Origin of the sequence: Streptomyces sp. NPDC014864 (genome assembly GCF_043081525.1) — a bacterium.
GTDB lineage: Bacteria > Actinomycetota > Actinomycetes > Streptomycetales > Streptomycetaceae > Streptomyces.
Genome location: NZ_JBIBWT010000001.1, coordinates 626,338 through 683,571 on the forward strand (window position 1 = coordinate 626,338; position 57,234 = coordinate 683,571).

Genomic DNA, 57,234 nt, shown 5'->3' on the forward strand with positions numbered 1-57,234 from the left:
CGTGAGGTACTGCACCGTGAGGTAGCCGGCGAGCGCGAGCAGGACCACGAGGGCCGCCCCGAACCGGACGAGGCGGCCGTGGCGCTTGGTGGTGGGGGACGGCTCTGACACGCGTACAAGGTACTGGAGGCTGCCGGGACCGATGAGTCCTGTGGGGGCAATGTGCCGCAGCACACGGAGGGTTCGGGGGTTAGGGTCGAGGCCATGGCCGATACCCCGCTTGACCTCACGCTGGACGCCGCGCGGCTCACCGCGCAGCTCGTCGACTTCCCCTCGGAGAGCGGCACCGAGAAGCCGCTCGCCGACGCGATCGAGGCCGCGCTGCGCGCTCTGCCGCACCTGACCGTGGACCGCCTCGGCAACAACGTCGTCGCGCGGACGAACCTGGGCCGCGCCGAGCGCGTGATCCTCGCGGGCCACATCGACACGGTGCCGATCGCGGACAACGTCCCCTCGCGGCTGGACGAGGAGGGCGTGCTCTGGGGCTGCGGCACCTGCGACATGAAGTCCGGCGTGGCGGTCCAGCTGCGCATCGCGGCCACCGTCCCGGCCCCGAACCGCGACCTGACCTTCGTCTTCTACGACAACGAGGAGGTCACCGCCGACCTCAACGGCCTCAAGCACGTCGCCGAGGCGCACCCCGACTGGCTCCGCGGCGACTTCGCGGTCCTGCTGGAGCCTTCCGACGGCCAGGTCGAGGGCGGCTGCCAGGGCACCCTGCGGGTGCTGCTGAGGACCACGGGCGAGCGGGCCCACTCGGCGCGCGGCTGGATGGGCTCGAACGCGATCCACGCGGCCGCCCCGATCCTCCGCCGGCTCGCGGAGTACCGGCCCCGGTACCCGGTCATCGACGGTCTGGAGTACCGGGAGGGCCTCAACGCGGTGCGTATCGGCGGGGGAGTGGCCGGCAACGTCATCCCCGACGAGTGCGTCGTCACCGTCAACTTCCGCTACGCGCCGGACCGTACGGAGGAGGAGGCCATCACCCACGTGCGCGAGGTCTTCGCCGGCTGCGGGGTCGAGGAGTTCGTGGTGGAGGACCACAGCGGCGGAGCGCTGCCGGGGCTGGACCACCCGGCCGCGGCGGCCTTCATCGAGGCGGTCGGCGGCACCGCGCAGCCCAAGTACGGCTGGACGGACGTGTCGCGCTTCTCGGCGCTCGGCATCCCTGCGGTCAACTACGGCCCCGGCAACCCGCACTTGGCGCACAAGCGGGACGAACGGGTGGAAACCGCGAAGATCCTGGTGGGTGAGGACCGACTGAGGTCCTGGCTGACGAGCTGAGGGGTCCGCCGAGCCGCCCGGCCCCCCTGGCTCTTCACGGCGGACACGCCGAGGTCCCCCGCCGGTAACCCGCGTAGATCTACGCTGAGGTGGAAACACGGCAAGCGGAGGGAGCGCACATGGCTACCGGCAACCCCGAGGGCAGGCGACGGCCACCGGAGGAGCAGCGCCTGGGACCGGTCCTCCGGCGGAGGGGACAGGTCCAGGCCAGCACCACGGACCAGCGGCTGCTGGACGAGCGGGCTCCCACGGACTGGGTGCACACGGACCCCTGGCGCGTCCTGCGCATCCAGTCGGAGTTCATCGAGGGCTTCGGCACGCTCGCCGAACTGCCGCCCGCCATCAGCGTGTTCGGCTCGGCCCGCACCCCGGTGGACTCCCCGGAGTACGACGCCGGGGTGCGCCTGGGCCGGGGCCTGGTCGAGGCGGGCTTCGCGGTGATCACGGGTGGCGGTCCGGGCGCGATGGAGGCGGCGAACAAGGGGGCCTGCGAGGCCGGCGGCACCTCGGTGGGCCTGGGCATCGAGCTCCCCTTCGAGCAGGGGCTGAACCCCTACGTCGACATCGGCCTGAACTTCCGCTACTTCTTCGTGCGGAAGATGATGTTCGTCAAGTACGCGCAGGGGTTCGTGGTGCTGCCCGGCGGCCTCGGCACCCTCGACGAACTCTTCGAGGCCCTCACCCTCGTCCAGACCCAGAAGGTCACCCGCTTCCCGATCGTCCTGTTCGGCAGTGCCTACTGGGGCGGCCTGGTGGACTGGCTGGAGAACACCCTGATCGCGCAGGGCAAGGCCGCGCAGGCCGACCTGACCCTCTTCCACGTCACGGACGACGTGGAGGAGGCGGTCGCGCTGGTGTCGAAGGAGGCGGGCCGCTAGGGGCCCGGCCGGCGCGTGCACCGGGCCCGCGCGGCCGGCGTGGCGGACGCGACCGGCGTGGCGGGCGCCCGGGAGGGCTCCGCTACGCCAGCCCGCGCCGGGCCACCGCGGGGTCGCGGTGGCCCGCGATGGCCGCCACCATGTCCAGCACCTGCCGGGTCTCGGCCACCTCGTGCACCCGGTACACCTGGGCGCCCAGCCAGGCCGACACCGCCGTCGTCGCCAGCGTCCCGAGGACCCGCTCCTTGACCGGCTTGTCCAGCGTCTCCCCGACGAAGTCCTTGTTGGACAGCGACACCAGCACCGGCCAGCCCGTCGCCACCATCTCGTCCAGCCGCCGCGTCGCCTCCAGGCTGTGCCGGGTGCTCTTCCCGAAGTCGTGCCCGGGGTCGATCAGCACCGACTCCCGCGGCACCCCCAGCGCGACCGCCCGCTCGGCCAGCCCCACCGTCACCTCCAGGATGTCGGCCATGACGTCGTCGTACGTCACCCGGTGCGGCCGGGTCCGCGGCTCGGCGCCGCCCGCGTGCGTGCACACCAGCCCGGCCCGGTACCGGGCCGCGACCTCGGCGAGCCCCGGATCGACCCCGCCCCAGGCGTCGTTCAGCAGGTCCGCCCCCGCCTCGCAGACCGCCTCGCCGACCTCCGCCCGCCAGGTGTCCACGCTGATGACCACGTCCGGGAAGCGCCGCCGTACCTCCGCGACGAACCCGACCGTCCGGCGCGCCTCCTCCTCGGCGGTCACCTCTTCCCCCGGTCCGGCCTTGACCCCGCCGATGTCGATGATCGCGGCGCCCTCGGCCACCGCCTGCTCCACGCGCGCGAGGGCCGGCTCGTCGCGGAACGTCGCCCCCTGGTCGTAGAAGGAGTCGGGGGTCCGGTTCACGATCGCCATGATCACCGGCTCGTGCGCGCCGAATTCACGCCTGCCCAGCCTGAGCATCCCCTGTGACCTCTCCTCGTACGTCCTGGTCTTCGGCCGCCTGCGACCCTAACCGTCAGCGTCGCATGGCACGATCGGACCCTGACACATTCGGCTCAGAGACTTCCGCGCCGACGCCCAGGGCGCCGGCACCGACCGTGGGGACCCAGCGATGGTTATGTTCTTGTTCCTGGTCGTCGCGCTCGCCGTCGTGGTCGCCGCGGTGACCCTCGCGGTGGTGGGCGGCGGCGAGGGCACCGGACCGCTGCCGGAGGCGGCGCCCGAGCGGCTCTGGGACCCGCTGCCGCCGGACCGCCCCGTCCACCGCGCCGATGTGGACGGTCTTCGCTTCCCGCTCGCCCTCCGCGGCTACCGCATGGCGGACGTGGACGACGCCCTCGGCCGCCTCGCCGCCGAACTCGCCGAGCGCGACGCCCGTATCGCCGACCTGGAGTCCGCGCTGGCCGGCGCCCAGGCCGCCGCGGCCCACGCCCGCCTGGACAAGCCCGCGCACGAGGAGCGGCACCAGTGACCGCGGGTGCAGCCGTCGCGGGCCCGGACGGCGCCCCGCGCTGCCCCTGGGCGCTGTCCGCCGCGGAGTACGTCGCCTACCACGACGAGGAGTGGGGCCGCCCGGTCCACGGCGACGACGCCCTCTACGAGCGCCTCAGCCTGGAGGCCTTCCAGTCCGGCCTGTCCTGGATCACCATCCTGCGCCGCCGCCCCGGCTTCCGGGCCGCCTTCGCCGGCTTCGGGATCGCCGCGGTGGCCGCCTTCGGCGACGCCGACCGCGAGCGTCTGCTCGCCGACACCGGCATCATCCGCAACCGCGCCAAGATCGACGCGACCCTCGCCAACGCGCGCGTGCTCGCCGAGTGGTCCCCCGGCGAGCTGGACGCCCTGATCTGGTCCCACGCCCCCGACCCGGCCGGCCGCGCCGCGCCGAAGACCCTCGCCGACGTGCCCGCCGTCACCCCGGAGTCCACGGCCCTGTCCAAGGCCCTGAAGAAGCGCGGCCTGCGCTTCGTCGGCCCGACCACGGCGTACGCCCTGATGCAGGCGTGCGGCCTGGTCGACGACCACCTGGTGGAGTGCGTGGCGCGCCGCCCCTGAACGCGCCGTCCAGGGGGCGGGCCCGCACAAACGGCGTCAGCGGCCCAGGTACTTCGGCCGCTCCTTGTTCACGAACGCCCGCACCGCGATCGCGTGGTCCTCCGAGGACCCCGCCCGCGTCTGCAGCTCGTCCTCCTTCTCCAGCGCCTCCTCCAGGGAGTGGGTCAGCCCGTAGGCAACCGACTCCTTGAGCGCCGCGTACGCCACCGTCGGCCCCTCCGCCAGCGCCCGCGCCGTCTTCTCCGCCTCGGCGCGCAGCTCCGCCGCCGGCACCACCCGGTTGGCGATCCCCAGCTCCAGCGCGTCCTGCGCGCTGATGCTGCGCGGGAACAGCAGCAGGTCGGTCGCCCGGCCCGGCCCGACGACCCGCGGCAGGGTCCAGGAGATGCCGGAGTCGGCGGTGAGCGCGACCCGGGCGAACGAGGTGTTGAAGGCCGCGCCGTCCGCGACGATCCGGTAGTCCGCCGCCAGCGCGAAGCCGAAGCCCGCCCCGGCCGCGACGCCGTTCACCGCGGCGACCACCGGCTTCGGGGCCGCCGCCAGCGCCCGCACGATCGGGTTGTAGTGCTCCCGCACCGTGCTCATCGTCTGCCCCGACCCGGTCTCCCGGTCCGACACCAGTAGCCCGATGTGCTCCTTGAGGTCCTGGCCGACGCAGAACGCCCGGTCCCCGGCGGCGGTCAGCAGCACCGCGCGCACGGCGTCGTCGGTCGCCGCGGACTGGACCGCCTCCCGGAGGGCGACCTTGGTCGCGACGTTCAGCGCGTTCATCGCCTCGGGGCGGTTCAGCGTGATCGTCGCGAGCCCGTCGCTCACCTCGTAGAGCACGGTGTCGGCCATGGGTCATCCCCTCCGGTGTCGCGGATGGGACGTACCGATCGGTACGTCCTTCGTCTGAAGGACAGCATGGCGGAGATCACCCGCGCGCGACCGGAGCGGACGTGTGACCTGCGTCAAAGAAAGCCGGCCGGTTTTCGGACGACGGACGTCCGTGCGGGCGCACAGTATTGCAGTCACATCCCCGAATTGAGTGGTTTTGCTCGCGCGCGTTGCCCAAGCGATGCCGACTGATGTTGGTCATCGGGTCCTGAGATGCGGGATAATGGCCTGGAAGCAATGTGTTCGACGCCGGTGACGCGTGTCCTGCACGGGCCGCGCGTGCCCTTCATGGGGCCGTCGGCTGACGATGAGCGGGTTTCAGGAAGGGGAACGAGCATGGCGGCCATGAAGCCGCGGACGGGCGATGGCCCGCTCGAGGTGACCAAGGAGGGGCGGGGCATCGTCATGCGCGTTCCGCTCGAAGGCGGCGGTCGGCTCGTCGTCGAGCTGACCCCTGATGAGGCCGACGCGCTCGGCGACGCCCTCAAGAAGGTCGTCGGCTGACGCGGACGCGACCATACCCCTTCACCTGCCCCGGTACCGCATGTGGTGCCGGGGCAGGTTTTTTTCCGTGGGCGTTCCCGGTGGTCCCGGCGGTGCTTCCGGCCGGGTGCCGAGGGGCGGCCGCAGTGATGCTTCCGGTTCTGGCTGCGGGTTCCGGCGCTGCTTCCGGCGGCTCAGCGCTTGACCGCGCACAGCAGGCCGTCGCCCACCGGCAGGAGCGACGGCACCAGGTCCTGGCTCTCGCGCACCGTGCGCAGCAGCTCGCGCAGCCGCAGCACCTCCGTCGGCTGCGGTCCGGAGTCCACCGTCCGCCCGTGCGCGAAGATGCCCTCGAAGACCACGAGGCCGCCCGGGCGCAGCAGGCGCAACGATTCAGCGAGATAGTCGAGGAACTCCTGCCGGTCGCCGTCGCAGAAGACCAGGTCGTAACCGGAGTCCGCGAGCCGGGGCAGCACGTCCAGCGCCCGGCCGGGGATGAAGCGGGCCCGGTTGCTGGCGAAGCCGGCCGCCCGGAACGCCTGGCGGGCGAACTGCTGGTGCTCCGGTTCCGGGTCGACCGTGGTCAGCACCCCGTCCGGCCTCATGCCGTGCAGCAGGTGGATCCCCGAGACACCGGTACCGGTCCCGATCTCCGCCACCGCCTTGGCGTCCACGGTGGCGGCGAGCAACCGCAGCGCGGCGCCCGTGCCGGGCGACACCGAGCGCAGCCCCGCGTCCCGGGCCCGGTCACGGGCCCAGAGCAGCGCTTCGTCCTCGGCGACATAGGCGTCGGCGAACGCCCAGCTCGTCTGCCGGTTGCCGGTAATGACCGTCTCCTGTCCCCATGGTTGCCTGGGCGTGACTGTATCCGTTGGTGTCGGGAACCCGCAGATGGGACCGGTCGTTTATAGGGGTGTGACACAGGCGGGGCACGCGGCGGGGGGTATGGGATGGATCGGGGCGCCGAGCAAGTGCTGACGCAGCCGGATGAGCCGTGCGGGCGCGTATCAATTTCCCGTAAAACCGCTTATCCGGAGCTAACGGGCGAGGTGGCTATGGTAGGGGCTCCACTGGACACCACCAGAGCCGACAGGGGAGGTGCGGCTGCACCTGTGGATCGGGGAGGAGTGCTTCGGCGCTTTCTCGGATCGGCGGGCAGGCCGAAATCCGTGAACGACACCGCTGCTGACCCCAGCCACGCCGCCGACCGCGACCGGACCGCGACCTTCTCCACCGACGCGGACGGGCAGGCGTGGACTCCGCCCACCTGGGAGGAGATCGTCAGCACCCACAGCGGCCGCGTCTACCGCCTGGCCTACCGCCTCACGGGCAACCAGCACGACGCCGAGGACCTCACCCAGGAGGTCTTCGTCCGCGTCTTCCGCTCCCTGTCCACGTACACGCCGGGCACCTTCGAGGGCTGGCTGCACCGCATCACGACGAACCTCTTCCTGGACATGGTCCGCCGCAAGCAGCGCATCCGCTTCGACGCCCTCGGCGAGGACGCGGCGGAGCGCCTGGCCAGCAGGGAACCCACCCCGCAACAGCTGTTCAACGACGCGCACTTCGACGCCGACGTGCAGCAGGCCCTCGACACCCTCGCCCCGGAGTTCCGCGCCGCGGTCGTCCTGTGCGACATCGAGGGACTGTCGTACGAGGAGATCGCCGCGACCCTGGGCGTCAAGCTCGGCACGGTCCGCTCCCGGATCCACCGCGGCCGTTCGCAGCTGCGCAAGGCCCTCGCGCACCGCTCGCCCCAGGCCCGGGCCGAGCGCCGCCCCTTCGTGCCCCGTGTTCCCGCACTGGGAGGAGGGGGCGCGACCGCGTGAGTGGATCACGAACCGAGGCCGCCGCCGGGCGGCTCGCGGAACAGCATCTGGGAGACCGGCTCTCCGCCCTTGTCGACGGTGAGCTCGGTCATGAGACGCGTGAGCGCGTCCTGGCGCACGTGGCCACCTGCGCGAAGTGCAGGACAGAGGTCGACGCGCAGCGCCGGCTGAAGAACGTCTTCGCGGAGGCGGCCCCACCACCCCCTTCGGCGAGCCTGCTGGCCCGTCTCCAGGGCCTCCCCGGCGGAGGTGACCCGGACGGCGGAGCGCCGCTGAACGGGGGTGTGTTCCCCGGCGGCCTGACCGGGCGCACCGGGGTGTTCGGAGTGAGGCGGGAGGAGCCGTTCGAGTTCGGCTACGTCCCCGCCCCGCCGCACGCCTCCGGCCCCGCGCACGACCGGGGCTTCCGCGTGCATCCGGTCGGCCGCCCCGACACCGACCGGCCGGCCTCGCGCGGGCTGCGGTTCGCGTTCGTCGCCGCCGGGGCGGTCTCGCTGGCCGCGGTCGCGCTGGGCGGTGTGACCCTCGGCGCACCCGTCGACCGGGCCGCGGAGGCACGCGGCGGCTCCGGATCCGGCAGCAACGTCACTCCGGCGCGCCCCGCGGGCACGGGAGCGGCGACCGGCGCGGAGACCCAGCGCCGTCGCTCGTCCACCGGGCCGCTGCTGACCCAGGGGCAGCGGGCCGGCGGTGCGGCCTCCGCGCAGCCGACCAGCCTCTCCGCCCCGCTGCTGCCGGGGGCTCAGCCCGGCACCGGGCAGGTGCAGGACGCCCTGCACACGCTGACCACACCGGTGGTCGCCGGCGCCGCGGTCATGTCCCCGTTGATACGTCCGTTCGGCGCGACCCAGCCGGTCTCCCTGACTTCCTGGGCCGGCCCACCGCAACTCCGCACCCCCGGTCTCCTCGCCGCACCCGTCCCGGGCACGACCCCCACTCCCTCCTCCCCCTCGCGCCCGGCCCACTGACCGGAGCGCCCACCGGCCTCTGCGCAGGGGCCCGCGAACCTGGTTGAATCCTGGGTGGTCGCGCCCATGACACTCGTCGGGCGCGGAGTCGACGACGCACGGCCACCGCCTACGAGCCGTGCCGCGGCCAGCTGTGGGGAGAACATGAACGAGGGGAAGCCCACCAAGTCCACCCGCCCCAAGTGGTGGAACAGGCACCGACCGGTGGTCCCCGCCCAGGAGACGGCCCAGGGCGTCGTACCGGCGTCGGAGCCCGCGCCGGGGCCGGAACTCGTACCGGCACCTGAGCCCGTACCGGCACTCGCGACCGTGCCGGCGCCGGACACGGCCGCGGACGCGGTACCGCCTCCGGCTCCGGCGACGACTCCGGCGCCGGATGCTGTGCCGGGCGAGGCTTCCACCCCGGAGGTCTCCGCCGAGGGCACCGCGCCGGATGTCTCCGCCGAGGGCGCCGCGCCGGATGTCTCCGCCGAGGGCACGTTGCGGGGGGCGTCCGCCGAAGGGGCCGGGGCCGGAGTCCGGCCCGGCTCGGAGGCCGACGGCGACTACGAGCTGGCGCGGCCCGCGGGAAGCCTCACGGGCGGAGAGGTGGCGGCCGGCGCCGCCACCGGCGAGGAGGCCGGGTCCCCGCAGCCCGGCACGGCGTCGACGGCCGCTGACGGCGGCGAGGGCGACTTCGAGCTGGCGCGCCCCGCCGAGCAGCCCCAGCCGACCGACCGGCCCGAGCCCGCCGACCGGTCCGAGCCCGCGGGGCAGCCTCAGTCGGCCGAGCGGCCCCAGCCGACCGACCGACCCGAGCCCGCCGACCGGTCCCAGCCCGCGGGGCAGTCTCGGTCGGCCGACCGGCCCGAGCCCGCCCAGCGGCCCGAGCCCGCGGGGCAGCCTCAATCGGTCCAGCGGCCCCAGCCCCTGCACGACCCCGACCTGTACAGCACCCCGCCGTACGGCGAGCCCGGCCCGTGGGCGCCCGCCCCGCCGGTGCAGCACCCCGCGGTGACCTCCGCCCACGGTACGGCGGCCTCCGCGCGCTCAGCGGCCCCTGGAGCAGCCCTGCCGCCCGCCCTGCCGGAGCAGCCTGCGCCCCTCCCGAGCGCCCCCTCGGCGCCCGTTCACACGGCCCCGGACCAGCTCGGCGCGCCCGCCCCGACGACGCCCCCCGCCCTCCACACCGACCTCACCACCGCCTCCGCCACCACACCCGCGAACCCGAACCCGAACCCGAACGCGCACCCGCACTCGCAGCCCACCCCGAACCTGCACCCGACCCCCGACACCACGTCCGTGCGCCCGCACCCGAACCCGAACGCGCACCCGCACTCGCAGCCCACCCCGAACCTGCACCCGACCCCCGACACCACGTCCGTGCGCCCGCACCCGAACCCGGCCCCCCACACCACCCCACCCCCCTCCGACCCCTGGCGGCGCTACGACCCCTGGGCGGCCGAACCCCTCCCCGCGGCCCCCTTCCAGCACAGCGGGGCCGCGGTGCTCACGCCGGAGCAGCGGCGCGGGCAGGTCCGGCGGCGGCTCGTCGGGGCGGCCGTGGCGCTGGCGCTCGTGTCCGGGATGCTCGGCGGGGTCGCGGGCGCGTACATCGAGCGCAACGGCGGTGTGGGGGCCGTGGAACTGCCGCAGGCCGGCAAGGAACCAGCCGGGCGGGCCCCGGACAGCGTGGCCGGGATCGCCGCCCACGCGCTGCCCAGCGTGGTGACCCTCCATGTCTCCGGCTCCGAGGAGCAGGGCACCGGCACCGGCTTCGTGCTCGACGGCCTCGGTCACATCCTCACCAACAACCACGTCGTCGAGCCCGCGGCGGACGGCGGCGACATATCGGTGACGTTCAGCGGCGGACAGACCGCCCGGGCCAGGATCATCGGCCGGGACTCCGGCTACGACCTCGCCGTGGTGCAGGTCCGCGGCGTGCGCGGTCTGACCCCCATGCCGCTGGGCAACTCCGACAACGTCCGGGTGGGCGACCCGGTCGTCGCCATCGGCGCCCCGTTCGACCTCGCCAACACCGTGACGTCCGGGATCATCAGCGCCAAGGAGCGGCCCATCACGGCCGGCGGTGAGAAGGGCGACGGCAGCGACATGTCCTACGTGGACGCCCTGCAGACCGACGCGCCGATCAACCCCGGCAACTCCGGTGGCCCCCTCCTCGACTCCCGGGCCCGGGTCGTCGGCATCAACTCCGCCATCCGTTCCGCCGACAACGGCTCGGACCTGCAGACCGGCCAGGCGGGCTCCATCGGACTGGGCTTCGCCATCCCGATCAACCAGGCCAAGCGCGTGGCCGAGGAACTGATCAACACCGGCCGGGCCACCCACCCGGTGATCGGTGTGACCCTCGACATGAACTGGACCGGCGACGGCGCCCGGGTCGGCGCCAAGAGCCGCGACGGCGGCCCCGCGGTCACCTCCGGCGGCCCCGGCGCCCGGGCCGGTATCAGGCCCGGCGACGTGATCACCGAGGTCGACGGCACACCCGTCCACTCGGGCGAGGAACTGATCGTCAAGACCCGCGCCCACCGCCCCGGCGACCACCTGGAGCTGACCGTCGAGCACGACGGGAAGGAGCGGAAGGTCTCCCTCGTACTGGGGTCGGCGCACAGCGGGTGACACGAACCTCGCCAACGCGGTCCCAACCGACCGCCAAGCACGGCAAACAAGCAGGAAAACCCGTCGTGTACGCACACTCGGACATCGCGGGACGGTACCGGTCGGACATGCGTGCCGGGTACCGTGGACGCGGCCCGGACCACGGAAGACGCGCAGGACCACCGGAGGGCCGAGGACCGAGGACACTCGCAAGGAGCTTCAGGTGTTCAATGACGTAGGACCGCTCGAGCTGGTGACACTCGTCGTCCTGGCGGTGCTCGTGTTCGGTCCCGACAAGCTCCCGAAGGTCGTCCAGGACGTGATGCGCACGATCCGGAAGATCCGCGAGTTCTCCGAGAGCGCCAAGCAGGACATCCGCAACGAGATGGGGCCCGAGTTCAAGGACTTCGAGTTCGAGGACCTGAACCCCAAGACGTTCCTCCGCAAGCAGCTGGAGACCGAGGACCTCGGGCTGAAGGAGATCCGCAACGGCTTCGACCTGAAGAAGGAGATGGCCGAGGTCACGGACGCGGTGCACAGCCGCGAGTCCGACTCCTCCTCGGGCTCGGGCGCCTCCGGCGGCCGCGTGGACATGATCAAGAAGCCCGAGGAATCCGGCCACGACACGCGCCCCCCGTTCGACGCGGACGCGACCTGAGTTCCGGCACGGACGTGACCTGAGGGACGTGGGCGACCCCCGTACGTGACGCGTTTCATAGCGCGCGCATGCCCCACGCGGCCGGAATTCGTCGTCCGAGCGCCCTACGCGCCGGGCGGTTTCCACGTCCCCGGAAGCCGGGTCGATATGCTGCCGAGTCGTTGTGCGGACCGGACGAGTACGCCCGAAGGGGGGCGGGCCGCCCCGGTCCGACGAGAACGAGGAGGCGTCCGGGCACATGGAGACGACAAGTAGGGCGGTCGCGCAGGCGCCGGCCGCGGAGGACGGGCAACAGGCCCCCTCCGCCCGGCGCACGGTCGACGGCTACCTGCTGGCGCCCTTCCCGTGGTACGGCCTCGACGAGGCCTTCACGGGACCGCGCTGGCTGATGCAGGTGGGCACCTCGGCCGACGGTTCCGTGGAACACGGTTCGATCGGGCACGGCGACGAGCCCTCCGTACGCAACGAGTACGTGTCCGGCTCCCCGGACGACCCCAAGGAGAAGTTCGCGGTCGTGGTGACCGTCGCCGCGAACCCGGTGCGGCGCAGCGCGGACGGCACGGGGCTGCTGGAGGCCACCTCGGTGTCCTCGGCGGCCTGGCTCGCCGGGGTGGGGCTGCTGTCCTTCACCTGGCCCGGCCAGATGGACCACAGCCTGCGGGACGACTGGCTGGAGCAGCAGACGGAGACGGCCTGGGTGCTGGCCGACGACCTGGCGGGACCGGCCTGGTCGACGCTCTCCCTCCCGGTGGACGGCGTCCCGGCCCCCTTCCACTACCGCGAGTCCGAGTTCGGCTGGGTGCTCGCCGGAACGACCTCGCAGGGCGTCCACGTCGGCGCGTACGGCCGCGGCATGAGCGCGTACGGCCTGGGCTTCGCCGCCGTCAAGGACATCGCGGTGTACGCCTAGTTACGGCGATCACGGCGATCACGGCGATCACGGCGATCACGGCGATCACGGCGATCACGGCGATCACGGCGGGCATACGGCGAGGGCACCGTCCGGTCAGGACGGCGCCCTCGTGCGGTGCGCGGCACATGCGCCGGACGGCCGGCCCGCGGCAGCCGGGAGTCGGGCCGCCGGGCCTTCGGCTACTGACCGCGCCCCACGGCGCTTGACTCGGTCGGGCGCCACCGGGACGGCGCGCCGGTTGGGCAGTGGGAAGGGCGTTGGCCTCGGGCCATGGGGGGCATGATCATGCGCCATCGAGGAGCACCCCCGACACCCCGCGCCGTCTCTGGGCCGTGCGGGGGTGCTCAGCGTCGACCAACGCTGACCAACGTCGACGGCTCCGCCGCCGGTCGGAAGGTTGACCAGTGGCGGAGCCGTAGACGGCAGGTGTGCGGTGTCAGAACTTGTTCTTCGGGGTGATCCCCAGCGAAAGGCCCGACAGGCCGCGCTGGCGGCCGCCCAGCTTCCCCGCGATCGCCCGCAGCGCGGAGCCCGCCGGAGAGTCGGGGTCGGTCAGCACGACCGGCCGGCCGTCGTCCCCGCCCTCGCGCAGCCGGACGTCGATCGGGATGGAGCCGAGGACCGGGACCGTCGCGCCCGTCGTGCGGGTCAGGCCGTCCGCCACCACCTGGCCGCCGCCGGTGCCGAAGACGTCGACCATCTCGTCGCAGTGCGGGCAGGGCAGCCCGGACATGTTCTCGACCACGCCGACGATCTTCTGGTGGGTCTGCACGGCGATCGAGCCGGCTCGCTCGGCCACCTCGGCCGCCGCCTGCTGCGGGGTCGTCACGACCAGGATCTCGGCGTTCGGCACGAGCTGCGCGACCGAGATGGCGATGTCGCCCGTGCCCGGGGGCAGGTCGAGGAGCAGGACGTCCAGGTCGCCCCAGTACACGTCGGCCAGGAACTGCTGGAGCGCGCGGTGCAGCATGGGGCCGCGCCAGACCACCGGGGCGTTGCCCGGGGTGAACATGCCGATGGAGATGACCTTCACGCCGTTCGCGGAGGGCGGCATGATCATGTTCTCGACCTGGGTGGGACGCCCCTCGGCGCCCAGCATGCGGGGCACGCTGTGGCCGTAGATGTCGGCGTCCACGACACCGACCTTCAGGCCGTCCGCCGCCATCGCCGCCGCCAGGTTCACCGTCACCGACGACTTGCCGACGCCGCCCTTGCCGGAGGCGACCGCGTACACCCGGGTCAGGCTGCCCGGCTTGGCGAAGGGCACCTCGCGCTCGGCCTGGCCGCCGCGCAGGGCGGCCGCCAGTTCGCGGCGCTGCTCGTCGCTCATCACGTCGAGCGTGACGTCGACGCGGGTGACGCCCTCGACCCGCGAGACGGCCTCGGTCACCCGCTGGGTGATCGTGTCGCGCATCGGGCAGCCGGAGACCGTCAGGTACACGGTGACCGCGACCGCTCCGTCCGCGCCGATCTCCACCGATTTGACCATCCCGAGCTCGGTGATGGGTCGGTGGATCTCGGGGTCGTTCACCGTCGCCAGCGCTTCGCGCACCGCGTCTTCCGTAGCCATAAGGACGATGGTACGGCGCCCCGCCGCAGGCCCGGGACCCCCGTCAGCGGTCGTCCATGTCACGCCGGGGCGGGTGATCCGCCGGGAATACGCCCTCGCGGTGCCCGTCGACCCTGAGCTCCTCCAGCTCCTTGACGAGATCCTGCAGTTCGGAGCGGATCCAGTCGCGGGTGGCCACCTCGCCGAGGCCCATGCGCAGCGCGGCGATCTCCCGGGTCAGGTACTCGGTGTCGGCGATCGACCGCTCGTTCTGCTTGCGGTCCTGCTCCAGGTTGACCCGGTCCCGGTCGTCCTGCCGGTTCTGCGCCAGCAGGATCAGCGGCGCCGCGTAGGAGGCCTGCAGGGACAGCATCAGCGTCAGGAAGATGAACGGGTACGGGTCGAAGCGCAGGTGGCTCGGCGCGGTCACGTTCCACGTCAGCCACGCGATGATCACGACCGTCATCCAGACGATGAACCGCCCGGTGCCCAGGAAGCGCGCGATGCGCTCCGACAGCCGCCCGAACGCCTCCGGGTCGTACTCGGGCAGCAGCCTGCGCCGGCGCGGGCCCGGCTGGTCGAGCCGGGAGGTCCGCGGCCGGGTGGCGGCGGTGGCGCCCGCCGGATGCCGCTCGCGGCCGCTCTCACGCTCAGGAGCCATGGGCGGCCGCCCCCTCGTCCAAGTGGAACTCCGTCTCCCGCCAGTCGTCGGGCAGCATGTGGTCCAGGACGTCGTCCACGGTCACCACGCCCAGCAGCGACCCCGACTCGTCCACGACGGGCGCCGCGACCATGTCGTACGTCGCGAAGAACCCGGCGACGACCGGCAGCGCCGCGTCGGGGGACAGCGGCTGCAGGTCCTGGTCCACCAGCGAGCTGACCAGGGTGTACGGCGGATCGCGCAGCAGGCGCTGGAAATGCACCGTGCCCAGGTACTTGCCGGTCGGCGTCTCGTCCGGCGGGCGGCACACGTAGACCTGGGCGGCGAGCGCGGGGGAGAGGTCGGGGTTGCGGACGCGGGCCAGGGCGTCGGCGACGGTCGCGTCCGGGCGCAGCACGATCGGCTCCGTCGTCATCAGGCCGCCGGCCGTGTGCTCCTCGTACGACATCAGCCGGCGCATGTCGGCGGCGTCGGAGGGCTGCATCAGGCTCAGCAGGCGTTCCTTGTCCTCCTCGGGCAGCTCCGCGAGCAGATCGGCCGCGTCGTCGGGGTCCATGGCCTCCAGCACGTCGGCGGCGCGCTCCTCCTGGAGCTTGCCGAGGATCTCGATCTGGTCGTCCTCCGGCAGCTCCTCCAGGACGTCCGCGAGCCGGTCGTCGTCGAGGGCCGCGGCGACCTCGGAGCGGCGCTTGGGAGAGAGGTGGTGCAGCACGTTGGCGAGGTCGGCGGGGCGCAGCTGCTCGAAGGTGGCGAGCAGGTTCTCCGCGCCCTGCCCGTGCTCCTCCAGGGAGAAGCCGGTGACCGCGGACCACTCCACCGTCAGCGTCTCGCCCTTGGCGCGCCGGAAGGCGCCGCCCTTCTTCCCCTTGCGCACGAAGACACGGTCGATCTCCCAGTCCCGGCGGGCGGGCAGCTGCTGCACCGACACGTCCAGGACCGTGACCTCCTCGCCGGTCTCCACCAGCCGCACCCGCCGGTCGAACAGTTCGCCGAAGATCAGCCGCTCGGTGGGCCGCTGCTCGAAGCGCCGGACGTTGAGGACGCCGGTGGTGATCACCTGGCCGGACTCGACGCTCGTCACCCGCGTCATGGGCAGGAAGATACGGCGGCGGGTGGCGAGTTCGACGACCAGCCCGAGCAGCCGGGGCGGCCGGCGCCCGACACGCAGCATGACGACCAGATCGCGCACGCGCCCCACCTGGTCGCCCGTCGGATCGAAGACGGCGACACCGGCGAGGTGCGAGACGAAGATCTTGGGGGCGGCCGCTGCCATGACCGCGCCTCCTTTACGTGCTCTGTGATGCGTGTTGCGTTTCCGTGTGTCTGCTGGGTCGCATTTCCCAAATGCCCGCTCAGGTGGGCTTCAGGCTAGCCCGTACCGTTCGGATACGCCCTGGTGAGGGTCCGGACGGACCGGCTCCGTGGGCCGCCGCCCGCCCCGGTACGCTGCCTGTGCCGCTCAGGCCGTCCGTCAGAAAGGCAGCCCACCTGTGACTGCGATTCCCCAGGGCCGAACCCGCCGGGCCGCGCTGCTGAGCGCGCTGTGCGCGCTGGTCGTGACGGGGACGACGGGGCTGACGGGGTGCGCCGCGGACGACCCCGACGCGGGCACGAACGGGGTCGGCAAACTGCCGCCCGCCAAGATCCAGACCAGCGCCCGCGCGGCCGCCGACGCCGCCGGCACCGTGCACCTGTCCGGGAACGTCGTCAGCAACAACCGTACCTACCGGATCGACATGCGGCTGCGGTCCGACGGCGCCGCCGGCACGGTCACCTCGCAAGGGGTGGCCCTCGGGCTGCTGCGGATCGGGGAGAAGCTGTACCTGAAGGCGAACGCCGGGTTCTGGAACAAGGCCGACGGCGGCGGCAAGGGCTCCGGGGTCGCCGACAAGCTCGACGGCAAGTACGTGAAGGTGCCCCAGGGCGACCCCTCGTACAAGCGCTTCGTCGGCTTCACGGACAAGAGCGTCCTCCTCGACGGTCTGCTGACGCTGCACGGCGCGCTGGCGACGGACGGCCACCACGAGCAGTCCGGCGTCCGCACCATCCGCATCACCGGCGACAAGGGCTCCGGCGGCACCCTGGACGTCTCCCTGGAGGGCAAGCCGTACCCCGTCCGCCTGGTGCGCGCGGGCGGCGCGGGCACCCTGGGCTTCACGGACTGGGGAAAGGACTTCCCCCTCAGCCGGCCGAAGCAGGAGGACACGGTCGACTACGGCCGGCAGCTCCCCACCTCCTGAAGCGGCGGCACCCGCGGTCCCGCCCCGCGGCCCTACTTCCGTCCGCGTCTCTTCAGCAGCAACCGCGGCAGCCCCGCGGGGGCCGGCCGCCGGGTCGTGGCGGGCGTCGGCAGCGGCGGCTCGGCCAGCGCGCCGTCGGGCAGCGGGGCCGTCGTCCCCACGGGCTCCAGGCGGACCACCCGGCACTCCCGGGCCCACCGCCGGGGCATGGCCTCACCGTCGGACGCGTTCAGCCGCTTGCCCTTCAGCTCGGCCACCGCCGCCTCCCACGCAGGTGAGTCCGGCGCCAGTTCCGCGACCCGCGCGGACCAGGTGACCAGCCGTCCGCCCTTGTCCTTGCTGCGCACCGTCACCTCGGCCGTCGCCCCGTCGGCCAGCCCCGGCAGCGGCTGCTCGCCGGGCCCGTCGCCGACCAGGCAGGCCGCGCCCTCGAACCAGACGTGCCACAGGGCACGCGCCGGGGCGCCGGGGCCCCGGACCCAGATGAGGCCGGACTTCTTGGTGGCCTCCTCGACGAGGGCCTGGTCGAGCAGCTCGCTAGTCATGGCAGAAGGGTAACGACCCCGCTCACAGCCAGCCGTTCCGCTTCAGCATGCGGTGGATGCCCAGGCAGATGGCGACCGTGACGCTCATGATCACCGGGTAGCCGTACCTCCAGTGCAGCTCCGGCATGTACTGGAAGTTCATGCCGTACACCCCGCACACCATCGTCGGTACGGCGATGATGGCGGCCCACGAGGTGATCTTCCGCATGTCCTCGTTCTGCGCCACCGACGCCTGCGCCAGATTGGCCTGGAGGATGGAGTTCAGCAGCTCGTCGAAGCCCACGACCTGCTCCTGCACCCGGGCGAGGTGGTCGGCGACGTCCCGGAAGTACTTCTGGATGTCCGGGTCGACCAGCCGCATCGGACGCTCGCTCAGCAGCTGCATCGGCCGCAGCAGCGGCGCCACCGCCCGCTTGAACTCCAGGATCTCCCGCTTGAGTTGGTAGATCCGGCCGGCGTCCGTGCCGCGCGGCGTCCCCTTCCGGCCGGGCGAGAACACCTCCGTCTCCACCTCGTCGATGTCGTCCTGCAGGGCATCCACGACCGCGATGTACCCGTCGACGACGTGGTCGGCGATGGCGTGCAGCACCGCCGACGGGCCCTTGGCCAGCAGCTCCGGGTCGTCCTGCAGCCGGTGCCGCAGCGCGCGCAGCGAGCCCTGGCCGCCGTGCCGGACGGTGATGAAGAAGTCCCGGCCGGTGAAGCACATGACCTCGCCGGTCTCGACGACCTCGCTGTTGGCGGTGAGCTTGTCGTGGTCGACGTAGTGGACGGTCTTGAAGACGGTGAACAGGGAGTCGTCGTACCGCTCCAGCTTGGGCCGCTGATGGGCCTGCACCGCGTCCTCCACGGCCAGCGGGTGCAGTCCGAACTCCGCGGCGATCCCGGCGAATTCGGCCCCGGTCGGCTCGTGCAGTCCGATCCACACGAAGCCTCCGTCGCGCCGCACCAGGCGCATCGCCTCCTGCGGGCCGACCGGCTGGTCCGTCCGGACCCGGACGCCGTCGCGGTAGACGGCGCAGTCGACGACGGCGGAGGGCGTGGCGGGGTCGCGCGTGGTGTCGTACGTGCCGTTGTCCTTGCGCGTGGCGGCCGGGCGGGACGGGCGGACAACGGCACGCAGGTCACGGATCATCGACATGGCAGAGCTCCTTCGCAACGAGCAACGAAAGGCCGCGCTGTGACGGTTGGAACTGCCCGGAATGGGGACGTCCTGACAAGGGGTCTCCCCGCCCTTCGGGCAGGGGAAGGATGTTTGGCACGTCCACAAAGCGGGGAGCACCGCACCGTCGCGGTGGCGCCCTTTGTTGCTGATTCAGCTGCTGACTGAGGTCAGACGGATCAGGCACAACGAAACGAAGCGCTCTTCCGTCGTGGCACGCGAAGCGAGAGGCGGCAGCCGGCGGGAGGCCAGAACAGCTACGTCAGAGGCCCTGTGACGGGGCCGGAAGCTGCATCAGCGGCCGGAAGAGCGGGCGGTACTGCACGGTCGACTTCGATCCATGACAGCCCCACCTCCTCCGGCCGGTCCCTCGTGAGGGACGATCCACGCCCTAGTGAAAGGGTGCCCCCGAAGGGGACGTTCATCGGTGTCGGGACCCGATACGCAACGCTTCTGCGTGCTGCCCCGACCACCGCGCAAGAGTATCAGTCGCCTGACGTGTCAAGGCGCCGCTTTGCCCGGCACTGACGAGTTCTATGCTCGCCGCATGGCTGATGTCCTTCCTCTGGTCGAGGCCCGGCTGCGCTCCGCGCTGGGCGAGCCGGACGCGCGCGCCGCGGTCACCTTCCTCGGTACGGACCGGGTCGAGGTGCTGCGCTTCCGGGACGACGGCGGGGAGGGCGCCCTCGTCCGGTACGCCACGCTCGGCATGTCCGCCCACCCCATGACCGACCCCACGGCCACGCTCGCCGACCCCGTCAAGGGCCCCCGCGCGGAGCTGGTCCTCTCCGTCCGGGCGGGCCTCGCGGACACCGACAAGGTGCTCCGCCCGCTCGCCGTGCTCGCCGCGTCCCCGCAGGTCGAGGGCGTGGTGGTGGCTCCGGGCGCCTCGCTCGACGTGGGCGGGCCGCTGTGGCCGGGCGCGCCCTTCACCTCGGTCCTGGTGGCCGAGCCGGGCGGCCTGGTCGAGGACCTGGAGCTCGACGAGCCGCTGGACCCCGTACGGTTCCTGCCGCTGCTGCCGATGACCCCGAACGAGGCCGCCTGGAAGCGGGTGCACGGCGCGCAGGCCCTCCAGGAGCGCTGGCTGACGCACGGGACGGACCTCCGGGACCCGTCCCGCGCGTCCGTCCCGCTGGAGTGAGCAAGCTCACCCAACGCCCCCTCGTCCAGTGTCAGTTGGCGAAGACGCCGACACCGTCCTCGGTGGCGTGCCGCGGCTGGAGCTCCCGCGCCTCGTGGACCAGGGCCCCGCGCCGTACGAACACCACGAGCGCGCCCACCACCGCGGTGACACCCGCGACCACGAACGGCATGTGGAGGTCGCTCCACTCCTCGATCTTCGGTGCGAGCCAGGGCGCGGCCGCGGCCGCGAACCAGCGCACGAAGTTGTAGCCCGCGCTCGCCACCGGCCGCGGCGCGTCGGAGACGCCCAGGGCCAGCTCGGTGTAGACGGTGTTGTTCACGCCGATGAACGCGCCCGACAGGATCGTGCAGGCGATCGCGGTGGTGTGGTCGCCGTAGCCGAGGACGACCACGTCGGCCGCCAGCAGCACCAGCGAGCCACCGAGCACCCTGAGCGAGCCGAACCGCTCCTGCATCCGCGGCGCCACGATCACCGAGAAGACGGCGAGCAGCAGGCCCCAGGCGAAGAACACCGCCCCCGACCTGTACGGGGTCATGTCCAGCACGAACGGCGTGAAGGCCAGCACGGTGAAGAACGTGTAGTTGTAGAAGAACGCCGACACCGCCGCCGAGGCGAGGCCGCCGTGGCCGAGCGCCCGGACCGGGTCGAGCAGGGACGTCCTCCGCGCCGGCTTCGGCTGCTCCTCGAGGAACGCCGTGACGCACAGGAAGCCGACCGCCATCAGGAACGCGGTGCCGAAGAAGGGGTAGCGCCAGCTCGCGTCGCCGAGCAGTGCGCCCACCAGGGGCCCGCACGCCATGCCGAGGCCGAGTGCGGACTCGTAGAGCAGGATCGCCGCGGCGCTGCCCCCGGCCGCGGCCCCCACGATCACCGCGAGGGCGGTGGAGACGAAGAGCGCGTTGCCGAGGCCCCAGCCGGCCCGGAAGCCGACGAGCTGGCCGACCGTGCCGGAGGTGCCCGCGAGCCCCGCGAAGACCACGACGAGGGCGAGCCCGAGCAGCAGCGTCCGGCGGCCGCCGATCCGGCTGGAGACGAACCCGGTCACCAGCATCGCGAAGGCGGTGATCAGGAAGTACGAGGTGAAGAGCAGGGAGACCTGGCTCGCGGTGGCGTCCAGGCCCTTGGCGATGGAGGGAAGGATGGGGTCGACGAGGCCGATGCCCATGAAGGCGACGACGGACGCACCGGCCGTCGCCCAGACTGCCTTCGGCTGTCGCAGGATGCCGCCCGCACCCGCGTCGAAGGGGTCCATGCGCACTCCAATCCCGGGTCGGGGAAGGTGGTTGGTATATGCACACAGTAAGTTAGCCGAGCTAAATAATGCAAATTACATCTAGTTCTTCCTGGTGAGGGACGCCGGGCCGGTTCCGTCCGGACGGGTGATCGTCCTTGACGTGGCGCAGTCGGGGTAGGACCGTGGGGCCCTATGAGGGGCGAACCCAGTTGCCCGAAGTGCGGTGGCCGGGTCAGGGCTCCCGGACTCTTCAGCGACTCCTGGCAGTGCGATGTCCACGGGACGGTGCATCCGCTGCAGCCCGTGATCCCGCCCAGCGTCGAGGCTCTCAGTGTGGTGGTGCATCGCACGCAGGTGCCGGTGTGGATGCCCTGGCCGTTGCCGGTGGGCTGGTTGTTCACGGGCGTGGCCAGCGCCGGTGACGACCGCGGCGGCGGCCGCGCCACGGCTGTGGCCTGTTCCGGCCCCGCCCCGCTGGGGGGCATGGGGGAGCTGATCCTGGTCGCCGAGGAGCTCGGCGTCGGCCTCGGCGCGCGGTACGCGGGCGTCGACGGCCCCGACCCCGGCCCGTATCTGGATGTGGAGAAACCGCCGGACGCCAAGGTTCTGGCCGGTGGCCGGCCGACCCCCCTGTGGAACGTCTCCGGCACTCCGGACGACCGCGCCGTCTTCGCGGGTGAGGCGCGCGGGCTGTGGCTGTGGGCGGTGGTGTGGCCCGAACAGTCGGGCCTGCTCATGTACGACGAACTCGTGCTGGCCGACCTGCGGGACGCGGGGGCCGAGGTCGAGCTGGTTCCGTGCGGGGCGCTGTCCCCTCGGCTGCTTCAGCCCTGAGGGGCGACCGGGCGCTGCTGCCTGCCGGGTGCGGCTGCTGGGCTGCCCGGCGGGACTGAGGGCGGTCGCTGAGGTTGCTCGGCTTGTCCGGAGAGGTTGCCCGGTGGCCCGCTGTGCGGTCCGGAGATGCTGCTCGGCGGGGCTGCCGGGCGATCCCGTGGGGCGGCCCGGCGGGGTCGAAGCGGTCGTACGGAGATCGGGCGGGAGCGTGGCCGGGCAGCGGGGCGGATGGGGCGGGTGTAGGGGGTGCACCGCCCCGGCGGCTGTGACAGGGCACCCCCCTTCTCCCGTTATCCTTGGGTGTCCCCTTCCGTCCCGTCACCGTCTGGAGTCCGCGTCGTGCGCATCGATCTGCACACCCACTCCACGGCTTCCGACGGCACGGACACCCCGGCCGAGCTGGTGCGTCACGCCGCAGCGGCCGGACTGGATGTCGTCGCGCTGACCGACCACGACACCACCCGCGGCCACGCCGAGGCGATCGCCGCGCTGCCCGAGGGACTCACCCTCGTCACCGGCGCCGAGCTCTCCTGCCGTCTCGACGGCGTCAGCATGCACCTGCTGGCGTACCTCTTCGACCCGGGGGAGCCCGCCCTGCTCGCCGAGCGCGAGCTGGTCCGGGACGACCGGGTGCCGCGGGCCAAGGGCATGATCGCCAAGCTGAACGCGCTGGACGTGCCGGTGACCTGGGAGCAGGTCGCGCGCATCGCCGGCGAGGGCTCGGTCGGCCGGCCGCACGTCGCCTCCGCGCTCGTCGAACTCGGCGTCGTGCCGAGTGTGAACGACGCCTTCACCGAGCAGTGGCTCGCCGACGGCGGCCGGGCCTACGTGGCGAAGCACGAGACGGACCCCTTCGAGGCGATCCGGCTGGTCAAGGGTGCCGGCGGAGTCTGCGTGTTCGCGCATCCGGCGGCCGTCAAGCGGGGCCGTACGGTGCCGGAGCCGGCGATCGCCGAGCTGGCCGCAGCCGGCCTCGACGGCATCGAGGTCGACCACATGGACCACGACCTCGACACCAGGGCGCGGCTGCGCGGTCTGGCCAAGGAGCTGGGCCTCCTCGCGACCGGCTCCAGCGACTACCACGGCAGCCGGAAGACCGTCGCGCTCGGTGAGTTCACGACGGACCCCGAGGTGTACGGGGAGATCACCCGGCGGGCGACGGGAGCGTTCCCCGTGCCCGGGGCCGGCGGGGTCTGACCCCGCACGCCGTCGCCGCCCCTCTCACCCCTCTCTTCCTTCCTCCCTTTCCGTAGTCCCGTACCTCGGTGCGTCCGTACGCCCGTGCGTCCGTAGCGCCGTACTTCTTGAGCAAGGCCCTTCCACACCCATGTTCGACATCGCCGTCTTCGGCTCCCTCTTCCTGACCCTCTTCGTGATCATGGATCCCCCCGGGATCACCCCGATCTTCCTGGCGCTGACCGCGGGACGCCCCGCCAAGGTGCAGAAGCGGATGGCCTTCCAGGCCGTCTGCGTGGCCGGCGGCGTCATCGCTGTGTTCGGTGTGCTCGGCCATCAGATCCTGGACTACCTGCACGTCTCCGTGCCGGCGCTGATGATCGCCGGCGGGCTGCTGCTCCTGCTGATCGCGCTCGACCTGCTCACCGGCAAGACCGACGAGCCGCAGCAGACCAAGGACGTCAACGTCGCGCTCGTCCCGCTGGGAATGCCGCTGCTGGCCGGACCCGGCGCCATCGTGTCCGTCATTCTCGCCGTGCAGAAGGCGGGCACCGTGGCCACCCAGGTCTCGGTGTGGTCGGCGATCCTCGCCATCCACGTCGTGCTGTGGCTGGTGATGCGCTACTCGCTGCTGATCATCCGGGTGATCAAGGACGGTGGCGTGGTCCTGGTGACGCGGCTCGCGGGCATGATGCTCTCCGCCATCGCCGTGCAGCAGATCATCAACGGGATCATGCAGGTGATCAAGGGCGCCTGAACCCCCGGACGCGCGAAACCCCCGTACGGCGTCGGTGCCGTACGGGGGTTTCGAAGCTTTCGCGGTGAGTGATCCGCGTGCGCGGCCGACCGCGTCTGGTGCGCGGCCGTGGTCTGTCGTCCTGCGCCGGGCCGCGGTCTCGACTGTTACGAGGCGGCGGTCTCGGCCGGCCGGATCCACAGTCGCTGCCCGATGGCGGCGGCCTGCTGAACGATCCGGTTGACGGAGGCGGCGTCCACGACGGTGCTGTCCACGGTGGTGCCGTCGACCTCGTCGAGGCGCATGATCTCGAAGCGCACGGCTTCTCCCTTCGTCTGGTCATCCTCCTGAGGAGAATTACTGAGTGGCTGGCGCACGGGGCGGCAGTGCCCCCTGCTCCGTACGTAGTCAACGGGCTGCGTGTTACAAACATTCCCTACGCTAAGGAAATTTTTCGAACGTCTAACTACCGATCGGTAGAGCACCCGTCGCGGGACCGACCGGGACCAGTTGTGTCCGCTGTGTGACCGCCGGGACAATGGAGGCGATGAACGACGACCTCGCGGCACTGTCCGGCCGCATCGAGCGCACGAACGAGCTGCTGGAACGCATGCTCGCCGAGGTGGCGAAGACGCCCTCGACCCACGCGATCTTCGTGGACGCCGGGTATCTGTACGCGGCCGCCGGCCGGCTGGTGGCGGGGACGGAGGACCGCCGCGCCTTCGACCTGGACGCGGAGGGGCTGATCGACGCGCTCATCGACAAGGCGCGCACGATCTTCGCGGACAGTCGCCTGCTGCGCGTCTACTGGTACGACGGCGCCCGGCGCCGCATCCACACCGCCGAGCAGCAGACGATCGCCGAGCTGCCGGACGTCAAGGTCCGCCTCGGCAACCTCAACGCCAACAACCAGCAGAAGGGCGTCGACTCCCTCATCCGCTCGGACCTGGAGTCCCTGGCCCGGCACCGCGCCATCAGCGACGCCGCGCTGCTCGGCGGCGACGAGGACCTCGTCTCGGCGGTCGAGGCGGCGCAGGGCTACGGCGCCCGGGTCCACCTGTGGGGCATCGAGGCCCCCGAGGGCCGCAACCAGGCCGAGCCGCTGCTGTGGGAGGTGGACAGCCAGCGCACCCTCGACCTCGACTTCTTCAAGCCCTACGTGTCACGGCGTACCGCGGCCACCTACGAGACCGCCGGCGCGGTCCGGCCCGCCCGCGAGGACGTCCGCTTCGTGGGTGCGCAGATCGCGGCGAAGTGGCTGGCGGCACGGGGCCGGGGGGCGCTGGTGGACCTGCTGCCCGGCCACCCCTACCTGCCCGGTTCCGTCGACCAGGACCTGCTGGTGGAGGCCGAGGGCATCCTCCAGTACTCCCTGCGCGGTCAGTCGGACCTGCGTCGCGCCCTGCGGGACGGCTTCTGGGAGCACTTGCAGGGGCAGTACTGAGGCGGGGGCGGCACTGGGGGGCGGCTCGCGGGCCCGCCAGCCCGCGGGCCAGGTTCGGCTCGGCTTGGCGCCGGGCGCCGGGCGCCGGGCGCCGGGGGCCGGGGCCTGGGACCTGGGGCCTGAGGGCGGCGGGCCGGCGACGGGCCCGGTGCCACGGGTCGTATGCCGGAGCCCGCGCGCCGCGGGTCCGGCGGTCTAGCCGACGGGGTCGTGGGCGCCGTCAGGGCCGACGTGGCGGACGGCCGTGTCCCAGAAGTCGGCGAGGGCGTGGGCGGTGGGGAGCGGCCGGTCGCAGTTGGGGGAGTGCTCGGCCCCCTGGACGACGGTGCGCCGCGCTCGCAGTCGTACGGCCATCTCGTCGAGGATCGGCACCGGCCAGGTGTCGTCGCGCGCCCCGGACAGCACGTGGAACGGCAGGGGGAGGGTGGAGAGTTCGGCGACCCGGTCCGGCTCCACGCACAACTGACGCCCCGTGGCCAGTAGTTGCGCGGGCTTGTGGCCCAGCCAGCGGCGGCGCAGGTCGTGCCGGTCGCCGAGACCGGCGTCGAGTTCGGCGCCGGTGTCGGTCTCCTCCGGAGACTCCATCGCCTGAATGGCCTCCCACACCACCTCCATCGACATCACGCCGAGCGCGTCCCGCAGCAGCTTCACGCGCTGCTGCTGGGCGACGGAGATCTGCGCCGGGCCCGACGCCATGAGGGTGAGCGAGACGAAGGGGGAGTGGTCGAGGAGCACGGCGGCCCGGGCGATCTGCCCGCCGAGGGAGTGCCCGAGCAGGTGCAGGGCCGTGCCGAGCGCGGCGGCCTGGGCGAGCACGTCCCGCGCGAGTTCCTCCTGCGCGTACGCGGACTCGTCGTCCACGGGTCCGTCCGACTCGAACTGCCCGCGCCCGTCGACGGCCACCGTCCGGTACCCGCGCGCCGCGAGTGGCTCGTGCAGCGGGTTGAAGTCCTCCTTGCTCCCGGTGAACCCCGGCAGCAGCAGCACGGTGCCCCTCGGCTCGACCCCGGCCTCGGCCGGCGCGTCGACCACGGCGAACTCACCCCGCGCCGTGCGCAGGCGGTAGGCCCGCGCACCGGACGGCGGAAGAAAGCTGGGAGGCCTGCTCATGAGCCGAGGTTATCCGGCCCGGGGGGTGGGAGGGGCGGCGGGTGGGACAGCAGGGGCTCTCGGTGCGGGCGCGGCGCGTGGGACGGCAGGGGCACTCGGTGCGGGCGCGGCGCGTGGGGCGGAGGTCGGGTGCGGCGGGGTGCGCGGTGGCGCCCGTGCGCTGGAGGTGTGGAGCGTCTTGGGCGGTGGGGGTGGCCGGAGCCCGGGGCCTTCGGGGTGGGGCGTACCGATGCCCTGTGGTCGGCGTCCGCCGCCGCCGCCGTCGGTGCGGGTGCGGTGCGGCGGGCGGGTGCGGGTGCCGCGCGTGGTGTGCAGGTCGGGTGCGGCGGGGGTGTGCGGTGGCGCGTGCGCTGGGTGGCGAGGGGGTCTTGTGCGGTGGGAGGTGGCGGGAGCTTGGGGCCTGCCCTCGCGGTGGGGCGTACCGGTGACCGGGGCGCCGTCCCGCCGCCCTCGGTGCCGTGCGCGGTGGCCTCTCGTGCCCGGGGGCAGGAAGTGGTGCGCCGGGATGGGTGAGGCGAGGTTTCGTGCCGTGGGTGCGCCGATGTGCCGGAGTCGCGCGCGGGCGGCTCCTGGGCGTGCGCGGTGTGCCGGGGGCGGGGCGGGGGCGTGCCCTGCGCGGTGCGCTGTCTCCGGGGTGCCCGGGACAGCCGAACGGCCCGGCTCCACGGGGTGTGGGGCCGGGCCGTTCGGGCGGGCGGGTGCTGGATCAGGCCTCGGTGGGTTCCACCGTGGCCGCCGTCTTGCGGGTCCTGCGTGCCGTGGGCTTCGCCTCCGCCGTCTCCGCGGCAGCCGCCTCGGTGGTCTCGGCGGCCTTGCGCGTCCTGCGACGCGGCTTGGCCTCCGGCTCACCGGTGGTCTGCGCCGGGATGTCGGCGGTGGCGGTCTCGGCGGCCGCCTTGCGGGTACGGCGGCGCGGCTTGGCCTCGGCCTCCCCGCTCGCGTCGGCGACGGCCTCCGGGGCGGCCGCCTTGCGGGTGCGGCGCGGCTCGGCCGCCACGGCCTCGGCCGTGTCCGGCGCGGCCTTGGCAGCCTCGGCGGTCTTGCGCGTCCTGCGGCGCGGCTTGGCCTCCGTCTCCTCGGCCACGACCGGAGCCTCCGCCGCGGCGGCCGTGGCCTTCCGCGTGCGGCGCGGCTTGGCCGCGGTGCCCTCCTCCGCCGTGTCGGCGGCGGTCGTGGCCTTGCGGGTGCGACGCGGCTTCACCGCGGCCTCGTCCGTGGCCACCGCCTCCTCGACGCCCGTGACGGCCGTCGCGTCCACGGTGGCCGGAGCCTCCGGCGCCTGGGCCGTCCTGCGCGTACGTCGGCGCGGCGCGGCCTCGGCGGAGTCGCCCGCGGTAGGAGCGGTGCCGTCCGGACCCTCGGTGGTCTGCGCCGGGATGCCGGCGGTGGCGGTCTCGGCGACCGCCTTGCGGGTACGGCGGCGCGGCTTGGCCTCCGTCTGCTCGGCGGTGCCCTCGGCCGTGTCCAGCGCGGTCTCGGCGGCAACCGCCGCCTTCTTGCGGGTGCGGCGCGGCTTCTGCTCCACCACCGCCTCCGCGGCGCCCTCGGCCGCGGCGCCCTCGGCCGCGGCGCCCTCGGCCGCGGCGAGCGCGGCCCGGACCGCGTCGGCGGTCTGGAAGGTCCCGGTGGCCTCGGTGGTCTCCGCGGCCTTGCGGGTGCGGCGGCGCGGCCGGGAAGCGGCCGGCTCCGCGACCTCCGGGACCACCACGGTCTCCGGAGCCACCACGGTCTCCGGAGCCTCGACGGCACCGGCGGTCTCGACCGCCACCGCCGTCCCGGTCGCCGAAGCCGTCGACTCGGCCGACTTGCGGGTCCGGCGGCGGCGCGGCTTGGTCGTGGTCGCGGCGGTGTCGAGGACCGGGCCCTCCGCCGTCGTCACGGCGTCCTGCGCGGCCTGCGCGGGCTCCGCGCTCCGGGACCCGACGGCGGTCTCGACCGGCGCGGTGGCCGTCGGCTCCGACCCCGCCTCCGAGGTCACCGGCTGCGCCGGCACCCCGCCGCGCATGCGCCGACGGCGGCGCGGCGTGCGAGCCTCGCCGTCCTGCGGCGCGGCGGTCCCACCGGCCGCCGGCGCGCTGCCCTCCACCGGCGCACCACCGGGCGCCGAGTCCGCCGGCGCACCGCTGCGCGTACGGCGCCGGCTGCGCGGCGTACGCGCCGGGCGCTCGCGCTCCGTGGAACGGGACTCGTCCCGCCCGCCACGGCCGCCCCGGTCACCGCGACCGCGCGCACCGCGACCGCCGGTCTCGCCGAGGTCCTCCAGCTCCTCCGCGTCCAGCCCGGCGCGCGTGCGCTCCGAGCGCGGCAGGACACCCTTGGTGCCCTCGGGGATGCCGAGGTCGCTGAAGAGGTGCGGCGACGTGGAGTAGGTCTCCGCCGGGTCGCTGAAGCCGAGCACCAGAGCCTTGTTGATCAGCTGCCAGCGCGGGATGTCGTCCCAGTCGACCAGCGTGATCGCCGTACCCTTGGCGCCCGCGCGGCCCGTACGGCCGATGCGGTGCAGGTACGTCTTCTCCTCTTCCGGCGACTGGTAGTTGATGACGTGGGTGACACCCTCGACGTCGATGCCGCGGGCCGCGACGTCGGTGCAGACGAGGACGTCGACCTTGCCGTTGCGGAAGGCACGCAGCGCCTGCTCGCGGGCGCCCTGTCCGAGGTCGCCGTGGACCGCGCCGGAGGCGAAGCCGCGGCGCTGGAGCTGCTCGGCGATGTCGGCGGCCGTACGCTTCGTACGGCAGAAGATCATCGCCAGCCCGCGGCCCTCGGCCTGAAGGATGCGCGCGACCATCTCCGGCTTGTCCATGGAGTGCGCGCGGTAGACGAACTGCTTGGTGTTCGCGACCGTGGCGCCCTCGTCGTCCGGCGCGGTGGCGCGGATGTGCGTGGGCTGCGACATGTACCGGCGGGCCAGACCGATCACCGCGCCCGGCATGGTCGCCGAGAACAGCATGGTCTGGCGCTTGACCGGCAGCATGTTGATGATCTTCTCGACGTCGGGCAGGAAGCCCAGGTCGAGCATCTCGTCGGCCTCGTCCAGGACCAGGCACTTGACGTGCTTGAGGTTCAGCTTCTTCTGGCCGGCCAGGTCCAGCAGGCGGCCCGGGGTGCCGACGACCACGTCGACGCCCTTCTTCAGGGTCTCCACCTGGGGCTCGTAGGCGCGGCCGCCGTAGATCGCGGTGACGCGCACGTTGCGCACCTTGCCCGCGGTCAGCAGGTCGTTGGTGACCTGGGTGCACAGCTCGCGCGTGGGGACGACGACGAGAGCCTGCGGGGCGTCGGGGAGGGCCTCGGGCTTGGCGCGGCCCGCCTCGACGTCGGCGGGGACGGTCACGCGCTCGAGGAGCGGAAGGCCGAAACCGAGCGTCTTGCCGGTGCCGGTCTTGGCCTGGCCGATGACGTCCGTGCCCGAGAGGGCGACGGGGAGGGTCATCTCCTGGATGGGGAAGGGGGTGACGATGCCGACGGCCTCAAGGGCCTCGGCCGTCTCGGGGAGGATTCCGAGCTCTCGGAAAGTCGTAGTCAGGGTGCTGCCTCTTCTGTGTGCGCGGTGCGAGGCGAGCGCGGGGGTCGTGTCTGACCGTGCCTGGGGGACGTCGGCTGCCATTACGGGCGGACCGTAAGGGCACGGGACCACTGCCGACGCTCTAGCGCTCGTACCGCTTGGAGGTCCCTCCGGTCGTCGTACGCACTGTGGCGTACGGCCACGGAGGGCTGTCGGGTCGGAGCCGATCGGGCCACCGACCGGGCATCCTCATGCGTGCGGCCTGTCGAGGTACGTCGAAGTACCAGCAGGCGCATTACCACCATACCCCGGAATCGCGCACACGCGATGGCCGATTTGGTCACGTAGTCGTCGTCACACTGGTTGACCAGGTCCTTCCGTGACGCGGCGAGCGGGCTATTGTGCGCTTCATGACGAGCTCTGACAAGCCTGACCACTCCTCCGACGCACCCGAAGGCCACACCGGGATCGCCGCCCAGGACTGGGCGACGGCCTCCGCCGACCCGCAGTACCGCGCCGCGGTCGTGGACCTGCTCGGCGCGCTCGCGTACGGCGAGCTGGCGGCGTTCGAGCGGCTCGCGGAGGACGCCAAGCTGGCGCCCACGCTCGCGGACAAGGCCGAGCTGGCGAAGATGGCCTCGGCCGAGTTCCACCACTTCGAGCGGCTGCGCGACCGGCTCACCGGGATCGGCGAGGAGCCGACCCGCGCGATGGAGCCGTTCGTCGCCGCGCTGGACGGCTTCCACAAGCAGACGGCGCCCTCGGACTGGCTGGAGGGCCTGGTCAAGGCCTATGTCGGCGACTCGATCGCGAGCGACTTCTATCGGGAGGTCGCCGCCCGCCTCGACTCCGACACGCGCGAGCTGGTCCTCGGCGTCCTCGACGACACCGGCCACGCCGGCTTCGCGGTGGAGAAGGTGCGCGCGGCCATCGACGCGGACCCGCGCGTGGGCGGGCGGCTCGCGCTGTGGGCGCGGCGCCTGATGGGCGAGGCCCTGTCGCAGTCGCAGCGGGTCGTGGCCGACCGGGACGCGCTGTCCACGATGCTCGTCGGCGGTGTCGCGGACGGCTTCGACCTCGCCGAGGTCGGCCGGATGTTCACCCGCATCACGGAGGCGCACACGAAGCGGATGGCCGCGCTGGGGCTGGCCGCCTGACGCTCGGCGGGCCGTTCCACCCCGCGGGGACCGTCACCCGCGGGAGCCGTTTCGGTGGACGCGCCGGCGTCTGCGCCGGTTCAGGCCGGGGCGGACCGCCGGCGCAGTCTTCCCGCGGGGCGGAGCAGCAGGGAGAGTGAGGCGGCCGAGACGACGGCCGCGCCGAGGAGGCCCGGCAGGATGCTGTCGGTGCCCAGTGCGCTGTGCGTGACGAAGTCGCCGAACAGGGCGCCGGCGACACCGGTCGACAGCACCAGCGGGCGGGACGGGAGGCGGTGGGACAGCCGGTGGAACGCGGCCCATCCGAGCAGCAGACCGAGCACGGCGGAGCCGAACGCTTCCAAGAACATGACGGGTCCCTCCCGAGCGGACGGCCGGTGCCTGACGGACGTAGCCGGTCATACCCCTGACCTGCGGAATGCAACCCTCACCCGTGGGCTGTTTGTGTCTCGCCCGTGAAGGAAGGGCGGAGCCGCACGGGCCGGGACGCGGGATGAGGGGCCCCGCGGCCTGAAACCGCCGGACCCCTCTCCCCGCCTGCCGCGTGTCGCCGCTCCGCGTCGCTCTGTCGCGACTACAGCGCGCCGAAGCCCACCTTGCGCGGGGCCGGCTCGCCGATCTCGACATACGCGAGCCGGTCGGCCGGGACCAGAATCTTGCGGCCGTGCTCGTCCACGAGGGTCAGCAACTGGGACTTCCCGGCCAGTGCCTCGGCCACCGCCCGCTCGACCTCCTCGGCACTCTGACCGCTCTCCAGAACGATCTCGCGGGGCGCGTGCTGCACGCCGATCTTGACCTCCACGGCTATGTCCCTCCGACGGTCAGTGAAGTGCGCGACCTTCCGCGCCGTACCCAGCACACATTAGCCCGGTGAGGGGACGGACACGCTCCGCCGAAGAACGCCAGGAGCGAACAGCGGGCGGGAACAGACCGACGCGGACGACGGAGCAGACCGCAGGGGACGATGGAACCGGCTCAGTGGGACTGGTCGGTGCCGTGCAGCGGGAAGCCGGCGATGCCGCGCCACGCCAGGGACGTGAGCAGCTGGACCGCCTGGTCGCGCGGGACGCTGCGGTCGCTGTGCAGCCAGGAGCGGGCCACCACCTGGGCGAGTCCGCCGAGGCCGGAGGCGAGCAGCATCGACTCCGCGCGGGACAGGCCGGTGTCCTCGGCGATGACGTCGCAGATCGCCTCGGCGCACTCGTTCGTGACCTTGTCGACGCGCTCGCGCACCGCGGGCTCGTTCGTCAGGTCCGACTCGAAGACCAGCCGGAAGGCCCCGCCGTCGTCCTCTACGTACGCGAAGTACGCGTCCATCGTGGCCCGCACGCGCTGCTTGTTGTCGGTCGTCGACGCCAGCGCGTGGCGCACGGACTGGATGAGCGACTCGCAGTGCTGGTCCAGCAGCGCGAGGTAGAGGTCGAGCTTGCCCGGGAAGTGCTGGTAGAGCACGGGCTTGCTGACACCGGCGCGCTCGGCGATGTCGTCCATCGCGGCGGCGTGGTAGCCCTGTGCCACGAATACTTCCTGGGCGGCGCCCAGCAGCTGGTTCCGTCGGGCACGGCGCGGCAGGCGCGTACCCCTCGGGCGTGCCGCCTCTGTCTGCTCGATGGCTGTCACGCCGCCTCCCAAAATCGTCCACGTGCGGTGTGCGCCGCGCCGCCATCGTACTTTTCGGTAACCCTGCTGTGCGCGGTGCGAGCGCAGAATTTCACGGACCGGACAGTGGCGAAAGCATCGTGGAACGGATCAATCACTTTCGGAGCGGGCAAAGTGTGCGCCGCGCCTGCTCAGCACGTCAGCGGTAGTCGTCCTCGTCGAGGGAGACGGCCCGCTTCTGCTCGATGACGTCGGCCTCGTTCGCCCGGTCCGCCTCCACCTCCGTGAGGGGCTCGTCGCCCTCCGGCGTGATCTCCGTGTGCTGCTCCACGGCGTCGCCCTCCGGGGCCTCCACCTCGATCTCCGTGGCACCCTCGTCCTCGAACGTCTCGGGTTCGGTGGGGTCGAATGTCATGCCGGGCTCCCTTCCTACGGTTGTCCCTGGAAGATGCAGGGGCCACATACGGGTGCCCTCTGTTAGAGCGTAGGAGACACCCGATCCGGACGCTATGCGATCCGTGGCCGCGGAGATGCGCCATCCGCGCGAGCACACGCGTGACATCTGTGACGGCGAACACATGAACCACTACGTGATCGTCTCGTAACATTGCCGCATGTCTTCGACCGAGCTGCCCTCCGTGCCGGCCGCCAACGTCCTTCCCAAGGTGGCGCCCGTCAGGGTCGAGGAGGGTGAGCGGCTGCGGTCGGTCGGGCTGCCGGGGGTCACGCTGTCGGTCCGGTCACGGCCCCCCGCGCGGGGGGGCCTGCCCCCCGCCCTCTACGTCCACGGGCTCGGCGGTTCCTCGCAGAACTGGTCGGCGCTGATGGCGCTGCTCGACCACGTCGTCGACGGGGAGGCGCTCGACCTGCCCGGCTTCGGCGACTCCCCGCCGCCGGACGACGGCGACTACTCCGTGACCGGGCACGCGCGCGCGGTCATCCGCCACCTCGACGCGTCCGGGCGCGGGCCCGTCCACCTGTTCGGCAACTCGCTCGGCGGTGCCGTCTCGACGCGCGTTGCCGCACTGCGGCCCGACCTCGTCCGTACGCTCACCCTCGTGTCCCCCGCCCTGCCCGAACTCCGCATCCAGCGCTCCGCCGTGCCCACCGGCCTGCTCGGCGTCCCCGGCGTGGCCGCGCTCTTCAACCGGCTGACGCGGGAGTGGACGGCCGAGCAGCGGGTCCGCGGGGTCATGGCGCTGTGCTACGGCGATCCCGGGAGGGTGACGCCCGAGGGATTCCGCAACGCCGTGGAGGAGATGGAGCGGCGGCTGCAACTCCCTTACTTCTGGGACGCGATGGCGCGTTCCGCGCGCGGGATCGTCAACGCGTACACCCTGGGCGGCCAGCACGGGCTGTGGCGCCAGGCCGAACGGGTCCTCGCGCCGACCCTGTTGATCTACGGCGGCCGGGACCAGCTCGTCGGCTTCCGCATGGCCCAGCGGGCGGCCCGCGCCTTCCGTGACTCCCGGCTGGTCACCCTGCCGGACGCCGGGCACGTGGCGATGATGGAGTACCCGGACACCGTCGCCGCCGCGTTCGGCGAACTGCTGGCCGCGACGGGGGAGTTGGGCCACCGCACGGCGAAGGCCGTGGCGGACGGCGCGGCGGAGAGCATGGCGACCGGTGTGGCGAGAGGCGTGTCCGTCGACGTGAACGCCGGTGCCGATGCCGCCGGTCCGGAGGGCGCCGGAGGGGATTCCCCCGGTGCGGACCGCGCGATCGGCGCGGACGACGCGGGCACGGAGGGCTGAGGGCCAGGTGGGACGCCACAGCCGGCGCGGAAACGCCCCCAAGGGCGGCACCGCGGAGACAACCGCAGGACAGATCGATCGGGACGGCCGCGTGGCCCGGGACGGTGGCCGCGACGGTCGCGCCGAGCCTGACGGCCGGCCCGGCCCGGGCGTAAGTCCGGGGGCGGTGCCGGGGGTTCGGCAGGCCCAGGGTGCCGTGCCATCGGGGGTCCGGCAGGGCTCCGTACCGCCGCCGGGGCCGCGGCCCGGGCCCGGCCCCGCACCGGGGCAGGCCCATGCGGCACCCCGGCTTCCCGACGGCGCGCCCGCTCGCGGTGTTCCGCGGCTTCCCGACGGCGCGCCGGCTCGCGGCGTCCCGCACCTGCCCGACGGCATGCCCGCGCGGGGTGTTTCCCAGGCTCGTGGCGGGCATCCCGAGCAGCGCGAGGCCGGGGGCGGCTGGGGCGAGTTGCGGGGACGTGACCGAGGCGGACGCGGGGGCCCCGGTGCGGGTGGCGGGGCCGGTGCCGCCACAAGTTCCGGTGTCGGAACCGGGGCCTTCCTGCCCCGGCAGCGCCAGGCGCCGCCGAACGGCCCCCGGCAGGCCTACATCGACGCCTTCGACGAAGTCGACGTTTTCGCCCCCCGCTCCCGCGGCAACGCGCATCCCGTGGAAACCGTGAACTCAGCCGATGCGTACGCCTCTCCGGCCGGACGGGAGGTCGGAGTCGCGCCCCGCGACGGCGCCGCCTCGCCCACGGGCGAGCCCGAGCAGGCCAAGGGGACCAAGGGGCGGACGTTCACCGGCATCGCTGCGGCCGCCGTCACCACCGTGCTCGCCGTCGTCGTCGCCGGACAGGTGACCGACGGCCACGCGGGCACCGGAGTCCGGTCGCAGTCCGCCACCGACGGGAACGGCGCCCGCGCCGCCGGGGGCGCGGGCGCCCCGGCCGCCCCGTCCGTCGCGCCGGAGGCGGCGGCGCTGACGTACGACCAGAAGATGGGCACGAAGTACCCGCTCAGCCCGTCCTTCGCGGGCTCGGGTGCGTTCGACACGGTCCCGGGCGGGGCCAGGGCGCCCGGCACGGGGCAGAAGTACACCTACCGGGTGGACGTGGAGCAGGGGCTCGGTCTCGACGGACAGCTCTTCGCCGACGCCGTGCAGAAGACGCTGAACGACGACCGCAGTTGGGCGCACCACGGCGCTCGCACCTTCGAGCGTGTCTCCTCCGGCAAACCCGACTTCGTGATCACGCTGGCCAGCCCCGGCACCACAGCCAAGTGGTGCGCCAAGTCCGGTCTGGACACCACCGAGGACAACGTCTCGTGCGACTCGGCCTCCACCGAACGCGTGATGATCAACGCCTACCGCTGGGCGCAGGGCTCGGCGACCTACGGGGACAAGATCCACGCGTACCGGCAGATGCTGATCAATCACGAGGTGGGGCACCGGCTCGGGCACGGCCATGTCTCCTGCGGCAAGGACGGCGCGCTGGCGCCGGTGATGCAGCAGCAGACGAAGTTCCTGGACCACGACGGAATCCACTGCCTGCCCAACCCCTGGCCCTATCCCACGAGTTGACGGGCGGCTCCACGGCGCGCGGCCGGCACCAACGTCGACACGGCCGTGCGGCCGGACACGGGGCGGTCTCCGCGGCCCTGGGGGCGCCCGGCCTCCGTCTCCTCCCTCAATCCCCGCCGCACGGGGGCGAGTCCGCCGCCGACCCGCTGCGGGTTCGCGGAGAACGGGATGAGGAACGCCTCTGGGGACGTGGAGGGGCTCGCTGGAGCGCATGGGGCTCGAACGGGCGCACTACGAGCGCCATCCGCACGAGTTCAGCGACGGACGGCGCCGGCGCATGGGCATCGCGCGGGCGCTCGCGGCGGGCCCGCGCGTGATGATGCACGTCGAGCCCGTCTCCGGGCTCGACGTCACCCCTCGGGCCCAGGTGATCGCCCCGCCGGCCGAGTTGCAGCGCGCACTCGTGCTCGCGCTGGTCGTCGTGCGCACGACCCGGCCGTCGTACGCCAGGTCAGCGACCGGGTCGCGGTCCTGCGCCGGGCCGGATCGTCGAGGAGGGCCCGGCCGAGGCGGTGTGCGAGTCCCCGCGGGACACGTACACCCGGCAGCTCCTGGCCGCCGTACCGGCCCTCGATCCCGAGGCCGCCACCCGGCGGCGGGCCGCACGGCGGGAACCGGGGAAGGCGTCTGACGCTTTGTGATCGAACGATCTCCTAGCGCGACGGAACGTCAACCGCCAGGGAAAGTTACGCCCGTTCACCCCTTTTGGTGGCGCGACGGACAACCGTCCGTCGCGCCACCGCCATGTCCGCGTACCTTCTTCCCGCTGCGAGCCGCCGGTGCGACGGCGGCTCCCCACACCGGAAGAGATCGGGGGTGTACGCGTGCGCATCGGACTGGTGACACAGGGTGGTTACCCGTATGTGAGCGGTGACGCCGGACTGTGGTGCGAGCGGCTCGTGCGCGGGCTCGCTCAGCACGAGTTCGACGTCTACGCGCTCAGCCGCAGCCGGCAGCAGGAGGACGAGGGCTGGGTCGCGCTGCCGCCGCACGTCGTCGGGGTCCGTACCGCGCCCGGCTGGACGGCCGACTACGACGGGGTGGTGTACGGGCGCCGCGCACGCCGGCGCTTCGCGGAGTGCTACGGCGAGCTGGCGGCCGTCCTGTCCACCACCGCCACCACCACCGCCACCGCCACGGCCGTCGGCGGGTCGGGGGCCACCCCGCCCGCGACCGGCGACGACGAACTCGACACCGCCGTCCAGGGGGGCGGCCCGGACGACGAGGCGGACCGTTTCGCCAGTGCGCTGTACGGGCTCGCCGAACTCGCCCGCGACGAAGGCGGACTGGTGGGGGCCCTCCGCTCGGAAGCCGCCGTCCGCGCGCTGGAGAAGGCCTGTCGTGCGCCCGGCACCCAGCGCGCGGCGCGCGAGGCCCGCGTACCGGACCTGCTCGCGGTCGCCGCGCGTCTGGAACGCGCCCTGCGCCCCCTCTCCCTCGACTGGTACGAGGACGACGGCCTCGGCGCGGCCGACGTCTGCCACGCAGCGGCCGGCGGCACGGCGGCCCTGCCCGGACTGCTCGCCCGCCACTTCCGCGGTGTCCCGCTGCTGGTCACCGAGTACGGCGTGCAGGTCCGTTCGCACTACCTCGCGGCGGGCGCCGACGGCACCGCGCCCGCCGTACGCGCCCTGCTCGCCGTCTTCCACCGCAGGCTCGCCGCCGAGGTCTACCGGCAGGCAGCCGTCGTCACCCACGGCAACGCGCACGCCCGGCGCTGGCAGGAGCGCTGCGGCGCCGACCGCACCAGGCTGCGCACGGTCCACCCCGGCATGGACGCCGCCCCCTTCGCCGAGGCCGGCGAGTCGCCCGAGGCAGCCGACCCCCTCACGCTGGTGTGGTCCGGCCGGGTCGAGCCCGCCAAGGACCTCGTGTCCCTGCTGCACGCCTTCGCGGAGGTGCGCAAGGAACAGCCGAGGGCGCGCCTGCGGATCGTGGGCGCGGCGGCCGGTCCTGAGGGGGCCGCTTACCTGGGCCATTGCCGGGCGCTGGCCGCCCAGCTCTTCCCCGACGAGGCCGAGGGACCGCACACCGTCGGCGACAACCCCGTCTCCTTCGAGGAGATCGGCGGCCCGGAGGCCCCGACGCAGGCCGCGGTGTACGCCTCGGCCGCCGTGGTCGTCCTGTCGAGCGTCGTCGAGGGCTTCCCGGTCGGCCTCGTCGAGTCCATGTTCTGCGGGCGCGCGACGGTCTCCACGGACGCCGGCGCGGTCGTGGAGGTCATCGGCGGCACGGGACTCGTCGTCCCCCCGCGCAATCCGCGGGCGCTCGCCGAGGCGTGCGTGACGCTGCTGCGCGACCCCGAGCGCCGTGCGCGCCTGGGTGCGGCCGCCCGCGCCCGCGCGCTCGAACTGTTCACCGTCGAGCAGAACATCGCGGCATTTCACGGCATTTACCTGGAGATCGTCTCGCACAGCCCGGCGCGGCACGTCCTCCTCGACGACAGCGGCGACCCCCTGCCGTTCGCCGCCCCGGCCGAGGCCCGTGTGCCCGGCCACTGGACCGGACCCGCCGCCCCCGTCGCGGCCCAGGACGCCCCCGGGCGGCCGGCCGACGCACCGCCGCATCCCACCGTCCCGGCCCTGGCAACGGCTCCGGCGACGAGCGGGCGGGAGGCCCTCCGATGAGCGGCACGGGCGAACCGGACCACCCCGGCACCCCCATCAGCCCCGGTGCCTGGGACGCGCGGTCGCTGCGGTGGCTCGACGAGACGGAGCCACGGCCGGGCGACGACGACCCCGGCGCGCCCCACCACACACCACCGGCGCACACGGCGCACACGGCCTCCGACCGCGGCGCGCCCGCGACGGCGGGCGCCGTGGGCACCGCGGGAGTGGTCACCGCCGGCCGGCGCGGTCCCGCCGACCCCGTCAAGACGCTGATGCACCGGCACCGCGAACTGTGCGAGCGGGCCGTCGACCCCCTGGAGATCGCCGCCGGTCTGGAGGCGCACGGCGTCACCGACCGGACCGCCGCCCGCTTCCGCCACCGGGACGTCTTCTCGCTCGCCGAGGAGATGTACGCGCGCATCCCCCGCGACGGAGAGGAACCCCCGCGCCCGCAGCCCGCCGCCGAAGCCCGGCCGGGCATCGACCGGGCCCTGCTCGGCCTGCTGCCCGGCGTACTGTGCGCGGCGGCCGTCGGCGGCCTGCGCCTCGCCGAGGGTCGCACGCGTTGGGTCGTGGCCGCGGCCGGCGTAGTGGCCGTGGGCCTCGCCCTGCGGGCCGCGCTGCGCCGGGGCCCGCTGAGCGCTCCACGGCGCACCTGCGGCAGCGCGCCGGCCGGTTCGCCCACGCCCGGCACGCGTGCCTGGACCTGCTGGCTCGCGGCCTACGCCCTGCTCGGCGACGGACTCCTCGCGGTGGCCGTGGAAGGCGGCCCCGACGGACTGCCCGACGGCACCGCGGGCGGCCCCTGGCCCGTGACCGCCGCGCCCGTGCTCGCCCTCACCCTGGCCTGCGCCCCGGCCCTCTGGACCGCCCGGCTCTTCGCCGCCCGCGCCCGGCGCAAGCTCTCGGCCAGCCGTGGTCTGGAGGAGTTCGCCACCTCCGTACGGCCCCTGCTGCTCGGCACCTTCGGCCTGTTCCTCTGCGTCCTCGCGGCCCTGCTCGCCGTGAGCGGCGCGGCCCTGCGCGAGTCCGCCGGCTACGCCCAGGCCCTCACGCTGGGCGCCCTGCTGCTGCTCGCCCGTCTCCTCGCCGCGCACGGAGTCACCCGTGCCCCGGCCGCCGCCCTCGCCGTCGCGGCCACGGTCGAGGCCACGGCCCTCGCCACGGTGTTCGCCGCCCGCCTCCCCGGCTGCGACGTCCTGGCCGTCCCGGTCGACAGCCTCGTGGCCGCCCTCGGCCCCGGCAGCATCCCGGCACTGGCCTGCGGAGCCGTGGCCGTCGCCCTCCTCCTCCACGCGACGCACGCACTGACCCGGGCCTCGGCCCACGCGGGAGCGGAGGGCCGGCCGTGACGGGCACACGGCCGGCCCCGCGCACCCGCGGCCGCCCACGGCACGCCCCCGGCGGGCCCCGGGCGGCGCCCGTACCCGCCGGGCGCGAGCCGCAGACAGAGGCCGGTCCTCGGGCCGGCCGCGGGCACCGGCCCCACCACCGGAGCCAACCGCACCACCCCCTGAAGGAGAAGACCAGATGACCACCTCCCGATCCGGATCATCCGGAGCATCCGGAGCCACCGGAGCGCACACCCCGGGAGCCGCCCGATGAGGGTTCTGCTGATCGGAGCCAACGGATACCTCGGCCGTTTCGTCGCCGACCGCCTGCTCGCCGACCCGGCCGTCCAGCTCACCGCGCTCGGCCGCGGCGACGACGCCGACGTCCGCTTCGACCTCGCCACGGGCAGTCCCGGCGCCCTCACCCGCTTCCTCGACGCGGTCCACCCCGGGGTCGTCGTCAACTGCGCGGGTGCCACCCGCGGCGGCGCCCGCGAACTCACCCGGCACAACACCGTCGCCGTCGCCACCGTCTGCGAGGCACTGCGGCGCAGCGGCTGCGGCGCCCGGCTGGTGCAGATCGGCTGCAGCTCCGAGTACGGCCCGAGCCAGCCCGGCTCCTCCACCGCCGAGGACGCCGTGCCCCGCCCCGGCGGCCCGTACGGCGTCAGCAAGCTCGCCGCCACCGAGCTGGTCCTGGGCTCCGGCCTGGACGCCGTCGTGCTCCGCGTCTTCTCGCCCGCCGGCCCGGGCACCCCCGCCGGCTCCCCGCTCGGCCGTCTGGCCGAGGCCATGCGCCGCGCCATGCAGTCCGGCGACGGCGAGCTCAAGCTCGGCGGACTGGGCGTCCAGCGCGACTTCGTCGACGTCCGTGACGTGGCCCGCGCCGTCCACGCCGCGTCGCTGTCCGCCGCGCAGGGCGTGATCAACATCGGCTCCGGCCGCGCCGTCCGGCTCCGCGACGCCGCCGCGGTCCTCGCCCGAGTGGCCGGATACGGCGGTGCCCTGCACGAGCTCGACGGCCCGCCCGGCGCCCACCTCAGGCCCGGCATCGGCCACCCGCGCCCCGACTCGGACCACCCGGCCCCGGTCGCGTACCCGTACCCCGACGGCTGCGGCAGCTGGCAGCAGGCCGACGTGCGCACCGCGCGCGACCGGCTCGGCTGGCGCCCCCGGATCAACCTCGAAGAATCCCTCGCCGACATCTGGATGGAGGCGGCATGTCGTATCTGATCAGCACGCCCCCGGGCATTCCACCGGGCACTTCACCGAGCACCCCGGGCACCGGCGTCCGCACCGGCCTCGGCGTGCCGGGCTGCGCCCACCCCCTGCTCGCCCCGGCCGAGTGGGGCGAGCTGTCGCGGCCCGGCGCACCCCTGCACTGGGTCGTCCTCAACGTCGCCGACGGTCCCGGCGCCCGCCCCGACCCGCACTGCCTCGAGGCGGCCGGGCGCCTGCGCAACGGGGGCGTGCGCGTCCTCGGCCATCTCGACGCCGCGCGCGGAGCCCGGCCCTTCGCCGAACTGGTCGCCGACGCGCACCGGTACCTCGAGTGGTACCGGGTCGACGGCTTCCTGCTGGACCGCTGCCCGACCGACCGCGGCGCCCTGCCCGGGACACGCCGCGTGGTCGCCACGCTCCGCGCGCTCTGTGCCCACCCCCACATCGTGCTCGGCCATGGCACCCACCCCCACCCCGGCTACGCCGAGAACGCCGACCAGTTGGTCACCTTCTCCGGCTCCTGGAGCGACTACCGCTGGTCACAGGTGGCCGAGTGGACCGCCGACCATCCGCCCGAGCGCTTCTGCCACTTCGTGCACGGCGTCCCGCGCGGGCATCTGGAGGAGGCGCTGCGGATCGCCCGCTGGCAGGGCGCGGCGACCATCTGGTTCACCGACCGCACGGACCGCGGCGGCCATGCCGACCCCTGGGAGACCATGCCCGGCTACTGGGACGAAATCGTCTCGCGGGTCGGAACGGGTGTCTCGGAATGAAAAAGGCCGTGGCAGTGTTACGTGAAGACCAACCGTAATGACTGACCGACCAACGGAGTCCCCGTGTCGCTGCCACCCCTGGTCGAGCCGGCCCCCGAGCTCACCGTAGACGAGGTCCGCAGGTACTCCCGCCACCTGATCATCCCCGACGTCGGGATGGACGGGCAGAAGCGGCTGAAGAACGCCAAGGTGCTGTGTGTGGGCGCCGGCGGCCTGGGCTCGCCGGCGCTGATGTACCTGGCCGCCGCGGGCGTGGGCACGCTCGGCATCGTGGAGTTCGACGAGGTCGACGAGTCGAACCTGCAGCGCCAGATCATCCACAGCCAGTCCGACATCGGCCGCTCCAAGGCGGAGTCCGCCCGCGACTCGGTCAAGGGCATCAACCCGTACGTGAACGTGGTCCTTCACGAGGAGCGGCTCGAGGCCGACAACGTGATGGACATCTTCAGCCAGTACGACCTGATCGTCGACGGCACGGACAACTTCGCGACCCGCTACCTGGTCAACGACGCGTGCGTGCTGCTGAACAAGCCGTACGTGTGGGGCTCGATCTACCGCTTCGACGGCCAGGCGTCCGTCTTCTGGTCCGAGCACGGCCCCTGCTACCGCTGCCTCTACCCGGAGCCCCCGCCCCCCGGCATGGTTCCCTCCTGCGCCGAGGGCGGCGTCCTGGGCGTGCTGTGCGCGTCCATCGGCTCCATCCAGGTCAACGAGGCGATCAAGCTGCTCGCCGGCATCGGTGAGCCCCTGGTCGGCCGCCTGATGATCTACGACGCCCTGGAGATGCAGTACCGCCAGGTCAAGGTCCGCAAGGACCCGAACTGCGCGGTCTGCGGCGAGAACCCGACCGTCACCGAGCTCATCGACTACGAGGCCTTCTGCGGCGTCGTCTCCGAGGAGGCCCAGGCGGCGGCCGCCGCCTCGACGATCACTCCCAAGCAGCTCAAGGAGTGGATCGACGACGGCGAGAGCATCGACATCATCGACGTCCGCGAGCCGAACGAGTACGAGATCGTCTCCATCCCGGGCGCCCGCCTGATCCCGAAGAACGAGTTCCTCATGGGCACCGCCCTGGAGAACCTGCGGCAGGACCGCAAGATCGTCCTGCACTGCAAGACGGGTGTCCGCAGTGCGGAAGTCCTCGCCGTCCTGAAGTCCGCCGGCTTCGCCGACGCCGTCCACGTCGGCGGCGGCGTCATCGGCTGGGTCAACCAGATCGAACCCCACAAGCCGGTCTACTGATCACGGCTCCCGCCGACCAGTGGGACAGAAGAAGCCCACGGCTCTGACCATCTCAGATGCCGTGGGCTTCTGTCGTTGCCGGTCGGCATCGGCTGACCTCGGACGGCCCAGGGACGGCCCCGGCAAGGGTGCGCGCGGGCCTCAAAGCCGCCGCTTGTCTCTGAGGTAGGGGACCACCGGAGAACGCGGCTCGTGGCCACGTCGGTCGTCACACTGCTCGGCCGCCCGCGTGTCGGCTCCGGCCCCTTGCTCGCCCTTCCGGGGTAATCGCAGGACAGACTCTCGACGCGCTCCGCCCCCCGAAGCCCTCGTTCCCATACGCTTTCGCCGTCACAGAACGTGAGGAACGATGTGAGAAGCGTGATCGAAGCGCTGCGTAGCACGCGGCGCCCTTTTGTGCTCGGCGCAGTGCTGACTGTCGCGCTGGTGGTGCAGTCGGCCGCACTCGTAGCCCAGCAAATGCAGATCGACAGTCTGCAGACACAGCCCATCGACTTCCAGGAACGCCTCGAGCCCGGTCCTCCCGGCCCGTCCGGGCCGGCCGGTCCTCGCGGACCCAGCGGCCCCATCGGCCCGCCGGGCAAGGACGGGAAAGACGGGAAGGACGGCAAGGACGGCAATGACGGGAAGGACGGCCAGAACGGCCAGAACGGCAAGGATGCCGTCGCTCCGGACTGTCCCCCGTCAAAATCCTGAAAAGGTGTTCGGCCACCGAGGGCGGGGAGATGCCGGCCGGCCTGAGCCCGGCGCCTCCGAGTAGCGCCTTGAGCGCTTTCATCGTCACACAGCGTGAGGAATAACGTGAGAAGCGTAAACGAGGCGTGGCGCAGCCCATGGCGCCGCCTTGTGCTCAGCGCAGTGCTGACTGTCACGATCGCCGCGCAGTCAGCACTGCTCGTCGCCCACCAACAGCGGATCGACGAACTCCGGGCACGGCGCATCGAGCTGCAGGGCGGCCCCGGCGAGCAGGGCTCCCCGGGGCCGCCCGGCCCCTCCGGTCCCTCGGGTCCGCCGGGCCCTACCGGCCCGACAGGTAAAGCGGGGCGGGACGGGAGAGACGGTCATCACGGTAGGAGAGGCCACGACGGAAGAAGGGGGAGGAAGGGCAGGCCAGGGCGCGTTGTCGCCCCGTACCGTCCTCACGAGCTCCCGGCGGCCGTGTCACGGGGAGCGGTCGGGCTCGGTGAGGGTCAGGAGCAGACCGTGCCGACGGCCGGCACCTTTCCGTCGAGCAGGTAGCGGTTCACCGCGTCCTGCACGCACTTGTTCTTGCTGTCGTACGCTCCGTGCCCCTGCCCCTTGTAGGTCAGTTCCACGCCGACACCCTTGCCCAGCGCGTCCGCCATCTTCTTCGCACCCGCGTAAGGAGTCGCCGGATCGCCGGTGTTGCCCACGACCAGGATCGGCGCCGACCCGGGCGCGCTCACGTCGGGATGGTCGGCCGCGCCCGGTACCGCCCAGTCGGTGCAGCTGAGCATGCCCCAGGCGAGGAAGTCGCCGAACAGCGGGGAGACGGCCCGGAACCCAGGCAGTTTCTGCTGGACGTAGCCGGCGGTGTATCGCTGCTTCTGGTCGGAGCAGTTGATCGCGGCGTTCGCGGCGGTGAGGTTGCTGTACTCGCCGTTGTCGCTGCGGCCGTTCATCGCGTCGGACAGCAGCATGAGGATCTTGCCGTCACCGGCGTAGGCCTGTTGCAGACCCTGGGTGAGGGCGCTCCACAGATCCTTGGAGTACAGGGCCTGCGCGATGCCGTTGGTCGCGGCGGTCTGGGTGAGCCGGCGCGGGAAGATGCCCGCGATCGGCTTGGCGTCGAGGCCCTTCAGCAGCTTGGCGATGCGCTGCTCGACGTCCTGTTGGGTGCTGCCGATCGGGCACGGGGCGCTCTTGGAGACGCAGTCCCGCGCGAAGTTGTCCAAAGCGAGCTGGAAGCCCTTGGCCTGGCCGAGCGAGCCCTGCTCGGGGTTCTGCGTGGGGTCCACGACCGCGTCCAGGACCGCACGCCCCACGTGCTGGGGGAACAAGTGGGCGTACACCCCGCCGAGTTCCGTGCCGTAGGAGATGCCGAAGTAGTACAGCTTGGGGTCGCCGAGCACCTGGCGCATCAGGTCCATGTCGCGGGCCGCGTCGGTGGTGCGCACATGGGGGAGGACCTTCGCGGAGTTCTTCTCGCACCCCGCGTTGAACTGCCTGGTGTTGTTCTGGAACCGGGTGCGCTCGGCGGCGTCGTCGGGCGTCGCGTCCTGCTGGAAGTACCGGTCGAGCTGGGCGTCGCTCTCGCACTTCACGCCCGCGCTGCGGCCCACCCCGCGCGGGTCGAAGCTCACCAGGTCGTAGCGCGTGCGCAGCTTGGCGTAGTCCTGGCCGACCGCGGGGAGGGTGCTGACGCCGGAGCCGCCGGGGCCGCCGAAGTTGAAGATCAGTGAGCCGATGCGGGCGCCGGGACCGCTCGCCCTGGCCCGGATCAGGGCGATGTCGATGGTGTCGCCGTTGGGCTTGTTCCAGTCCAGGGGCGCCTTCATGGTGGCGCACTGCCACTTGCCGCCGTTCGGCAGCGGCGACGGCGCGGGGCCGCCGCCCTCCGACGCGGAGGGGGCGGGACAGTCTTTCCAGTTGAGCTGCTGCGTCGACGGGGCCCCGCCTCCGGGACCTCCGCCGCAGCCCGCCAGCGCGGAGGACAGCAGGAGGCCGGTTGCGGTCAGGACGGCGGTGCGCAGCCCGCGGGGGTTCTGCATACCCTCATCCTCACGCCGCGGGCGGCAACTCGCGCGGGACATGGGCCGTCCGGGGTACGACCGTCTCCGGGGAGCTTGCGCCCGTGGCCTGCTCCCTACAGGGCGCCCTTGCGCGTCAGATGGTTGAAGGCCAGCCAGCCCGGCAGTACCGGCAGCCAAAGGGTCAGCAGCCGGAACATCAGCACCGCGGGAGCGGCCACCTCCTTGGGCAGGCCCACGGCGATCAGACCGACCGTGAGAGTCGCCTCGACCGCGCCCACCCCGCCCGGCGTGGGGGCGGCGGAGCCGAGCGCGTTGCCCGCCAGGAAGACGACGGCGACGCCGGCGATGCTGACCGAGGTGGAGGTGTCGCCGAACGCCCGGATCGACGCGTCCAGGCACATCACGAAGCAGAAGGTCAGCAGCAGCATCCCGCCGATGCCGGTGACCAGCTTCTGCGGCCGCTGCAGCACGTCCAGCATGCGCGGCACGACCCCCGCGAACAGCGACCGCACGCGCGTGACGACGAACTTCCGCAGGAACGGCACCGACGTGACCACCAGGACGAGCACCGCGACCGTCAGCAGGCCCGCGATGACCGTGCGGGACGGCGACAGCGACGGCGTCTTCTCGGTGCCGGTCAGATAGCCGAAGGACAGCAGCATCAGGATGTGGCAGCCCAGTCCGAACAGCTGCGAGGCCCCGACGCTCGCCACGGCCAGCCCCGGCCGCACCCCGGCCCGCTGCAGGAACCGCGTGTTCAGGGCGACCCCGCCGACCGCGGCGGGCGCCACGATCTTCACGAAGGAGCCCGCGACCTGAGCCGCCACGGTCCGCAGGAACGGCACCCGCTCCGGCACGAACCCCAGCAGGGCCATCGCCGCCGCCACATAGCTGAGCGCCGAGAACAGCACCGCGGCCACCACCCAGCCCCACTGCGCGTGGGCGAAGAGCGTGCCGAACTCGATGTGCGTGAGCTGCGTCAGCAGGTAGTACGCGCCGATGGCACCGGCCATGAAGCTGATCAGCGTGCGCGGCCGCACCCGCTCCAGCCGGGCCGGCTCGACCGGCGCCTGCGGCCTGATCCGCAGCACCTGGTGCCGGATCTGCGTGAGCAGATCCTCCTCGCGGGCCTCGTCCATGGCCTCGTCGATGGCCCGCTTCTCCGCCCGCGCCTCGGCCCGCACGGTCTTCTTGTCCGGCTTCTCCGGTACCGTCCCGGCCTCCTCGGCGGCCTGTTCCAGCCGCGCCTGCTTGGCCTGCCGGGACGCCTCCAGAACCGCCTCGCGCTCCCGGTGCGCACGCTCCCGGCCCAGCCTGCGCAGGGTCGCGCGGGTGCTGCGGGTCAGTGCGATGGGCTGGAGCATCGGCAGGCAGTCGGCGACCGCGTCGGGGCCCAGGACGCCGACCGCGGAGGACACGGACCGCTCGGCGCCCACCCTGAGGCCGAGCGTGGTCAGCAGTTGGGCGATGTCCATGCGGAGCAGCAGATCGCCGGCCGCGATCTCGCCGCCGCGCATGTCGGTGAGGATCACCCTGCCGGAACGATCCACCAGGATCGCGTCGCCCGCCAGCCTGCGGTGCGCGATGCGCCGCGACTGCAGCGCCCGCACCTGCTGCCAGGTGTGGCGCAGCAGCTCGTCGGTGATCTCCTCGTCGGCCAGCGAGTCGAGGGTGCGCCCGCCGGTGTGCTCGTAGACGAGCATCACGGCGTCGGGGCCGAGTTCGGAGGTGGCGATCAGCTTGGGCGCGTGGGCGCCGGCCGCGATGGCCGCGTAGGCGAGCAGCGCCTCCTGCTCCAGGGCCTGGCGCAGCGACTGCAGGCTGCTGCGGGTGGCGAAGCCACGCAGTGTGAGGTTGCGCCAGACGCGGTAGAAGAAGCCCTGTGCCTGCTGCTCGCGGTCGACGACCGTGACGTCCAGCGGTGGGCCGTCCTCCAGGGTGACAAAGTAGCGCCGGCCTCGGTCGCCGTTGTCGGCGGTCTCCGCGGCCTCCTCGCGGGCCGCGCTCACTGGGTGGAAGCCGACGGTCCGCAGTCCCGCCATCAGCGTCCGGCCGGTGGGGCGCACGTTCGGCGAGCCCACCGCGTACAGCGTGCCGTAGGCGACGGTCCAGCCGATGAGCACCGTCAGGATGATCGAGAACGGTGTCGTGTAGCCGGTGACCAGCATCGAGAACGCGTCGAGCAGCAGCACGATCCACAGCACCGCGCGCCACCGCGGTCTGCGGGACATGCCGACCGCCGTCATGTACGCGATGACGGGGGCGAGATAGCCGTGCACCGGGTCGGTCAGGGCGTGGACGTCGCCCGGGGAGGGCTGGGTGAGCGCCTCCTGGATCGAGTCGGGCGCGGCCTTGGCGACCCACAGGTCGGTGGCGAGTGTCACTCCGTGCGCGAGGACGGCCGCGAGCACGCCGTCGGCGATGCGCAGCCCGTCCCGTTTGATCAACCGTTCGATCGCGAACGCGACCGGCACCAGCAGGATCGCGATGCTCGACGCCAGCCCGGCGATCTTGATCAGCAGGTCGGGCGCCTGCCCGGTGCCCTTGTTGATGTCCTGTTCCAGGCCCGACGTGGTGCCGTGCGCGAACGCGGCGATCGCCAGCAGTACGACGATGCCGAGCAGGCCCACCAGCAGCCGCATCAGGTCCGAGGGACGGTGCACGCGCGCGGGGAGCAGCGGTTCGTCCCCCTCGAGTTCGTCGATGTGCGTCACATCGGCGTCCTCACGGGACCGCTTCTCCGCCCTGCCGCGGGCCTCGGGCTTCCTGCGGTCCGTCGTCTCGGACCGGGCCCCGGGCTTCCCAGGGTCCGACTCCTCGGCCCGGGGCTCCGTCCTCCCCGGGGCCGTCTCCTCGGACCGGGTCCCCGACTTCCCGCGGTCCGGCTCCCCGGCCTTCCCCCGGGCCGTCCCGCCGGGCCGGTCGCCCGTCCGCGTGCCGTCCGTGTCGCCGGTTCCCGGGCGCGACGAGACCCCAGAGGTGCCCTCCGCGTCGTCGGGGTGCACACCCTGCTGCTTCATGGTCTCTTCTTGGTCTCGTATCACCGGTCACCGCCCGCACGATGGTGGCATGCCCCACCGACACACGGGGGCATCAGGGTGCAAATGCGGGGGCGCACAGTCTGCCCGAAGCGCCGCTCCGGGGCGAAGGCCACGCACGGTAACGACCGCGTCACGGTGTCGGTGCGGTGCGGCAGGATGGGTCGGATGAGTGACGAGAGCCTTGCCGACGACGGCCCCCGGGAGCACCTGGAGGCCCTGGGCGCGCTGCCCGAGTACGCCGAGCGGGTCCTCGAGGTCGCCGAACTCATTCCACCGGGCCGCGTCATGACGTACGGGGACGTGGCCGAATGGCTGGAGGAGGGCGGACCGCGTCAGGTCGGGCGGGTGATGGCCCTCTACGGCGGACCCGTCCCGTGGTGGCGTGTGGTCCGCGCCGACGGCGTCCTGCTCCCCGGGCACGAACTGCGCGCGCTGGACCACTACCGCACCGAGGGCACGCCCCTGAAGCAGGCGGGCAGGGCGGCCGAAGGCCACGTGCCGCGCATCGACATGAAGCGGGCCCGCTGGGACGGCGGCCAACGTGCGGAGCGTCACACCTGACAGCTTCCGCCATCGGACGGGGTCGCGGGGAGCCCGTGGGCCGTACGAGGGAATCGGGGCACGTCCGCGCCATGCCGTACGTTCGTGAGCCGAGGGGCACACGGGGCCGGAGCGCCGGGAGGGAAGAAGGGGAAGCCCTGCTTCCGCGTCGGCGGTCGGCGTAGCGTCTGCTCCACGTGCCCCCCTCATCCCGCGGCCACCGCCCTTCCCATCCGGCGGCCCGGCCGCCCGTCGGCGCCGCGCGCCGGCAGTGACCGACAGCAGCCCACCCACCAGGACCGGCGAACCACGTGAGCTCCTCTTCCTCCACCAGGCGCCTGTCGCACCCCCAGGTGCGACAGGGGAACCGTGGCGCTTACCGGCTGGTGCGTACCCCACCGGCCCGACCGGACCCCCCTCGTCTTGACGCCGCACAGCGCGCCGTGGTTGACCACGAGAGAGGTCCGTTGCTCGTCCTCGCGGGGCCGGGCACCGGCAAGACCACCACGCTGGTGGAGTCCGTGGCCGCGCGCATCGCCCGTGGCGGGGACCCCGAGCGGATCCTCGTGCTGACGTTCAGCCGCAAGGCGGCCGTCGAGCTGCGCGACCGCATGGCCGAACGCACCGGTGCGGCCCGCGCGCCCCGGGCGACCACCTTCCACTCGTTCTGCTACGCCCTCGTCCGCGCCCATCAGGACAGCGAGCTGTTCGTGGAGCCGATGCGGCTGCTGTCCGGCCCCGAACAGGACGTGACCGTCCGCGACCTGCTCGCGGGCCAGGTCGACCTGGAGCGGCTGGGCCTCGCGCACGTGCGCTGGCCGGACGAACTGCGCGCCTGCCTGACCACCCGCGGCTTCGCCGACGAGGTGCGCGCGGTCCTCGCCCGCAGCCGTGAACTGGGCCTCGGCCCCGACGCCCTGGCCGCCTTCGCGCGGCGCATCGGCCGCCCCGACTGGCAGGCCGCCGCCGCGTTCCTCGCCGAGTACCTCGACGTGCTCGACCTGCAGGGCGTCCTCGACTACGCGGAACTCGTCCACCGCGCGGTGCTCCTCGCCCGCCGCCCCGAGATCGCCGGCCGCCTCGCCGCGCAGTACGACGCGGTCTACGTCGACGAGTACCAGGACACCGACCCCGCCCAGGTACGGCTGCTGCACGCCCTCGCCGGCGGCGGCCGCACCCTGCTCGCCTTCGGCGACCCCGACCAGTCGATCTACACCTTCCGGGGCGCGGACGTGAACGGCATCCTGGAGTTCCCGCAGGCCTTCCCGCGCGCGGACGGCCGCCCCGCGCCCGTGCGGGTGCTGCGCACGTCACGCCGCTCCGCCGCCGTGCCGCTGACCGCGACCCGCCTGCTGACCCAGCGGATGCCCCTCACCCGCCTCCCGGCCGACAAGGTGCGCGCCCACCGGGAGCTGACCCCGGTCCGCGACGGCGGCCGGGTCGAGGTCTGCACGTACCCGACGCCCGGCACCGAGCTGGACAACATCGCCGACATCCTGCGCCGGGCCCACCTGGAGGAGGGCGTCCCGTGGCGTGAGATGGCGGTCCTGGTCCGCGCCGGCGGCCGTACGATCCCGGCGGTCCGGCGTGCCCTCACGGCCGCCGGCGTGCCCCTGGACGTCGACGGCGACGACCTGCCGCTGCGCCACGAACCGGCGGTGGCCCCGCTGCTGACGGCACTGCGGGCGGTGGCGACCGCGGAGGCGTCGCGGCCCGCCGCCGCACCCGCATCGATACCCGGACCCGCCTCGGCGCCCGGGCCCGGGCCGGAACCGGGACTGGCACCTGAGTCTGAGTCGCCACACGAGCCCGCTCCCGACCCCGAATCCGGCCCGGAACTCGAACTGGCACCCGGGCCGGAGTCGGAACCGGAGCCGGAGCCGGAACCGGAGCCGGAGCCGGACTCGGCTCACGAGCCCGAGCCGGAGCCGGACTCGGCTCACGAGCCCGAGCCGCAACCCGAGTCCGCCTCCGACACCTGCTGGCTCGACACCGAGACCGCCCTCACCCTCCTCGCCTCCCCCCTCGCGGGCATGGACGCCGCCGATCTGCGCCGTCTGGGCCGCGCGCTGCGTGAGGAGGAGCGGGCCGCGGGCAACCTCCTGCCGGCGCCCTCGGACGAGCTGCTCACACGGGCGCTCGCGGAACCGGAGCGCCTGGTCGCGCACGACCCGGCGTACGCGCGGGGCGCCCAGCGCCTCGGCGCGCTGCTCAGGAAGGCCAGGGAGCGCCTCGCGGGCGGCGGTACGGCCGAGGAGGCGCTGTGGGACCTCTGGGAGGGCACCCCCTGGCCCGGACGCCTGGAGCGGGCAGCCCGCCGCGGAGGCGCCGCGGGACGGAACGCGGACCGGGACCTGGACGCCGTGTGCGCGCTGTTCGCGACGGCGGCCCGCGCGGAGGAGCGCACCGGCGGCCGGGGCGCCCTGAACTTCCTGGAGGAGATCGAGGCACAGGACATCGCCGCCGACACGCTGACCCGGCGCGCGGTGCGCCCCGACGCCGTACGCCTGATGACCGCGCACCGCTCCAAGGGGCTCCAGTGGCGGCTCGTGGTGGTCGCCGGCGTGCAGGAGGGCCTCTGGCCGGACCTGCGGCGCCGCGGCTCCCTGCTGGAGGCCGACCGCATCGGCCGCGACGGACTCGCCGCGCCGCTCACCCCCGGAGCGCTGCTGGCCGAGGAGCGCCGCCTGTTCTACGTGGCCGCCACGCGCGCGCGTGAGCGTCTCGTGGTGACCGCGGTGAAGGCCCCCGCCGACGACGGCGACCAGCCCTCCCGGTTCCTCACCGAACTCGGCGTCGAACCCCGGGACGTGACCGGACGCCCGCGCCGCCCGCTCGCCGTGGCGGCGCTGGTCGCCGAACTGCGCGCCACGACGGTGGACCCGCAGGTCTCCGAGACCCTCCGGGAGGCCGCCGCGCACCGGCTGGCCCGTCTCGCCGCGCTCGCCGACGAGGACGGCCGCCCGCTGGTGCCCGCCGCCCACCCCGACCGCTGGTGGGGCCTGGCCGAGCCGACCGAGAGCCGGGCGCCGCTGCGCGACCGCGACCAGCCCGTCGTGCTCTCCGGCAGCGTCCTCGACCAGCTCGCCAACACCTGTGCCCTGCAGTGGTTCCTCGGCCGCGAGGTGAAGGCCGACACGCCCGCGACCGCCGCCCAGGGCTTCGGCAACGTGGTGCACGTCCTCGCCGACGAGGTCGCCTCCGGACGGACCCCCGCCGACCTCGCGGTCCTCATGGAGCGCCTGGAGACGGTGTGGAACGCGCTCGCCTTCGACGCGCCGTGGAAGTCGGCGCAGGAGAGGGAGAACGCGCGCGTGGCGCTCGAACGCTTCCTTGAGTGGCACGTCCTGGAGCGCGCCGGCCGGACGCCGGTGGCCAGCGAGCACGACTTCGACGTGACCCTCGAGGCGGGCGAGCACCAGGTCCGTATCCGCGGCTCCATGGACCGCGTCGAGGCCGACGGCGACGGCCGCGCCTACGTCGTCGACTTCAAGACCGGCAAGCAGGCACCGACCTCCGCCGAGGTCGCCCGCCACCCGCAGCTCGCCGTCTACCAGCTCGCCGTCCGCGAAGGCGCCGTGGACGAGGTCTTCGACGGGCGGCGGCCCGAACCGGGCGGCGCCGAACTCGTGCAGCTGCGCCAGGGCGCGGCGAAACGGGACGGCGGCGAGGCCCTGCCGAAGGTGCAGGCGCAGGAGCCGCTCGAGGGCGAGTGGGTCGGCGATCTGCTGGCCACCGCCGCCGGAAAGGTCCTCGACGAACGCTTCACACCGACCGCCGGGCAGCACTGCACGCACTGCGCGTTCCGGGCCTCGTGCAGCGCGCGGCCGGAAGGACACCACGTCGTCGAGTGAGCGGGTGCCTCCGGAAGCCGTGCTTCGCCGTCCCCGAGTGAGCGGGCGCCTCCCAGAAGCCGGGTCTCGTCGTCGGCGAGTGGCCGTGCGACTCCGCGAGCCGCCGTCGCCGTCGTCGTCGAGTGGACGCTCGCGACCCCTGTGACCGACCGCACCCCACGGGGTGACCTGCGCCTCCGCGGTCCCGCGGCGGCCGCCGGGCACGTGCTGTCAGTGGGCGCCGCTAGCCTCTCTGACGTGCCAGCCCGTATCACCGATCCCGAGCAGCTCAAGGAGCTCCTCGGGATTCCGTTCACCCCGGAGCAGACGGCGTGCGTCATCGCGCCGCCCGCCCCGCAGGTGATCGTGGCCGGCGCCGGATCCGGCAAGACGACCGTGATGGCGGCCCGCGTGGTCTGGCTGGTCGGCACCGGGCAGGTCGCCCCCGAGCAGGTCCTCGGCCTGACCTTCACCAACAAGGCCGCCGGAGAGCTGGCCGAGCGCGTCCGCAAGGCGCTGGTGAAGGCCGGCGTCACCGACCCCGACGCGATCGACCCGGACCACCCGCCGGGCGAGCCGGTGATCTCCACGTACCACGCGTTCGCCGGGCGGCTCCTGACCGACCACGGCCTGCGCATCGGGCTCGAACCCACCGCCCGGCTGCTCGCCGACGCCACCCGCTACCAGCTCGCCGCGCGCGTGCTGCGCGAGGCCCCGGGGCCGTATCCGGCGCTCACCCGCTCGTTCGCGGACCTGGTCGGCGACCTCCTCGCCCTCGACGCCGAGCTGTCCGAGCACCTCGTACGCCCCGAGGAGCTGCGCGTCTGGGACGCCGGCCTGCTCCACACCCTGGAGAGCGCCAAGCTCACCAACGCCGACCTGCGCAAGGTCCCCGAGACGGCCGCCGCCCGCCGCGCGCTGGCCGAGCTGGTGCTCCGCTACCGGGCCGCCAAGCGCGACCGGGACCTGCTCGACTTCGGTGACCAGATCGCCCTGGCGGCGCAGCTCGGCGAACTCCCCGAGGTCGGCCGGACCCTGCGCGAGGAGTTCCGGGTGGTCCTCCTCGACGAGTACCAGGACACCTCGGTCGCCCAGCGCACCCTGCTGGCCGGCCTCTTCGGCGGCGGCACCGGCCATCCGGTCACGGCCGTCGGCGACCCCTGCCAGGCGATCTACGGCTGGCGCGGCGCCTCCGTCGCCAACCTCGACGACTTCCCCGAGCACTTCGCGCACGCCGACGGCCGCCCAGCCACCCGCCGGGCGCTCAGCGAGAACCGCCGCAGCGGCGGCCGCCTCCTCGACCTCGCCAACGGCCTCGCCGAGCCCCTGCGCGCCATGCACGCGGGCGTGGAGGCCCTCCGTCCCGCTCCCGGCGCCGAACGGGACGGCATGGTGCGCTGCGCGCTGCTGCGCACCCACGGTGAGGAGATCGACTGGATGGCCGACTCGATCGCCCATCTCGTCCGCACGGGGAAGGCGCCCGGCGAGATCGCCGTACTGTGCCGGACGGCCGGCGACTTCGCCGAGATCCAGGGCGCGCTGGTCGCGCGGGACGTTCCGGTCGAGGTGGTCGGCCTGTCCGGGCTGCTGCACCTGCCGGAGGTCGCCGACCTCGTGGCCGTCTGCGAGGTCCTGCAGGACCCCGGCGCCAACGCCTCCCTGGTCCGGCTGCTGACCGGCCCTCGCTGGCGCATCGGCCCCCGTGACCTCGCCCTCCTGGGGAGGCGGGCGAGGCGGCTCGTCGCCCACGCGCGCGTGGACGCCGGCGACGACCCGGACCGCCGGCTCGCCGAAGCCGTCGAGGGCGTCGACCCGGCCGAGGTGATCTCCCTCGCCGACGCGCTCGACACCTTCCTGGGGACATCGCTTGACGGCGGCGGGGACGACGACGGGCTGCCGTTCTCCCCGGCGGCGCGCGTGCGGTTCGCCCGGCTCGCCGAGGAGCTGCGCGACCTGCGCCGCTCCCTGTCCGACCCGCTGATGGACGTCCTGCACCGGGTGCTCGCCGTCACCGGCCTCGAAGTGGAACTGTCGGCGTCCCCGCACGCGCTGGCCGCCCGCCGCCGCGAGACCCTGTCCAACTTCCTGGACGTCGCCGCCTCCTTCGCCGCCGGCGACGGCCAGGCGACCCTGCTGGCCTTCCTCGGCTTCCTGCGCACCGCCGCCCAGTACGAGAAGGGCCTCGACAACGCGCTGCCCGGAGGCGAGAACACCGTCAAGGTGCTCACCGCGCACAGGTCCAAGGGCCTGGAGTGGGACGTAGTAGCCGTCCCCGGCCTGGTCACTGGCACCTTTCCCAGCGGCCAGGGCCGCGAGAAGTGGACCGCTCAGGGCAAGGTCCTGCCGCACGCGCTGCGCGGCGACGCGGACACCCTGCCCGACGTCGAGTCCTGGGACTCCCGCGGCATGAAGGCCTTCCACGAGGCCATGAAGGAGCACCAGCACACCGAGGAACTCCGCCTCGGCTACGTCACCTTCACCCGCCCCCGCTCCCTCCTCCTGGGCTCCGGCCACTGGTGGGGCCCCAGCCAGAAGAAGCCCCGCGGCCCGTCCGACTTCCTCCAGGCCCTGTACGACCACTGCGCCGCCGGGTACGGCGAGATCGACGCGTGGGCGGACGAGCCAGGGGAGGACGAGGAGAACCCCGCCCTGCGGCGGGCGGCCGCCGACCAGGTCTGGCCCCTGCCCCTGGACGAGACCGCCCTGGCCCGCCGCCGCGCCGCCGCCGCGACGGTCCTCGCCCACCTCGACCGGCTCGCCTCCCGCGCGGGCGCCCACCCGGCAGCCACACACGCCCCGGACACCCACGAGGACCCGGACTGGCCCACACCCCCGGACGACGAGGAGCCGCCGTACGGCGACCCGCACCACGACGAGCAGCCCTACGGCGAACAGCTCCACGACGAGGACGCGCCCCTCCTGGAGGACGACCCCTTCCAGGAGGACGACCTTTTCCGGGAAGAGGACCTCTTCCCGGACGAAGCGCCCCTTCCCGAGGACGATTTCTTCGGCGAAGCCGGTCCCACGACCGAGGACACGGCCGCCACGCACGCGCGGAAGGGCGCCCGCCCGACGGTCCCCCACCAGGCCGCGCCACCGGAGCAGCCCCCCGTACCGGGGCCCGCCCGCCACCGTCCCGCATCACCCGCGTCACAGGCGTCACCGGGGTCCACTCCATCCCTCTCCCCGGAGGAGGCCCGGGCCGTCGCCTCCTGGGACCGCGACCTCGACGCGCTCACCGGCGAGCTCCGGCGCGCCCGGCAGAGCGTCACGGACGTACCGCTGCCGATGACGCTGACCGCGTCGCAGTTGCTGCACCTGGCCGCCGACCCGGACGGGTTCGCGCGGGAACTCGCGCGCCCCATGCCGCGCCCCCCGCAACCCGCCGCGCGCCGAGGCACCCGCTTCCACGCGTGGGTGGAGGCCCGCTTCGAAGAGCTCACGCTGCCCCTGCTGGAGCCGGAGGAGCTGCCCGGCGGTGACGCCGAGATCGCCGACGAACGCGACCTGGAGATGCTCAAGGACGCCTTCGAACGCACGGTGTACGCGCACCGCACGCCCTACCGGGTCGAGGCCCCCTTCCAGGTGGCGATCGCCGGCCGCGTCGTCAGGGGCCGCATCGACGCCGTCTACAAGGAGGGCGACGGCGACTCGGCGACGTACGAGATCGTCGACTGGAAGACCGGTCGCGACGGCACCGCCGATCCGCTCCAGCTCGCCGTGTACCGCCTCGCCTGGGCCGAGCAGCGCGGCGTCCCCCTGGAGCGGGTCACGGCGGCGTTCCTGTACGTGCGCAGCGGCGAGGTCGTACGGCCCCGGGGTCTTCCGGACCGGGCCGCGCTGGAGCGGCTGCTGCTGGCGGAGCCGCAGTGTGACGAACCGCCCGAACAGGATGTCCTCGCGGGCCGATAGGCTCGGGGCCATGAGCCAGACCCCGGACAGCGCCGTCCGCGCGTACATCGAGCAGCACCGCGCCGCCTTCCTCGACGAC

The 57,234-nt window shown here is 73.3% G+C and carries 48 protein-coding genes and 1 pseudogene (2 of these 49 cut by a window edge); 30 read left to right on the plus strand and 19 right to left on the minus strand.

Features of this window, described 5'->3' with window-relative positions:
* Positions 1-111: the start of a heavy metal transporter gene (locus tag ACF1A5_RS02985; RefSeq protein WP_392191037.1), read on the minus strand. Its footprint begins 867 nt before the window's first position; 111 of the gene's 978 nt are visible here — the first part of the coding sequence; the start codon lies at positions 109-111; its stop codon lies beyond the left edge, outside the window.
* A 93-nt stretch (positions 112-204) separates the two neighbouring features.
* Here ACF1A5_RS02985 and dapE point away from each other — a divergent pair, with 93 nt between their 5' ends.
* Positions 205-1,284 (plus strand): succinyl-diaminopimelate desuccinylase, encoded by a 1,080-nt coding sequence (gene dapE, locus ACF1A5_RS02990; protein ID WP_392191038.1) that lies wholly within the window; start codon positions 205-207, stop codon positions 1,282-1,284.
* A 119-nt stretch (positions 1,285-1,403) separates the two neighbouring features.
* Complete coding sequence (locus tag ACF1A5_RS02995; RefSeq protein WP_356195333.1) at positions 1,404-2,162, plus strand: TIGR00730 family Rossman fold protein; 759 nt, start codon at positions 1,404-1,406, stop codon at positions 2,160-2,162.
* Positions 2,163-2,244: 82 nt separating this feature from the next.
* Here the strand turns inward: ACF1A5_RS02995 and folP are convergent, their stop codons facing one another.
* The gene (folP, locus tag ACF1A5_RS03000; protein ID WP_392191039.1) at positions 2,245-3,105 is read right to left on the minus strand and encodes a dihydropteroate synthase; all 861 of its coding nucleotides are present in this window, start codon (positions 3,103-3,105) and stop codon (positions 2,245-2,247) included.
* A 157-nt stretch (positions 3,106-3,262) separates the two neighbouring features.
* On the opposite strand from folP, the gene ACF1A5_RS03005 reads away from it, so the two are divergent.
* The gene (locus ACF1A5_RS03005) at positions 3,263-3,616 is read left to right on the plus strand and encodes a DivIVA domain-containing protein (protein WP_392191206.1); all 354 of its coding nucleotides are present in this window, start codon (positions 3,263-3,265) and stop codon (positions 3,614-3,616) included.
* Positions 3,613-4,197, plus strand: coding sequence for a DNA-3-methyladenine glycosylase I (locus ACF1A5_RS03010; RefSeq protein ID WP_392191040.1), 585 nt, complete (start codon positions 3,613-3,615; stop codon positions 4,195-4,197). The genes ACF1A5_RS03005 and ACF1A5_RS03010 overlap by 4 nt, the downstream gene beginning before the upstream one ends.
* Positions 4,198-4,233: 36 nt before the next feature.
* Here ACF1A5_RS03010 and ACF1A5_RS03015 read toward each other — a convergent pair whose 3' ends face one another.
* Positions 4,234-5,037: an enoyl-CoA hydratase/isomerase family protein gene (locus ACF1A5_RS03015; RefSeq protein ID WP_392191041.1), complete on the minus strand. Its 804-nt coding sequence runs from the start codon at positions 5,035-5,037 to the stop codon at positions 4,234-4,236.
* 375 nt (positions 5,038-5,412) lie between these two features.
* Between ACF1A5_RS03015 and ACF1A5_RS03020 the strand changes: the two genes are divergently transcribed.
* Positions 5,413-5,580 (plus strand): DUF3117 domain-containing protein, encoded by a 168-nt coding sequence (locus ACF1A5_RS03020; protein ID WP_003966491.1) that lies wholly within the window; start codon positions 5,413-5,415, stop codon positions 5,578-5,580.
* A gap of 173 nt (positions 5,581-5,753) precedes the next feature.
* On the opposite strand, the gene ACF1A5_RS03025 is transcribed toward ACF1A5_RS03020, so the two are convergent.
* Positions 5,754-6,452, minus strand: coding sequence for an O-methyltransferase (locus ACF1A5_RS03025; RefSeq protein WP_392191207.1), 699 nt, complete (start codon positions 6,450-6,452; stop codon positions 5,754-5,756).
* Between the two features lie 234 nt (positions 6,453-6,686).
* Between ACF1A5_RS03025 and sigE the strand changes: the two genes are divergently transcribed.
* From sigE to ACF1A5_RS03050, 5 genes are all read left to right on the plus strand, one after another.
* On the plus strand, positions 6,687-7,388 hold the full coding sequence (gene sigE / locus ACF1A5_RS03030; protein WP_392191042.1) for an RNA polymerase sigma factor SigE: 702 nt from the start codon (positions 6,687-6,689) through the stop codon (positions 7,386-7,388).
* Positions 7,385-8,356, plus strand: a complete 972-nt coding sequence (locus ACF1A5_RS03035) for a zf-HC2 domain-containing protein (protein WP_392191043.1) — start codon at positions 7,385-7,387, stop codon at positions 8,354-8,356. Before sigE ends, ACF1A5_RS03035 begins: the two co-directional genes overlap by 4 nt.
* 909 nt (positions 8,357-9,265) lie before the next feature.
* On the plus strand, positions 9,266-10,975 hold the full coding sequence (locus tag ACF1A5_RS03040; RefSeq protein WP_392191208.1) for a trypsin-like peptidase domain-containing protein: 1,710 nt from the start codon (positions 9,266-9,268) through the stop codon (positions 10,973-10,975).
* A 202-nt stretch (positions 10,976-11,177) separates the two neighbouring features.
* Positions 11,178-11,612: a sec-independent translocase gene (locus tag ACF1A5_RS03045; protein WP_392191044.1), complete on the plus strand. Its 435-nt coding sequence runs from the start codon at positions 11,178-11,180 to the stop codon at positions 11,610-11,612.
* Positions 11,613-11,850: 238 nt separating this feature from the next.
* The gene (locus ACF1A5_RS03050) at positions 11,851-12,522 is read left to right on the plus strand and encodes a hypothetical protein (RefSeq protein ID WP_392191045.1); all 672 of its coding nucleotides are present in this window, start codon (positions 11,851-11,853) and stop codon (positions 12,520-12,522) included.
* A 439-nt stretch (positions 12,523-12,961) separates the two neighbouring features.
* Here ACF1A5_RS03050 and ACF1A5_RS03055 read toward each other — a convergent pair whose 3' ends face one another.
* Genes ACF1A5_RS03055 through ACF1A5_RS03065 form a run of 3 tightly spaced genes read right to left on the minus strand, consistent with a single transcriptional unit; the run spans position 12,962 to position 16,008 of the window.
* Positions 12,962-14,095: an Mrp/NBP35 family ATP-binding protein gene (locus ACF1A5_RS03055; protein WP_356185796.1), complete on the minus strand. Its 1,134-nt coding sequence runs from the start codon at positions 14,093-14,095 to the stop codon at positions 12,962-12,964.
* 43 nt (positions 14,096-14,138) lie between these two features.
* Complete coding sequence (locus ACF1A5_RS03060; RefSeq protein WP_356185799.1) at positions 14,139-14,735, minus strand: DUF1003 domain-containing protein; 597 nt, start codon at positions 14,733-14,735, stop codon at positions 14,139-14,141.
* Positions 14,725-16,008, minus strand: coding sequence for a magnesium transporter MgtE N-terminal domain-containing protein (locus ACF1A5_RS03065; RefSeq protein WP_356185803.1), 1,284 nt, complete (start codon positions 16,006-16,008; stop codon positions 14,725-14,727). Before ACF1A5_RS03065 ends, ACF1A5_RS03060 begins: the two co-directional genes overlap by 11 nt.
* A 217-nt stretch (positions 16,009-16,225) precedes the next feature.
* Between ACF1A5_RS03065 and ACF1A5_RS03070 the strand changes: the two genes are divergently transcribed.
* Positions 16,226-16,975: a hypothetical protein gene (locus tag ACF1A5_RS03070; RefSeq protein WP_392191046.1), complete on the plus strand. Its 750-nt coding sequence runs from the start codon at positions 16,226-16,228 to the stop codon at positions 16,973-16,975.
* Positions 16,976-17,007: 32 nt separating this feature from the next.
* On the opposite strand, the gene ACF1A5_RS03075 is transcribed toward ACF1A5_RS03070, so the two are convergent.
* Together ACF1A5_RS03075 and ACF1A5_RS03080 are read right to left on the minus strand one after the other, a co-directional pair.
* The gene (locus tag ACF1A5_RS03075; RefSeq protein WP_392191047.1) at positions 17,008-17,520 is read right to left on the minus strand and encodes a hypothetical protein; all 513 of its coding nucleotides are present in this window, start codon (positions 17,518-17,520) and stop codon (positions 17,008-17,010) included.
* A gap of 22 nt (positions 17,521-17,542) precedes the next feature.
* Positions 17,543-18,661 carry a magnesium and cobalt transport protein CorA gene (locus ACF1A5_RS03080; protein ID WP_392191048.1) on the minus strand — a complete coding sequence of 373 codons (1,119 nt, stop codon included), beginning with the start codon at positions 18,659-18,661 and terminating at the stop codon, positions 17,543-17,545.
* A 568-nt stretch (positions 18,662-19,229) separates the two neighbouring features.
* Here ACF1A5_RS03080 and ACF1A5_RS03085 point away from each other — a divergent pair.
* Entirely contained in the window at positions 19,230-19,826 is a 597-nt protein-coding gene (locus ACF1A5_RS03085) for a suppressor of fused domain protein (RefSeq protein ID WP_392191049.1), read from the plus strand.
* 31 nt (positions 19,827-19,857) lie between these two features.
* Here ACF1A5_RS03085 and ACF1A5_RS03090 read toward each other — a convergent pair whose 3' ends face one another.
* Complete coding sequence (locus ACF1A5_RS03090; RefSeq protein ID WP_392191050.1) at positions 19,858-21,081, minus strand: MFS transporter; 1,224 nt, start codon at positions 21,079-21,081, stop codon at positions 19,858-19,860.
* A 174-nt stretch (positions 21,082-21,255) separates the two neighbouring features.
* On the opposite strand from ACF1A5_RS03090, the gene ACF1A5_RS03095 reads away from it, so the two are divergent.
* From ACF1A5_RS03095 to ACF1A5_RS03105, 3 genes are all read left to right on the plus strand, one after another.
* Positions 21,256-21,897, plus strand: a complete 642-nt coding sequence (locus ACF1A5_RS03095) for a DUF6758 family protein (protein WP_392191051.1) — start codon at positions 21,256-21,258, stop codon at positions 21,895-21,897.
* Positions 21,898-22,236: 339 nt separating this feature from the next.
* Entirely contained in the window at positions 22,237-23,094 is an 858-nt protein-coding gene (locus ACF1A5_RS03100; protein ID WP_392191052.1) for a PHP domain-containing protein, read from the plus strand.
* 130 nt (positions 23,095-23,224) lie between these two features.
* Positions 23,225-23,830, plus strand: coding sequence for a MarC family protein (locus ACF1A5_RS03105; protein ID WP_392191053.1), 606 nt, complete (start codon positions 23,225-23,227; stop codon positions 23,828-23,830).
* A gap of 146 nt (positions 23,831-23,976) precedes the next feature.
* On the opposite strand, the gene ACF1A5_RS03110 is transcribed toward ACF1A5_RS03105, so the two are convergent.
* Positions 23,977-24,129: a hypothetical protein gene (locus ACF1A5_RS03110; RefSeq protein ID WP_356185829.1), complete on the minus strand. Its 153-nt coding sequence runs from the start codon at positions 24,127-24,129 to the stop codon at positions 23,977-23,979.
* Between the two features lie 218 nt (positions 24,130-24,347).
* Here ACF1A5_RS03110 and ACF1A5_RS03115 point away from each other — a divergent pair, with 218 nt between their 5' ends.
* Complete coding sequence (locus ACF1A5_RS03115; RefSeq protein ID WP_392191209.1) at positions 24,348-25,253, plus strand: NYN domain-containing protein; 906 nt, start codon at positions 24,348-24,350, stop codon at positions 25,251-25,253.
* Between the two features lie 195 nt (positions 25,254-25,448).
* Here the strand turns inward: ACF1A5_RS03115 and ACF1A5_RS03120 are convergent, their stop codons facing one another.
* Positions 25,449-26,363: an alpha/beta fold hydrolase gene (locus ACF1A5_RS03120; protein ID WP_392191054.1), complete on the minus strand. Its 915-nt coding sequence runs from the start codon at positions 26,361-26,363 to the stop codon at positions 25,449-25,451.
* A gap of 706 nt (positions 26,364-27,069) precedes the next feature.
* On the minus strand, positions 27,070-29,796 hold the full coding sequence (locus tag ACF1A5_RS03125) for a DEAD/DEAH box helicase (RefSeq protein ID WP_392191055.1): 2,727 nt from the start codon (positions 29,794-29,796) through the stop codon (positions 27,070-27,072).
* Between the two features lie 482 nt (positions 29,797-30,278).
* Here ACF1A5_RS03125 and ACF1A5_RS03130 point away from each other — a divergent pair, with 482 nt between their 5' ends.
* Complete coding sequence (locus tag ACF1A5_RS03130) at positions 30,279-31,025, plus strand: ferritin-like domain-containing protein (protein ID WP_392191056.1); 747 nt, start codon at positions 30,279-30,281, stop codon at positions 31,023-31,025.
* An 80-nt stretch (positions 31,026-31,105) separates the two neighbouring features.
* Here ACF1A5_RS03130 and ACF1A5_RS03135 read toward each other — a convergent pair whose 3' ends face one another.
* The 4 genes from ACF1A5_RS03135 to ACF1A5_RS03150 form a co-directional block, all read right to left on the minus strand.
* Complete coding sequence (locus ACF1A5_RS03135) at positions 31,106-31,375, minus strand: hypothetical protein (protein WP_392191057.1); 270 nt, start codon at positions 31,373-31,375, stop codon at positions 31,106-31,108.
* Positions 31,376-31,599: 224 nt separating this feature from the next.
* Positions 31,600-31,827 carry a DUF3107 domain-containing protein gene (locus ACF1A5_RS03140; RefSeq protein WP_356185843.1) on the minus strand — a complete coding sequence of 76 codons (228 nt, stop codon included), beginning with the start codon at positions 31,825-31,827 and terminating at the stop codon, positions 31,600-31,602.
* Positions 31,828-32,000: 173 nt separating this feature from the next.
* Positions 32,001-32,645 carry a TetR/AcrR family transcriptional regulator gene (locus ACF1A5_RS03145; RefSeq protein ID WP_356185846.1) on the minus strand — a complete coding sequence of 215 codons (645 nt, stop codon included), beginning with the start codon at positions 32,643-32,645 and terminating at the stop codon, positions 32,001-32,003.
* A gap of 178 nt (positions 32,646-32,823) precedes the next feature.
* Positions 32,824-33,039 carry a hypothetical protein gene (locus ACF1A5_RS03150; protein WP_392191058.1) on the minus strand — a complete coding sequence of 72 codons (216 nt, stop codon included), beginning with the start codon at positions 33,037-33,039 and terminating at the stop codon, positions 32,824-32,826.
* Positions 33,040-33,238: 199 nt separating this feature from the next.
* Between ACF1A5_RS03150 and ACF1A5_RS03155 the strand changes: the two genes are divergently transcribed.
* From ACF1A5_RS03155 to ACF1A5_RS03195, 9 genes and pseudogenes are all read left to right on the plus strand, one after another.
* Complete coding sequence (locus tag ACF1A5_RS03155; RefSeq protein WP_392191059.1) at positions 33,239-34,378, plus strand: alpha/beta fold hydrolase; 1,140 nt, start codon at positions 33,239-33,241, stop codon at positions 34,376-34,378.
* A gap of 7 nt (positions 34,379-34,385) precedes the next feature.
* On the plus strand, positions 34,386-35,939 hold the full coding sequence (locus ACF1A5_RS03160) for a DUF3152 domain-containing protein (RefSeq protein WP_392191060.1): 1,554 nt from the start codon (positions 34,386-34,388) through the stop codon (positions 35,937-35,939).
* A 96-nt stretch (positions 35,940-36,035) separates the two neighbouring features.
* Positions 36,036-36,580, plus strand: a pseudogene (locus tag ACF1A5_RS03165) (ABC transporter ATP-binding protein); the annotation flags it as partial.
* 183 nt (positions 36,581-36,763) lie between these two features.
* The gene (locus tag ACF1A5_RS03170) at positions 36,764-38,566 is read left to right on the plus strand and encodes a DUF3492 domain-containing protein (RefSeq protein WP_392191061.1); all 1,803 of its coding nucleotides are present in this window, start codon (positions 36,764-36,766) and stop codon (positions 38,564-38,566) included.
* Entirely contained in the window at positions 38,563-39,900 is a 1,338-nt protein-coding gene (locus tag ACF1A5_RS03175; protein ID WP_392191062.1) for a hypothetical protein, read from the plus strand. The genes ACF1A5_RS03170 and ACF1A5_RS03175 overlap by 4 nt, the downstream gene beginning before the upstream one ends.
* Before the next feature lie 249 nt (positions 39,901-40,149).
* Positions 40,150-41,112, plus strand: a complete 963-nt coding sequence (locus tag ACF1A5_RS03180; protein WP_356185861.1) for an NAD-dependent epimerase/dehydratase family protein — start codon at positions 40,150-40,152, stop codon at positions 41,110-41,112.
* Positions 41,100-41,873: a spherulation-specific family 4 protein gene (locus tag ACF1A5_RS03185; protein ID WP_392191063.1), complete on the plus strand. Its 774-nt coding sequence runs from the start codon at positions 41,100-41,102 to the stop codon at positions 41,871-41,873. The genes ACF1A5_RS03180 and ACF1A5_RS03185 overlap by 13 nt, the downstream gene beginning before the upstream one ends.
* A gap of 63 nt (positions 41,874-41,936) precedes the next feature.
* Positions 41,937-43,115 (plus strand): adenylyltransferase/sulfurtransferase MoeZ, encoded by a 1,179-nt coding sequence (moeZ, locus tag ACF1A5_RS03190; RefSeq protein ID WP_392191064.1) that lies wholly within the window; start codon positions 41,937-41,939, stop codon positions 43,113-43,115.
* A gap of 360 nt (positions 43,116-43,475) precedes the next feature.
* Positions 43,476-43,811 (plus strand): hypothetical protein, encoded by a 336-nt coding sequence (locus tag ACF1A5_RS03195; RefSeq protein WP_392191065.1) that lies wholly within the window; start codon positions 43,476-43,478, stop codon positions 43,809-43,811.
* Between the two features lie 494 nt (positions 43,812-44,305).
* Here the strand turns inward: ACF1A5_RS03195 and ACF1A5_RS03200 are convergent, their stop codons facing one another.
* The gene (locus tag ACF1A5_RS03200) at positions 44,306-45,847 is read right to left on the minus strand and encodes an alpha/beta hydrolase (protein WP_392191066.1); all 1,542 of its coding nucleotides are present in this window, start codon (positions 45,845-45,847) and stop codon (positions 44,306-44,308) included.
* 95 nt (positions 45,848-45,942) lie between these two features.
* Complete coding sequence (locus tag ACF1A5_RS03205) at positions 45,943-48,849, minus strand: lysylphosphatidylglycerol synthase domain-containing protein (RefSeq protein WP_392191067.1); 2,907 nt, start codon at positions 48,847-48,849, stop codon at positions 45,943-45,945.
* 186 nt (positions 48,850-49,035) lie between these two features.
* Here ACF1A5_RS03205 and ACF1A5_RS03210 point away from each other — a divergent pair, with 186 nt between their 5' ends.
* The 4 genes from ACF1A5_RS03210 to ACF1A5_RS03225 all read left to right on the plus strand — a co-directional run.
* Positions 49,036-49,431 carry an MGMT family protein gene (locus ACF1A5_RS03210; RefSeq protein ID WP_392191068.1) on the plus strand — a complete coding sequence of 132 codons (396 nt, stop codon included), beginning with the start codon at positions 49,036-49,038 and terminating at the stop codon, positions 49,429-49,431.
* Between the two features lie 290 nt (positions 49,432-49,721).
* Positions 49,722-53,264, plus strand: a complete 3,543-nt coding sequence (locus tag ACF1A5_RS03215) for a UvrD-helicase domain-containing protein (RefSeq protein WP_392191069.1) — start codon at positions 49,722-49,724, stop codon at positions 53,262-53,264.
* Between the two features lie 237 nt (positions 53,265-53,501).
* On the plus strand, positions 53,502-57,155 hold the full coding sequence (locus tag ACF1A5_RS03220) for a UvrD-helicase domain-containing protein (protein ID WP_392191070.1): 3,654 nt from the start codon (positions 53,502-53,504) through the stop codon (positions 57,153-57,155).
* 10 nt (positions 57,156-57,165) lie between these two features.
* Positions 57,166-57,234: the start of a dipeptidase gene (locus ACF1A5_RS03225; RefSeq protein ID WP_392191071.1), read on the plus strand. 1,335 nt of this gene lie beyond the right edge of the window; 69 of the gene's 1,404 nt are visible here — the first part of the coding sequence; the start codon lies at positions 57,166-57,168; its stop codon lies off the right edge, out of view.

What these genes read in the sequence shown, in the direction of transcription:
- ACF1A5_RS03090 (WP_392191050.1), bottom strand. Translation starts at nt 21,081, where the DNA reads ATGGACCCCTTCGACGCGGGTGCGGGCGGCATCCTGCGACAGCCGAAG.
- ACF1A5_RS03205 (WP_392191067.1), bottom strand. Translation starts at nt 48,849, where the DNA reads ATGAAGCAGCAGGGTGTGCACCCCGACGACGCGGAGGGCACCTCTGGG.
- ACF1A5_RS03130 (WP_392191056.1), top strand. Translation starts at nt 30,279, where the DNA reads ATGACGAGCTCTGACAAGCCTGACCACTCCTCCGACGCACCCGAAGGC.
- ACF1A5_RS03135 (WP_392191057.1), bottom strand. Translation starts at nt 31,375, where the DNA reads ATGTTCTTGGAAGCGTTCGGCTCCGCCGTGCTCGGTCTGCTGCTCGGA.
- ACF1A5_RS03060 (WP_356185799.1), bottom strand. Translation starts at nt 14,735, where the DNA reads ATGGCTCCTGAGCGTGAGAGCGGCCGCGAGCGGCATCCGGCGGGCGCC.
- ACF1A5_RS03050 (WP_392191045.1), top strand. Translation starts at nt 11,851, where the DNA reads ATGGAGACGACAAGTAGGGCGGTCGCGCAGGCGCCGGCCGCGGAGGAC.
- ACF1A5_RS03120 (WP_392191054.1), bottom strand. Translation starts at nt 26,363, where the DNA reads ATGAGCAGGCCTCCCAGCTTTCTTCCGCCGTCCGGTGCGCGGGCCTAC.
- ACF1A5_RS03065 (WP_356185803.1), bottom strand. Translation starts at nt 16,008, where the DNA reads ATGGCAGCGGCCGCCCCCAAGATCTTCGTCTCGCACCTCGCCGGTGTC.
- ACF1A5_RS03085 (WP_392191049.1), top strand. Translation starts at nt 19,230, where the DNA reads ATGGCTGATGTCCTTCCTCTGGTCGAGGCCCGGCTGCGCTCCGCGCTG.
- ACF1A5_RS03185 (WP_392191063.1), top strand. Translation starts at nt 41,100, where the DNA reads ATGTCGTATCTGATCAGCACGCCCCCGGGCATTCCACCGGGCACTTCA.
- ACF1A5_RS03080 (WP_392191048.1), bottom strand. Translation starts at nt 18,661, where the DNA reads ATGTCGATGATCCGTGACCTGCGTGCCGTTGTCCGCCCGTCCCGCCCG.
- ACF1A5_RS03015 (WP_392191041.1), bottom strand. Translation starts at nt 5,037, where the DNA reads ATGGCCGACACCGTGCTCTACGAGGTGAGCGACGGGCTCGCGACGATC.
- ACF1A5_RS03180 (WP_356185861.1), top strand. Translation starts at nt 40,150, where the DNA reads ATGAGGGTTCTGCTGATCGGAGCCAACGGATACCTCGGCCGTTTCGTC.
- ACF1A5_RS03115 (WP_392191209.1), top strand. Translation starts at nt 24,348, where the DNA reads ATGGAGGCGATGAACGACGACCTCGCGGCACTGTCCGGCCGCATCGAG.
- ACF1A5_RS03005 (WP_392191206.1), top strand. Translation starts at nt 3,263, where the DNA reads ATGTTCTTGTTCCTGGTCGTCGCGCTCGCCGTCGTGGTCGCCGCGGTG.
- ACF1A5_RS03150 (WP_392191058.1), bottom strand. Translation starts at nt 33,039, where the DNA reads ATGACATTCGACCCCACCGAACCCGAGACGTTCGAGGACGAGGGTGCC.
- ACF1A5_RS03020 (WP_003966491.1), top strand. Translation starts at nt 5,413, where the DNA reads ATGGCGGCCATGAAGCCGCGGACGGGCGATGGCCCGCTCGAGGTGACC.
- ACF1A5_RS02995 (WP_356195333.1), top strand. Translation starts at nt 1,404, where the DNA reads ATGGCTACCGGCAACCCCGAGGGCAGGCGACGGCCACCGGAGGAGCAG.
- ACF1A5_RS03055 (WP_356185796.1), bottom strand. Translation starts at nt 14,095, where the DNA reads ATGGCTACGGAAGACGCGGTGCGCGAAGCGCTGGCGACGGTGAACGAC.
- ACF1A5_RS03125 (WP_392191055.1), bottom strand. Translation starts at nt 29,796, where the DNA reads ATGACCCTCCCCGTCGCCCTCTCGGGCACGGACGTCATCGGCCAGGCC.
- ACF1A5_RS03075 (WP_392191047.1), bottom strand. Translation starts at nt 17,520, where the DNA reads ATGACTAGCGAGCTGCTCGACCAGGCCCTCGTCGAGGAGGCCACCAAG.
- folP (WP_392191039.1), bottom strand. Translation starts at nt 3,105, where the DNA reads ATGCTCAGGCTGGGCAGGCGTGAATTCGGCGCGCACGAGCCGGTGATC.
- ACF1A5_RS03200 (WP_392191066.1), bottom strand. Translation starts at nt 45,847, where the DNA reads ATGCAGAACCCCCGCGGGCTGCGCACCGCCGTCCTGACCGCAACCGGC.
- ACF1A5_RS03105 (WP_392191053.1), top strand. Translation starts at nt 23,225, where the DNA reads ATGTTCGACATCGCCGTCTTCGGCTCCCTCTTCCTGACCCTCTTCGTG.
- ACF1A5_RS03095 (WP_392191051.1), top strand. Translation starts at nt 21,256, where the DNA reads ATGAGGGGCGAACCCAGTTGCCCGAAGTGCGGTGGCCGGGTCAGGGCT.
- ACF1A5_RS03210 (WP_392191068.1), top strand. Translation starts at nt 49,036, where the DNA reads ATGAGTGACGAGAGCCTTGCCGACGACGGCCCCCGGGAGCACCTGGAG.
- ACF1A5_RS03175 (WP_392191062.1), top strand. Translation starts at nt 38,563, where the DNA reads ATGAGCGGCACGGGCGAACCGGACCACCCCGGCACCCCCATCAGCCCC.
- dapE (WP_392191038.1), top strand. Translation starts at nt 205, where the DNA reads ATGGCCGATACCCCGCTTGACCTCACGCTGGACGCCGCGCGGCTCACC.
- ACF1A5_RS03155 (WP_392191059.1), top strand. Translation starts at nt 33,239, where the DNA reads ATGTCTTCGACCGAGCTGCCCTCCGTGCCGGCCGCCAACGTCCTTCCC.